At 71.4% G+C, this 57,369-nt stretch carries 50 protein-coding genes and 1 pseudogene (2 of these 51 cut by a window edge); 33 read left to right on the top strand and 18 right to left on the bottom strand.

The features are described from left to right. From ACFY9I_RS09625 to ACFY9I_RS09610, 4 genes are all read left to right on the top strand, one after another. Positions 1-1,409 carry the 3' portion of a ricin-type beta-trefoil lectin domain protein gene (locus ACFY9I_RS09625; RefSeq protein ID WP_390998893.1) on the top strand. Its footprint begins 598 nt before the window's first position, so 1,409 of the gene's 2,007 nt are visible here — the last part of the coding sequence; the start codon falls outside the window, past its left edge; its stop codon occupies positions 1,407-1,409. After that, positions 1,406-2,812: an AbfB domain-containing protein gene (locus ACFY9I_RS09620; protein WP_390998890.1), complete on the top strand. Its 1,407-nt coding sequence runs from the start codon at positions 1,406-1,408 to the stop codon at positions 2,810-2,812. Before ACFY9I_RS09625 ends, ACFY9I_RS09620 begins: the two co-directional genes overlap by 4 nt. Positions 2,813-2,936: 124 nt before the next feature. Next, positions 2,937-3,551 (top strand): hypothetical protein, encoded by a 615-nt coding sequence (locus ACFY9I_RS09615; protein ID WP_390998888.1) that lies wholly within the window; start codon positions 2,937-2,939, stop codon positions 3,549-3,551. 313 nt (positions 3,552-3,864) lie between these two features. Continuing rightward, positions 3,865-4,347, top strand: a complete 483-nt coding sequence (locus ACFY9I_RS09610; RefSeq protein WP_390998886.1) for a DUF6174 domain-containing protein — start codon at positions 3,865-3,867, stop codon at positions 4,345-4,347. Here the strand turns inward: ACFY9I_RS09610 and ACFY9I_RS09605 are convergent. Next, entirely contained in the window at positions 4,329-4,766 is a 438-nt protein-coding gene (locus ACFY9I_RS09605; protein ID WP_390998885.1) for a hypothetical protein, read from the bottom strand. The two genes, ACFY9I_RS09610 and ACFY9I_RS09605, sit on opposite strands and share 19 nt — an antisense overlap. A 122-nt stretch (positions 4,767-4,888) precedes the next feature. Between ACFY9I_RS09605 and ACFY9I_RS09600 the strand changes: the two genes are divergently transcribed. Further along, a complete protein-coding gene (locus ACFY9I_RS09600) occupies positions 4,889-5,281 on the top strand; it encodes a hypothetical protein (RefSeq protein WP_390998882.1) in 393 nt (130 codons plus the stop codon). An 89-nt stretch (positions 5,282-5,370) separates the two neighbouring features. Here ACFY9I_RS09600 and ACFY9I_RS09595 read toward each other — a convergent pair whose 3' ends face one another. Then, positions 5,371-6,315 (bottom strand): LAETG motif-containing sortase-dependent surface protein, encoded by a 945-nt coding sequence (locus ACFY9I_RS09595; protein ID WP_390998879.1) that lies wholly within the window; start codon positions 6,313-6,315, stop codon positions 5,371-5,373. Between the two features lie 484 nt (positions 6,316-6,799). On the opposite strand from ACFY9I_RS09595, the gene ACFY9I_RS09590 reads away from it, so the two are divergent. The 7 genes from ACFY9I_RS09590 (at position 6,800) to ACFY9I_RS09560 (ending at position 16,491) form a co-directional block, all read left to right on the top strand. Beyond that, positions 6,800-7,801, top strand: coding sequence for an adenylyl-sulfate kinase (locus ACFY9I_RS09590; protein ID WP_390998876.1), 1,002 nt, complete (start codon positions 6,800-6,802; stop codon positions 7,799-7,801). Between the two features lie 17 nt (positions 7,802-7,818). Beyond that, on the top strand, positions 7,819-8,211 hold the full coding sequence (locus tag ACFY9I_RS09585; RefSeq protein ID WP_390998873.1) for an SCO5389 family protein: 393 nt from the start codon (positions 7,819-7,821) through the stop codon (positions 8,209-8,211). A 433-nt stretch (positions 8,212-8,644) separates the two neighbouring features. Further along, positions 8,645-11,605: a SpoIIE family protein phosphatase gene (locus ACFY9I_RS09580; RefSeq protein ID WP_390998871.1), complete on the top strand. Its 2,961-nt coding sequence runs from the start codon at positions 8,645-8,647 to the stop codon at positions 11,603-11,605. 254 nt (positions 11,606-11,859) lie between these two features. Beyond that, positions 11,860-14,505: an SdrD B-like domain-containing protein gene (locus tag ACFY9I_RS09575; protein WP_390998869.1), complete on the top strand. Its 2,646-nt coding sequence runs from the start codon at positions 11,860-11,862 to the stop codon at positions 14,503-14,505. A gap of 281 nt (positions 14,506-14,786) precedes the next feature. Then, a complete protein-coding gene (locus ACFY9I_RS09570; protein ID WP_390998866.1) occupies positions 14,787-15,134 on the top strand; it encodes a LuxR C-terminal-related transcriptional regulator in 348 nt (115 codons plus the stop codon). A gap of 211 nt (positions 15,135-15,345) precedes the next feature. Next, on the top strand, positions 15,346-15,846 hold the full coding sequence (locus tag ACFY9I_RS09565) for a DUF3515 family protein (protein ID WP_390998863.1): 501 nt from the start codon (positions 15,346-15,348) through the stop codon (positions 15,844-15,846). A 42-nt stretch (positions 15,847-15,888) separates the two neighbouring features. Next, the gene (locus ACFY9I_RS09560) at positions 15,889-16,491 is read left to right on the top strand and encodes a redoxin domain-containing protein (RefSeq protein WP_390998860.1); all 603 of its coding nucleotides are present in this window, start codon (positions 15,889-15,891) and stop codon (positions 16,489-16,491) included. Here ACFY9I_RS09560 and ACFY9I_RS09555 read toward each other — a convergent pair. From ACFY9I_RS09555 to ACFY9I_RS09545, 3 genes are all read right to left on the bottom strand, one after another. Next, positions 16,451-17,308, bottom strand: a complete 858-nt coding sequence (locus ACFY9I_RS09555; protein WP_390998858.1) for a hypothetical protein — start codon at positions 17,306-17,308, stop codon at positions 16,451-16,453. The genes ACFY9I_RS09560 and ACFY9I_RS09555 overlap by 41 nt on opposite strands. A 134-nt stretch (positions 17,309-17,442) precedes the next feature. Continuing rightward, on the bottom strand, positions 17,443-18,270 hold the full coding sequence (locus ACFY9I_RS09550; protein ID WP_390998855.1) for a L,D-transpeptidase family protein: 828 nt from the start codon (positions 18,268-18,270) through the stop codon (positions 17,443-17,445). After that, the gene (locus ACFY9I_RS09545) at positions 18,260-18,763 is read right to left on the bottom strand and encodes a SigE family RNA polymerase sigma factor (RefSeq protein WP_390998853.1); all 504 of its coding nucleotides are present in this window, start codon (positions 18,761-18,763) and stop codon (positions 18,260-18,262) included. The genes ACFY9I_RS09550 and ACFY9I_RS09545 overlap by 11 nt, the downstream gene beginning before the upstream one ends. 125 nt (positions 18,764-18,888) lie before the next feature. Here ACFY9I_RS09545 and ACFY9I_RS09540 point away from each other — a divergent pair, with 125 nt between their 5' ends. The 4 genes from ACFY9I_RS09540 to ACFY9I_RS09525 all read left to right on the top strand — a co-directional run bounded on the left by ACFY9I_RS09540 (position 18,889) and on the right by ACFY9I_RS09525 (position 21,527). After that, the gene (locus ACFY9I_RS09540) at positions 18,889-19,305 is read left to right on the top strand and encodes a hypothetical protein (protein WP_390998850.1); all 417 of its coding nucleotides are present in this window, start codon (positions 18,889-18,891) and stop codon (positions 19,303-19,305) included. A 97-nt stretch (positions 19,306-19,402) separates the two neighbouring features. Beyond that, a complete protein-coding gene (locus ACFY9I_RS09535; RefSeq protein ID WP_390998848.1) occupies positions 19,403-20,014 on the top strand; it encodes a hypothetical protein in 612 nt (203 codons plus the stop codon). 113 nt (positions 20,015-20,127) lie between these two features. Next, the gene (locus ACFY9I_RS09530) at positions 20,128-20,733 is read left to right on the top strand and encodes a SigE family RNA polymerase sigma factor (RefSeq protein WP_390998845.1); all 606 of its coding nucleotides are present in this window, start codon (positions 20,128-20,130) and stop codon (positions 20,731-20,733) included. Next, on the top strand, positions 20,730-21,527 hold the full coding sequence (locus ACFY9I_RS09525; protein WP_390998843.1) for a hypothetical protein: 798 nt from the start codon (positions 20,730-20,732) through the stop codon (positions 21,525-21,527). Before ACFY9I_RS09530 ends, ACFY9I_RS09525 begins: the two co-directional genes overlap by 4 nt. Positions 21,528-21,578: 51 nt before the next feature. Here ACFY9I_RS09525 and ACFY9I_RS09520 read toward each other — a convergent pair whose 3' ends face one another. The 6 genes and pseudogenes from ACFY9I_RS09520 to ACFY9I_RS09495 form a co-directional block, all read right to left on the bottom strand. Further along, a complete protein-coding gene (locus ACFY9I_RS09520) occupies positions 21,579-22,922 on the bottom strand; it encodes a tetratricopeptide repeat protein (protein WP_390999166.1) in 1,344 nt (447 codons plus the stop codon). A 295-nt stretch (positions 22,923-23,217) separates the two neighbouring features. Further along, positions 23,218-23,767: pseudogene (locus ACFY9I_RS09515) on the bottom strand (Uma2 family endonuclease). Positions 23,768-23,993: 226 nt separating this feature from the next. Continuing rightward, on the bottom strand, positions 23,994-24,761 hold the full coding sequence (locus ACFY9I_RS09510) for an alpha/beta fold hydrolase (protein WP_390998841.1): 768 nt from the start codon (positions 24,759-24,761) through the stop codon (positions 23,994-23,996). Positions 24,762-24,931: 170 nt separating this feature from the next. Continuing rightward, positions 24,932-25,261 (bottom strand): Scr1 family TA system antitoxin-like transcriptional regulator, encoded by a 330-nt coding sequence (locus tag ACFY9I_RS09505; protein WP_390998838.1) that lies wholly within the window; start codon positions 25,259-25,261, stop codon positions 24,932-24,934. Between the two features lie 87 nt (positions 25,262-25,348). Beyond that, positions 25,349-26,713 (bottom strand): PQQ-binding-like beta-propeller repeat protein, encoded by a 1,365-nt coding sequence (locus ACFY9I_RS09500; protein WP_390998835.1) that lies wholly within the window; start codon positions 26,711-26,713, stop codon positions 25,349-25,351. Next, the gene (locus tag ACFY9I_RS09495; RefSeq protein WP_390998832.1) at positions 26,710-27,264 is read right to left on the bottom strand and encodes a SigE family RNA polymerase sigma factor; all 555 of its coding nucleotides are present in this window, start codon (positions 27,262-27,264) and stop codon (positions 26,710-26,712) included. The genes ACFY9I_RS09500 and ACFY9I_RS09495 overlap by 4 nt, the downstream gene beginning before the upstream one ends. 322 nt (positions 27,265-27,586) lie before the next feature. On the opposite strand from ACFY9I_RS09495, the gene ACFY9I_RS09490 reads away from it, so the two are divergent. From ACFY9I_RS09490 to ACFY9I_RS09475, 4 genes are all read left to right on the top strand, one after another. After that, the gene (locus ACFY9I_RS09490) at positions 27,587-27,844 is read left to right on the top strand and encodes a hypothetical protein (protein ID WP_390998830.1); all 258 of its coding nucleotides are present in this window, start codon (positions 27,587-27,589) and stop codon (positions 27,842-27,844) included. Positions 27,845-28,055: 211 nt separating this feature from the next. Beyond that, complete coding sequence (locus ACFY9I_RS09485; protein WP_390998827.1) at positions 28,056-30,050, top strand: YncE family protein; 1,995 nt, start codon at positions 28,056-28,058, stop codon at positions 30,048-30,050. A gap of 328 nt (positions 30,051-30,378) precedes the next feature. Next, positions 30,379-31,041: a response regulator gene (locus ACFY9I_RS09480; RefSeq protein WP_390999164.1), complete on the top strand. Its 663-nt coding sequence runs from the start codon at positions 30,379-30,381 to the stop codon at positions 31,039-31,041. Between the two features lie 16 nt (positions 31,042-31,057). Continuing rightward, positions 31,058-32,521 carry an ATP-binding protein gene (locus ACFY9I_RS09475; protein WP_390998824.1) on the top strand — a complete coding sequence of 488 codons (1,464 nt, stop codon included), beginning with the start codon at positions 31,058-31,060 and terminating at the stop codon, positions 32,519-32,521. Between the two features lie 261 nt (positions 32,522-32,782). On the opposite strand, the gene ACFY9I_RS09470 is transcribed toward ACFY9I_RS09475, so the two are convergent. Together ACFY9I_RS09470 and ACFY9I_RS09465 are read right to left on the bottom strand one after the other, a co-directional pair. Continuing rightward, the gene (locus ACFY9I_RS09470) at positions 32,783-34,090 is read right to left on the bottom strand and encodes a hypothetical protein (protein ID WP_390998822.1); all 1,308 of its coding nucleotides are present in this window, start codon (positions 34,088-34,090) and stop codon (positions 32,783-32,785) included. A gap of 87 nt (positions 34,091-34,177) precedes the next feature. Beyond that, positions 34,178-35,440, bottom strand: a complete 1,263-nt coding sequence (locus ACFY9I_RS09465) for a SpoIIE family protein phosphatase (RefSeq protein WP_390998820.1) — start codon at positions 35,438-35,440, stop codon at positions 34,178-34,180. A 263-nt stretch (positions 35,441-35,703) separates the two neighbouring features. Here ACFY9I_RS09465 and ACFY9I_RS09460 point away from each other — a divergent pair, with 263 nt between their 5' ends. Together ACFY9I_RS09460 and ACFY9I_RS09455 are read left to right on the top strand one after the other, a co-directional pair. Further along, the gene (locus ACFY9I_RS09460) at positions 35,704-36,198 is read left to right on the top strand and encodes a hypothetical protein (protein ID WP_390998818.1); all 495 of its coding nucleotides are present in this window, start codon (positions 35,704-35,706) and stop codon (positions 36,196-36,198) included. A 102-nt stretch (positions 36,199-36,300) separates the two neighbouring features. Then, positions 36,301-37,353, top strand: coding sequence for a hypothetical protein (locus ACFY9I_RS09455; RefSeq protein ID WP_390998815.1), 1,053 nt, complete (start codon positions 36,301-36,303; stop codon positions 37,351-37,353). On the opposite strand, the gene ACFY9I_RS09450 is transcribed toward ACFY9I_RS09455, so the two are convergent. Further along, positions 37,268-38,767 (bottom strand): aminotransferase class I/II-fold pyridoxal phosphate-dependent enzyme, encoded by a 1,500-nt coding sequence (locus ACFY9I_RS09450; RefSeq protein WP_390998813.1) that lies wholly within the window; start codon positions 38,765-38,767, stop codon positions 37,268-37,270. The genes ACFY9I_RS09455 and ACFY9I_RS09450 overlap by 86 nt on opposite strands. 165 nt (positions 38,768-38,932) lie before the next feature. On the opposite strand from ACFY9I_RS09450, the gene ACFY9I_RS09445 reads away from it, so the two are divergent. From ACFY9I_RS09445 to ACFY9I_RS09430, 4 genes are all read left to right on the top strand, one after another. Further along, a complete protein-coding gene (locus ACFY9I_RS09445) occupies positions 38,933-39,709 on the top strand; it encodes an alpha/beta fold hydrolase (protein ID WP_390998811.1) in 777 nt (258 codons plus the stop codon). 114 nt (positions 39,710-39,823) lie between these two features. Further along, positions 39,824-40,276 carry a hypothetical protein gene (locus ACFY9I_RS09440; RefSeq protein WP_390998809.1) on the top strand — a complete coding sequence of 151 codons (453 nt, stop codon included), beginning with the start codon at positions 39,824-39,826 and terminating at the stop codon, positions 40,274-40,276. A 209-nt stretch (positions 40,277-40,485) separates the two neighbouring features. Then, entirely contained in the window at positions 40,486-41,520 is a 1,035-nt protein-coding gene (locus ACFY9I_RS09435; RefSeq protein WP_390998806.1) for an endonuclease/exonuclease/phosphatase family protein, read from the top strand. A 222-nt stretch (positions 41,521-41,742) separates the two neighbouring features. Continuing rightward, a complete protein-coding gene (locus tag ACFY9I_RS09430) occupies positions 41,743-41,958 on the top strand; it encodes a hypothetical protein (RefSeq protein WP_390998803.1) in 216 nt (71 codons plus the stop codon). Positions 41,959-42,041: 83 nt separating this feature from the next. Here ACFY9I_RS09430 and ACFY9I_RS09425 read toward each other — a convergent pair whose 3' ends face one another. Continuing rightward, positions 42,042-44,120, bottom strand: a complete 2,079-nt coding sequence (locus ACFY9I_RS09425; RefSeq protein ID WP_390998800.1) for an alkaline phosphatase PhoX — start codon at positions 44,118-44,120, stop codon at positions 42,042-42,044. A gap of 244 nt (positions 44,121-44,364) precedes the next feature. Between ACFY9I_RS09425 and ACFY9I_RS09420 the strand changes: the two genes are divergently transcribed. The 3 genes from ACFY9I_RS09420 to ACFY9I_RS09410 all read left to right on the top strand — a co-directional run bounded on the left by ACFY9I_RS09420 (position 44,365) and on the right by ACFY9I_RS09410 (position 48,742). After that, a complete protein-coding gene (locus ACFY9I_RS09420; protein ID WP_390998797.1) occupies positions 44,365-46,281 on the top strand; it encodes a VWA domain-containing protein in 1,917 nt (638 codons plus the stop codon). A gap of 159 nt (positions 46,282-46,440) precedes the next feature. Beyond that, entirely contained in the window at positions 46,441-48,159 is a 1,719-nt protein-coding gene (gene metG, locus ACFY9I_RS09415; protein ID WP_390998794.1) for a methionine--tRNA ligase, read from the top strand. Between the two features lie 217 nt (positions 48,160-48,376). Continuing rightward, positions 48,377-48,742: a PH domain-containing protein gene (locus tag ACFY9I_RS09410; protein WP_319240172.1), complete on the top strand. Its 366-nt coding sequence runs from the start codon at positions 48,377-48,379 to the stop codon at positions 48,740-48,742. Positions 48,743-48,880: 138 nt separating this feature from the next. Here the strand turns inward: ACFY9I_RS09410 and ACFY9I_RS09405 are convergent, their stop codons facing one another. Together ACFY9I_RS09405 and ACFY9I_RS09400 are read right to left on the bottom strand one after the other, a co-directional pair. Beyond that, complete coding sequence (locus ACFY9I_RS09405; protein WP_390998789.1) at positions 48,881-50,245, bottom strand: polysaccharide lyase family 1 protein; 1,365 nt, start codon at positions 50,243-50,245, stop codon at positions 48,881-48,883. Positions 50,246-50,414: 169 nt separating this feature from the next. After that, a complete protein-coding gene (locus ACFY9I_RS09400; RefSeq protein WP_390998786.1) occupies positions 50,415-50,768 on the bottom strand; it encodes a hypothetical protein in 354 nt (117 codons plus the stop codon). Between the two features lie 530 nt (positions 50,769-51,298). On the opposite strand from ACFY9I_RS09400, the gene ACFY9I_RS09395 reads away from it, so the two are divergent. Continuing rightward, positions 51,299-52,039, top strand: a complete 741-nt coding sequence (locus tag ACFY9I_RS09395) for a CAP domain-containing protein (protein WP_390998783.1) — start codon at positions 51,299-51,301, stop codon at positions 52,037-52,039. Between the two features lie 123 nt (positions 52,040-52,162). Here ACFY9I_RS09395 and ACFY9I_RS09390 read toward each other — a convergent pair whose 3' ends face one another. Further along, positions 52,163-52,405 (bottom strand): hypothetical protein, encoded by a 243-nt coding sequence (locus ACFY9I_RS09390; RefSeq protein ID WP_390998780.1) that lies wholly within the window; start codon positions 52,403-52,405, stop codon positions 52,163-52,165. Positions 52,406-52,627: 222 nt separating this feature from the next. Here ACFY9I_RS09390 and ACFY9I_RS09385 point away from each other — a divergent pair, with 222 nt between their 5' ends. The 3 genes from ACFY9I_RS09385 to ACFY9I_RS09375 form a co-directional block, all read left to right on the top strand. Further along, entirely contained in the window at positions 52,628-55,816 is a 3,189-nt protein-coding gene (locus ACFY9I_RS09385; protein ID WP_390998777.1) for a S8 family serine peptidase, read from the top strand. A gap of 241 nt (positions 55,817-56,057) precedes the next feature. Further along, positions 56,058-56,657, top strand: coding sequence for a CAP domain-containing protein (locus ACFY9I_RS09380; RefSeq protein ID WP_390998774.1), 600 nt, complete (start codon positions 56,058-56,060; stop codon positions 56,655-56,657). A gap of 36 nt (positions 56,658-56,693) precedes the next feature. Next, a protein-coding gene (locus ACFY9I_RS09375; RefSeq protein ID WP_390998771.1) for a hypothetical protein crosses the window boundary here: on the top strand, positions 56,694-57,369 show its 5' portion. The gene runs 32 nt beyond the window's last position; the window shows 676 of its 708 coding nt (coding positions 1-676); its start codon is at positions 56,694-56,696; the stop codon falls past the right edge of the window.

Genomic DNA, 57,369 nt, shown 5'->3' with positions numbered 1-57,369 from the left:
GCGGCGACGCCGAGGGCCTCGACCCGAAGACGACCTACCAGGCGATCAGCGACGCCGTGACCAAGGCGTCGGCCACCACCGGCCGCCCGCTCGCCCTCTCCCTGTGCAACTGGGGCTTCTCCAACCCCTGGAACTGGGCGCCGGGCATGGGCCCGATGTGGCGCACCAACACGGACATCTTCTTCCACGGCGGCACCCCGTCGTACAACAACGTCCTGACCGCCTTCGACCGCAACATCCACCCCACGGCCCAGCACACCGGTTACGTCAACGACCCCGACATGATGGTCGTCGGGATGAACGGCCTGACCGCCGCCCAGAGCCGTAGCCACATGAACCTGTGGGCGATCTCCGGCGCCCCCCTCCTCGCCGGACTCGACCTCACCACGCTGACCCCCGAGACCACGAGCATCCTCACCAACCCCGAGGTCATCGCCGTCGACCAGGACCCGCGCGGCCTCCAGGGCGTCGAGGTCGCCGAGGACACGCGCGGCCTCCAGGTCTACGGCAAGGTCCTCTCCGGCACCGGCAACCGCGCGGTCGTCCTGCTCAACCGCACCTCGACCACGCAGAACATGACCGTCCGCTGGTCCGACCTGGGCCTGACGAACGCGACGGCGACGGTCCGGAACCTGTGGACGCGTACGAACGTGGCCACCACCGGCACCAGCTACACCACCAGCGTCCCGGCGAACAGCTCCGTCATGCTCACCGTCAAGGGCGGCACCGAGCAGTCGGCGAGCACCTACAACGGCACGGCGAGCTTCTCCGGCGTGGCCGCCGGCAGCGCCGGTCTGAAGACGGTCGACGTCTCGTACACCAACAACACGTCCGCCCCCGTGAAGGCCACCCTCACGGTCAACGGCCAGACGTCGACGAAGGTCTCCTTCCCGCCGACCGGCTCGTCCCCCGGCAACATCTCCGTCGCCGTGTCCCTGAAGCAGGGCAGCGCCAACACGATCGCCTTCTCCGGCGCCCCCGCCCTCGAAGGCATCGTCGTACGGCCCCTGCCCGGCAAGAACGGCACGCTCGTCACCGGCACCCAGTCCGGCCGCTGCGTCGACATCAACAACAACACGATCACCAACGGCACCGACGCCCAACTGTGGGACTGCAACGGCGGCCAGAACCAGGTCTGGCAGTACAACAGCGCCCGCAAGGAGCTGGTGGTCTACGGCAACAAGTGCCTGGACGCGTACAACCGCGGCACCACCAACGGCACCCGTGTCGTCATCTGGGACTGCACCGGCGGCACCAACCAGCAGTGGAACGTCAACAGTGACGGCACGCTCACCAACGTCAACGCCGGCCTCTGCCTGGACGCCTTCGGCGCGGCCACGGCCAACGGCACCAAGCTCGTGCTGTGGGCGTGCAACGGCCAGAGCAACCAGAAGTGGAGTCTGACATGACCCCCGTGAACGGACAGCCGCACGAGGGCGGCCTCTCCCGCCGCCTCTTCCTGGGCGCGGCGGCCGCCACCCCCCTCGCCGCGACCGGCGTCCTGACGCTCGGAGCCGGCACCGCCCACGCCGCCGACTCGGCGTACGCGATGGTCTACTTCACCGAGTCCAACACCATGCTGGAGGCCGACTACAACCTCCACCTGGCCGTCAGCCAGGACGGGCTCAACTGGACCCCGCTCAACCAGAACGCCCCCGTGGTCAACACGACCCTCGGCGCCGGCGGCATCCGCGACCCCTTCGTCATGCGCAAGCAGGACGGCACCTTCGTGGTCCTCGCGACCGACCTGAACGGCACCGACTGGACCCGCACCAGCGTCAACATCCACGTCTGGGACTCCACCGACCTGCGCACCTTCACCGGCTACCGCCTGCTGAAGCTGCACAACATGACCAACACCCACAGTTGGGCCCCCGAGGCCTACTGGGACGCCGGGCGCGGTCAGTACGGCATCCTCTACTCCTCGGTGAACAGCAGCGGCCACAACGTCATCATGGTCAGCTACACCACCGACTTCCGTACGACCACCAGCCCGCAGGTCTTCTTCGACCCCGGCTACGACGTCATCGACGGCAACCTCACCATCGGTGTGAACGGCGTCAACTACCTCTACTTCAAGAGGAACGGCACCCTCGTCGGCGCCCGCTCGACGACCCTCAACCCCGGCAGCTTCACCGCGTTCAGCACGGCGGTGAACCACGGCGGCACCGAGGCCCCCACGGTGGTGAAGTCCCTCACGTCGAACACCTGGTACCTCTGGGGCGACACCTACACCCCCAACGGCGTCTTCTACGTCTGGCAGACGAACGACCTGGCGTCCGGCACCTGGACGGCCCTGGACCAGAAGCTCTACACCCAGCCGCTGAACTCCAAGCACTGCGGCATCCACCCGATCACCTCGACCGAGTACAACAACCTCGTCACCAAGTGGGGCGCCCCCACCTGGAACCGCCTCAAGTCCTACAACTTCCCGGCCCGTTACGTCCGCCACGCCGGTTTCGCGGGCCGTATCGACGAGTACCCCTTCGACCCGTACCCGGACTCCCAGTGGAAGCTGGTCCCGGGTCTGGCCGACTCCTCCGCCGTCTCCTTCCAGTCGGTCAACTACCCGACCCGCTACCTCCGCCACTACAACTACAACCTCCGTCTGGACCCGAACGACGGCACGTCCACGTTCGCCGCGGACGCCACGTTCACCCGCGTCGCCGGACTCGCCGACTCGTCCTGGTCCTCCTTCCGCTCCTACAACAACCCCACCCGCTACATCCGCCACTCCAGCTACGCCCTGCGGATCGACCCGATCTCGACCGCGACGGAACGCGCGGACGCGACGTTCCGGGTGGGCTACTGACCCGGACACCGAACCGGCCCGGAGCATCGGCTCCGGGCCGGTTCCGCACGTTCCCGGGCCCGGCACCGAACCCATCGGCCCCCTCCGGCGTCCCAGTACCGTCGCTGACTCGAAGGGGGCACGCATGGACAGGCGGACGGACAGGCGGACACGGGCCAGGGCCGGTGCGGCCGCGGTCGCGATGGGGACGGTGCTGGCGCTCGGCGGGCTGCAGGGCGCCAGCGCCGGAACCCGGACGGCCGAGGACGTGTCGGCCTCCGCCGAGGTCTGCGTCGGCGAGCGGCCGGAGGGCAGCCTCGCCGGCCACGGCGCCCCGGAGGACACCCCGCTGGACCGGACACTGGGGTACGTGGACAAGGTGGCGTACGGCCGTCACGCCGAGGTCTTCACCGGGTTGGTGGTCGACGAGGACGCGGGGACCGCGGACATCTACCGCATTCCCTCGGTGGCCTTCGACTCCGACGTCTGCCGGGCCGCCGAGAAGGGCGTGACCCTGCGGCTCCACGACAGGGACATCAACGAGGCGGACCTCACCGCGCTCTCCGACCGCATCGCCGACGACATGGGCCGCTGGGACGGCACGTTCGACATGCGGCAAGTCGGCCTCGACGGCACCGGTCACGTCCACATCGGCGTCGACGACCCCGTCACGGCCGAGCCGATCCTCCGGAAGGCCTACGGCGAGGCGAACGCCACGTACCTCCGCGTCACGCACGCCCCCCAGGCGTACTTGCAGTGACGCGGGGTGCAAGCACCCATGAGATCCGCTATAGTTGATCACGAGCCGCTCACCGGAAAAGCGAAATACCGGTAGCACTCGATGCGTTGGTGGTCCAAGGAAAGACGCCCCGCTTCCTGCGGGGAAATGCAGGTGCAAGGCCTGCCCGGCGCTCCACTCCGTGAACCCCGCTTCGTGACACACGAGGCGGGGTTCACGCGTTGTACGGGCCGGCCTCGGCAGAGGCAGGTTCGAGGCCACGACGCGGCCTCGCCGTCGAACGTCGCCGCCCTGTCTCGCGTCTCAGTGGTGACCGTCTTCGAAGGGGACCACCATGCCGATGACCACCGCCGTACAAGTACGCCGCCGCGCGGTGTCCGCCGTCGTGTCGGCCGGGACGGCGCTGTGGGCGCTCTCCGGATGCGCGGAGGGGTCGGGGACGGCGGGCGCGAACGCGACGACAGGGCCGGCGTCCGCGTGGGAGGAGCCCGCCGCCTACCGGTACACGCTGGAGTCGAGTGAGGGTGAGCGCTCGCTGATCGGGGCCTTCGAGGTGACGGTCCGGGGCGGGAAGGTCGTGGCGGCCGTCGGGGTCGACGAGAGCGGGCGGCGGGTGGTGGAGCGCGATCTGGGAGAAGTGCCCACCATCGCGGCCCTGTTGCAGCAGGTGGAGGCGGCGCGGAAGGAGGGCGCCGACGCCGTGGACGTCGAGTACGCGCGGGACGGCCGTCCGACCGGCATCTCCATCGACTGGGAGGAGAACGCGATCGACGACGAGGAGGCGTACACCCTCAGCGGCTACGAGGCGCTCGGCTGACTCAGATCCCGGATCGTGCCGCCGACCTTGGCCTTCAACGGTTTCAGCACCTCGGGCTTGGCCGAGATGGCCCAGCGTGGACCGACCAGGTACTTGCCGCCGTACATGGCGGCGGACTCCAGCCAGACTTCCTTCAACTCGTCCTTGGGGAAGGTGGTGATGAGGTAATCCCCCACATCGGTCTGGCACACGCCCTCGCGCAGTTCCTCCGCCTCGGTCCGGATCCTCACCTCGCACCCGGTGAGTTCGGCGATCACCTCGACCTTGGCGGGCGCGACCACCGCGGCGACCGGGCTGGACCCGTCCGTCGCCCTGTCCGCGGCCCTGTCCCCACCGCCACCACCACTGCACGCCGCCACCAAGGGCAGAACAGCGAGGCCCGCGGCCAGCGCGACCCCACGCGACAGCTTCCTCACCACGTCCCGTCCTCCGTTCGCCTTCCAGGCACTCGGGTCCTCGTACTGCGCGCACTCGACATGGAGTACGGACGAAAGCCGCGGAGTACTCAGTCGGCCGTCGGCCCGGCGGGCAGACTGCGGGCATGCTGCTTCCCGCGCGGGCCGTCGCCGTCACCGCCCTGATCGAAGTCGTCAGGGTCTCCGCTCTTCCGGCCACGCCGGACGCCCCGTACCCCGGCGAGGTGGTCGGCCACTGGGCCGGGGACGAAGTGACCGACGCCCTGGCCCTGGTCGAGACCCTGCCCGGCAGCGCACAGCACCGCTGCGGGTTCTCGCCGGGCTGGAGCATCCGGGCGTACGAGGACAGCCTCGAACTGGACTTGTTCGAGGCTGCCTTCTGCTTCACGTGCCATGAGGTCCGGATGCGGGGAACGGCTGTGCCACCCGCACTGACCACACAGTTCTTCGACGCGGCCGCCCCGCAGGCCCAGGCCCTCCTGGCCCGCTTCCGCGAGGTGGCTCGTCCGGCGCGCTGACCGCGTACGGCACCCGGGCCGACTCCCGCTCGGCCCGCCGCCGCCGGGACAGGGGCGAGCGCGGGCCGCGCTCGCCCGCACCGGCTCGGCTACCCGCGTGCCCCCCGGCGTCGCGTCACCACGAAGATCGCGCCGCCCGCCGCGACGAGGCCGGCCGCTCCGATGGCGATCGGGATGGCGTTGCCGCCGCCCGTCTCGGCCAGGTCGCCGCCGCCGCCGTTCGGGGTCGGGGCTGCCGGTGTGGAGGGCGAGGGGGAGTCGGTCTCCGACGGGGGGTTCTCGTCGGAGGGCGGCTGCTCGGCCGGGGGCTTCTCGTCGGACGGCGGCTGCTCCTCGGCCGGCGGCTGCTCCTCCGCCGGGGGGTTCTCCTCGGCCGGAGGCTGCTCCTCTGCCGGGGGGTTCTCCTCCGCCGGCGGCTGCTCGGTCGTCGTGCAGTCCTTCGTGCCGCCGTTCCAAGCCGCGATCAGCTTGTCCTTGATGACGGGGCGGTCGGGGCCCTTGGGGACGTCGCCGTGTTCGAAGCCGTCGGCCGCGTCGAGCTTGCCGTCGAACTTCACCTTCCCCCGGTACAGGTCGATCTGGGCGTAGCAGCCCGCGTCGGGCACCGCGATGTCGAGCGAGTCGGTCGCGCCCGGCTTGACGGTGACCGTGTCGAAGTCGACGAAGACCTGCTCGCCGGAGGTGGCGAAGGTCGGGCCGTGGGCCAGGTACGACGCCAGGGAGACCGTGCAGGTCGTGGCGTCGGAGGCGGCGCGGACCTTGATGTGGACCTTGCCGTCGTCGGTGGGCTTGAGGTTCTGGTCGTCGAGCTTGACCCAGTCGGCGAACTGCACGCCGTCCAGGGAGAACTCGCAGCGGTCGGTCTCGGTGGCCGTGCCCGCGCCCTGGCCGGGGGCGTAGCTCTTCCGGCCCCAGCCGTCGCCGCCGGGCGTGCCGGTGGCGAAGGCCGGACCGGACACCGCCGCGCTCAGCGCGAGGGCGGCGATGCCCGTCCCCACCAGGCGGCTCACGATGACACGTCTCGCTATGGACATGCGGATCCATTCTCGAACTCGGAACGTACGAGACCCGGGGCGCGGCGGCAGGACGGCAGCACGAGGCCGCGCCGGGCCGCGCCGGGGGTGAGTTGTCTAGGAAAACACCGGGCTCATGGGTCACTTGAGCCACACGGTCCGCACATCGTTAACCAAGGGGTAGGGGCTGTCAACCTCGGGAAACGTCCTCTCCGGCGGCCGGACCGGCGGCCTCCGGACCGCCTGCGCCCTCCGCGCGGCACACAGGGGGAACACAAGGCGAACATAAGGGGACAGAGAGGGAATCAGACCCTCCGGCACCTTACGCGCATCCCATCGCCGGACCGCCGAACGGCAAAGGGTTCACCAACCCACCACTTTGCCGTGGCAGTTGAAATGGGACGGATTTGACAAGCCCCTCACCCGCTCCCGAACCTACGTTCATGACATCCATTTTCATTTTCGGCGTCAAGGGTGCCGCCGACGACGAGCGGGGTGAGTGCCCATGCGTGTGGCCTTCGTAGGCAAGGGCGGCAGCGGCAAGACGACCCTCTCCGCGCTCTTCGCCCGCCACCTCGCGCGGTCGGGCGCACCGCTCGTGGCGATCGACGGGGACATCAACCAGCATCTGGCGCACGCGCTCGGCCTCGACGAGGACGACACCTTCACAGCGCCCCCGCTGAGTTCGCGCACCGCTGAGATCAAGGACCATCTGCGCGGCACGAACCCGCGGATCGCCTCCCGCGAGGCCATGGTCAAGACGACGCCGCCCGGCCGGGGCTCGCGTCTGCTGCGGCTCCTGGGCGACGACGACATCCACACCCGGCACGTCGAGCGTGTCGCCGGGGTGCCGCTGATGGTCACCGGCGCCTTCGACGAGAGCGACCTCGGCGTCGCCTGCTACCACTCCAAGCTCGGCGCGGTGGAGCTGTACCTCAACCACCTCGTCGACGGGCCCGGCGAGTACGTCGTCGTCGACATGACCGCCGGGGCGGACGCCTTCGCGTCCGGGCTCTTCACCCGGTTCGACATGACCTTCCTGGTCGTGGAGCCGACCCGCAAGAGCGTGTCCGTGTACCGGCAGTACCGGGAGCACGCCGCCGAGTTCGGCATCCCGATCGCGGTCGTCGGCAACAAGGTCACCGGCGAGGACGACCTGCTCTTCCTCAAGGAGCACATCGGCGACGACCTGCTGACGCACTGCGAGCAGTCGTCGTACGTCCGCGCCCAGGAACAGGGCCGTGAGCAGGGCGAGCTGGAGTCCCACAACCGGCACGCGCTGGGACTGCTGAAGGCCGCCGTCGACGCCCGCACGAAGGACTGGGCCGCTTTCCAGCGCCACGCCGTCGAGTTCCACCTCCGCAACGCCGCCGCCTGGGCCAACGACGCCACCGGGCACGATCTCGCGACCCAGGTCGATCCCGGGTTCCGTCACGGCCCGGAGGCGCTGACCGCCACCGGGTCCTGCGCCACCGAGTCCCCTTCCCCCTCCGCAGTCTCCCTCTGAACAGAACAGGAACACCCATGTCGCTGGACGTCTCCCCGAAGCTGCTCGCCGACGCCGAGAAGGACGAGGTGCGGGAGGAGGAGTTCGTGGAAACGGTGCGTACGTCGCTGCCGTACGCGTACGACCTGATCGCCTCCCTCGTCGGTGAACTGCGCGCGGGCACCGGAGAGTTCGCGGACAACCAGACCCCGCCGCCGTCGGAGAAGGAGCGCGGGCAGCTACTGCGGGCGCTGTCCAGCGACGCGATCCGGGGAAGCCTGGAGCGGCACTTCGGGGTGGCGCTCGCCTTCCAGAACTGCCACCGGGTGGCGGTCTTCCCGGCCGAGGCGCGCGGCAGCCGGACGTACAACCGGTTCACCTCGCTGCGCTCGCAGATCCTCAACCAGTCCCCGGAGTTCCGCGACTGCTGACACCCGTGCGGCGGCCGACCCCTGCTCGGCTCCCACCGGCCCGATTCGGCCATCGACGACCCCCTCCGCACCCCCTCCGCACCCCCTCGCGGAGGGGGCGGCCTGTTCGACACGCCGGAGCTCAGGGGGCGTACGGGGGCGCATTACCGGCGTACGGCCGTGTGGCCGACCGGGGGTGGAGGCGGCCATGTGTGCGGCTTCGGGGTGTTCGTACGGGCGACTTCGTCCCGATCGCGCCCGATCCCGCCCCGCCCGAGGGGGCTCACGTGTGGGGGTTCCGTGTCTCTCCGTGGCTTTTACGTGGCGAATGCCTGCCGGGCCACGCGCCAGGGCGTGCGGCCGTGCGATGTGCGCCGTCACGAGTTGGCCTCTCTGCGATCACACAAGGTGAATAATGGGGCCAGAGGGCGTCTCAGCGACAGAGAGGGTCGCCGTGGGGACCGACAGGGACAGTGCCGTCACCCGTCAGCGCTTCGACGTGGCCGACGCCGCGCCGTTGTTGATCGACGCGGACGGGTTCGTGACGAGCTGGACCCGGGACGCGGAGCGGCTCTTCGGGTATCGGGCGGCCGAGATCCTGGGCCGCAGCGTCCGTACGCTCCTGGTCCACGAGGACGGCGAGCGCATCGGCAGGCTGGCCGAATCCCGTCGCGCGCTCGGCGGCTGGTCGGGCATCCTCACCGCCCGCCACCGCGACGGTCACACCATCAAGGTGATGGTCCGCGTCATCCCGACCCGTGAGGCGGCAGCACCGACGCCCCCGGCCGACCCGGCCCCGCCCCGGCCCGCCCCGCGCCCCGGCCACCCCGACGCGCTCCGGACGGACGTACCGCCACCCCCTTCCGCGACGCCGGCCCTCAGGGCCGATCGCGCCTCGGCGACTCCAGCCCCGCCCCAGGCCGAGCGCACCTCGGCCCGGCACCCGGGCACCTGGCCGGCCGCCGGGCCCCCCGCGGGCCCACGGCCCGGGCCGACCGCGCACGCCCCCGTGCCCACCCCTCCGCCGGCGTCACCGGGCACCCCGGGACGGTTCGCGCCCGAGGCCGGGCGCGGGGCCGGCCGGCAGCCGGGCTCCCCCTCGGACGTCCGGTACGGCGGCGGTCCGGCGGCGGCCCGGCGGACCCCGTCCCCGCCGCCACGACCCGAGCCCCGGCCCCATCCCTCGCCGCCACCCTCCGCCTCCGCCTCTCCCTCGGCCCCCTCCACCTCCACCGCCGCCTCCTCCGCCTCCTCCGCCTCCGCTTCCTCTCCCGCCCCGCCCTCCGCCTCTCGCCGGCCCGCCCACTGGGTGGCCCTCGTCTCCGACGCCACCGAAGCGGCCGGGTGGGACATGAGCCGCAGTGTGCTGGAGCGGATGACCTCGCGGTCGCCCGTCGGGATAGCGATCGTGGACACGGAGCTGCGGTTCGTGTGGTCCAACGCGGCGTTGGAGCGGTTCGGGGGCGGCCGGGCCCACGAGCGGGTGGGGCTCCGGCTCGCGGAGGTGCAGCCGGGCCTGGACGCCGAACGCATCGAGGCGCAGATGCGACAGGTCCTGGAGACCGGCGTGCCGGTGCTCGACTACGAACACGTGGGCCGGATCCGGTCGGCGCCGCACCGCGAGACCGCGCACGCCATGTCGTTCACCCGTCTGGAGGACGACCACGGCCGCCCCATCGGCGTGTACTACACGGTGGTGGACGTGTCGGAACGGCACCGCGCCCGCACCCGGCTGGCCCTGCTGGACCGGGCCGGTGAGCACATCGGCCGCACCCTCGACGTACGGCGGACCGCGCAGGAGCTGGCGGACCTGGTGGTGCCGGCGCTCGCCGACTTCGTCACCGTGGACCTGCTGGACTCGGTGCTGCGCGGCGCCGAGCCCGGCCCCCTCGGCGACGGTTCCGTACCGCTGCGGCGGACCGCCCAGCAGTCCGTACGCCCCGGCGTGCCGGAGGCCGTCCTGGAGGTCGGCGCGGTCGCCTCGTACGCGGCCGGATCGCCCCCGGTGCGGGCGCTGGTCAGCGGGCGTTCGTGGTCGGAACCGGAGTTGGACCCGCTGTCGGCGGAGTGGGCGAGGGCGATCCCGGGCGGCCGGCCGGTGCACGCGGACGCCCTCGGCCTGCACAGTGTGATGATCGTGCCGGTGCGGGCGCGCGGGATCACGCTCGGCATCACCACGTTCTTCCGGCGCGACCGACTGGACCCCTTCGACGCGGTCGACCTGGGCCTCGCCGAGGAGTTGGTCGGCCGGGCCGCCGTCTGCGTCGACAACGCCCGCCGGTACACGCGCGAGCGCGACGCCGCCCTCGTCCTCCAGCGCAGCCTCCTGCCGCGCCGCCTGCCCGAACAGGACGCGGCCGAGGTCGCCGTCCGCTACCGGCCCGCCGATGAGCTGACCGGGCTCGGCGGCGACTGGTACGACGTCATCCCGCTCTCCGGCGCCCGTCTCGCCCTGGTCATCGGCGAGGTCGCGGGCCACGGCATCGACGGCGCCGCCGCGATGGGCCGGCTCCGTACGGCGGTCCGCACCCTCGCCGACCTCGATCTGCCGCCGGACGAGGTGCTCGCCCACCTCGACGACATGGTCGCCAAGTCGGCGCGGCAGGAAGGGGCGGAACCGGGCGGGGGCAGCGTCCACACGGTCGGGGCCCGCTGTCTGTACGTCGTCCACGACCCGGTGTCCGGCACCTGCGCGATGGCCGCCGCCGGCCCGTTCGCCCCGGCCCTGGTCGCCCCCGACGGCACGATCTCCTTCCCCGAGCTGCCCGCGGGTCCGGCCCTCGGTGTCGACGGGCAGCCCTTCGAGGCGGCGGAGGTGGAGCTGCCCGAGGGCACCGTCATCGCCCTGCACACCGACGGACTGCTCGCCGAGGCCTCCCAGGAGTCCCTGTGCCGCGCCCTGGCCCGGTCCGAGGAATCCCTGGACCGGCACGCCCAGCGCGTCCTCGACTCGCTCTCCCCGGCCCGCCCCACCGACGACGTGGCGCTCCTCCTCGCCCGCACCCGGCGGCTGCCCGCCGACCGGGTCGCCTCCTGGGAGCTGCCGGCCGACCCGGCGCTGGTCGCCGAGGCCCGGAGGACCACCGCCCGGCAGCTCGGCCTGTGGGGGCTGGACGAGCTGGCGTTCACCACCGAACTGGTCGTCAGCGAACTGGTCACCAACGCGATCCGGCACGCCGCCGGGCCCATCCGGCTCCGGCTCATCCTCGAACGCACCCTGATCTGCGAGGTGTTCGACGGCGGCGCCACCGCGCCCCATCTGCGCCACCCGCGCACCACCGACGAGGGCGGCCGGGGTCTCTTCCTCATCTCCCAGTTCACCCAGCGCTGGGGCACCCGCTTCCTCCCCGAGGGCAAGGTGATCTGGGCGGAGCAGTCGCTGGCGGAGCAGTCCCCGGCGGACCCGTCGATCTGAGTCGCCGTCAGTCGGGCGTGTGCTCGTACTCCGCGCGAGCACACGCCCGCTGACCCGACCGGATGAACACGTTCGCGGTTCACCCCCCCCTCCCCCCTCCCTGGGATCTCCGGGTTTCCGGCGTCACGCGCCCCTGCGCGGCTCCCCGTGCCCCGTTCGGCCTGATTAGTCGCACCGGGCACTTCATATGAATGCAGGGTCGGCTTCGGGCACCGGGCTCCGTCGCCTCGGCAGGACACCAGGAGAAGAGGGATGTGGTGAAGCGAAGAACACCGGGGGGTGTGGGTCTGACCCTGGCCGTCTCGGCGGCGCTCGTGGTCGGACTGGCCGGTGAGGCGGTCCCGGCCGCCCCCGGCGCCCAGAGCGCCACGGACGGCAAAGCACCCGGCGACGGCACCGTGACCGTGCAGGTCGTCAACGAGGTGGACGCCGACGGAACGTACGACCATCCGCTGGAGACGGGCCGTGAAGGCGTCCGGGTCACGCTGACCGACGACAGCGGCACCTTGATGACCCGCACGACGGACTCGTACGGCATCGCCCGGTTCCACACGGCCACGTCAGGGCTGCGGGGCGGGAGGTACCGCGTCCAGGCCCACAACCCCGCACCCGGCACCCTCCAGCCTGCGGTCGCGGGCCAGGGCACCGGCGCGGACGTCATCCGCGGCACCGTCGGCTTCGTGAACGTCTCCCACGACCGGAACACGACGTACACCACCGGCTTCTGGGAGTCCGGGGAGTACTGCCAGGAGAACCCGCACCTGGTCACCTGCAACCTGACCAAGGGCGACGCGCCCGACACCCACAAGGGCCTGGTCCGGTTCCCGGGGACCTTCACCGACGGACACCCCGGCGGCACGGTCACCCGGCTGACCAACAACACCCAGCAGGGTGCCGTGTTCGGCATCGGCACCGACCGCACCGGCAACACGTACATGGGCACGCTGGTCAAGCGGCACGCGGCGTACGGCCCGGCGGGCGCGACCAACACGGTCTACCGCCGCCACAGCGCCTCCGGGGTGAGCACCTTCGTCACCCTGCCCGGCGAGCTGACCCCGCACGACCCGAGCGACCGCTGGCTGCGCGACGACGCCGTCTACGCCAAGGTCGGCCGCGAGGGCATCGGCGACGTCGACGTCTCCGGCGACGGAAAGACCCTGTACGCGGTCAACCTCAACGACTCCAAGCTGTACAGCGTGCCGATCCACGGCACCGGCGACGAGGTCTACCCGGGCATGTTCCGGTCGTTCGCCATCCCCGAGCCCGACACCTGCGTCGGCGCCTGGCACCCGTACGGCATCGGGGTGCGCGGCGGGCGGGTGCTCGTCGGCGGGGTGTGCGGCGCGGAGAACACGGTCACCACAAACGCCCCGTGGGGCGACCCGTCGCAGGTCACCTCGCACGTCTACGAGTTCTCGCGCGGCAAGTTCCACCCCGTGTTCCGCACGGCGATGAACTACCCGCGCGGCTGCGCGTACCGGTTCCGGGGGCTGCCGGCCTCCGACTACCGCTGCGCCAAGCCCTCGACCGTCGGCGAGCCGATGAGTGCCATGTGGGAGGCGTGGAACGAGCGCGTCCCCCAGCACGAGGAGCGTTCCTACGTCTCCGCGCCGCAGCCGATCCTGTCCAACATCGAGATCGCCGACAACGGTGACCTGATCCTCGACTTCCGCGACCGCTTCGGCGACATGCAGGGCACGGCGACCTACCCCCACCGCCGTTCCCGCCCCCTGGTCAGCGCCGTCGCCGCCGGTGACGTCCTGCGCGTGTGCGGGTCGCATGCGACGTACACGCTGGAGAACAACTCCCGCTGCGACGCGCTCTACGGCGCGCGGCCGAACAACGACCAGGGCCCGGGCCACGGCCAGTTCTACGCCCACTCGACCAGGCTGTCGGACGCCTACCACGACCAGGTCACGCAGGGCGGCACGGTCCTCCAGCCGTACCGGAACAAGCTGTGGAGCACGGTCTACGCCCCCTTCGACCTCCACCCCTGGGAGCAGGGCGTACGCCGTTGGAACGCCGACAACGGCACGACGGAGGGCAACCTCCTCATCCAGCAGACCTGGAGCGGCGGCGCCGCGGCCCGCGCCATGCTCTTCGGCAAGGCCAACGGGCTCGCCGACCTGGAGATGGTCTGCGACCAGGCGCCCGTCCAGCTCGGCAACCGCGTCTGGTACGACGCCGACGGCGACGGTGTCCAGGACCCGTCCGAGCCGCCCCTCCCGCGGGTGAAGGTGACGCTCGACCCGTTGTCGGCCGGCAACCGGATCACCACCTACACGAACGCCGACGGCGAGTACCGCGTCGGCAGCGCACAGGGCCTGAGGCCGAACACCACCTACGAGGTCTCCTTCGACCACAGCGGCGTCAGCACGAGCACGCTGCCCGCCCGCGCCCCGCACACCGCCCTCAAGTGGACGGTGCGGGGCGCCGGTGCGGACCGCGCGATCGACTCCGACGTCGACAGGCACGGCCGGACCACGGTCCACGTCGGCGACGCCGGTTCGGTGAACCACTCGGCCGGCGCCGGCCTCACCGAGCCGGTGCGGCTGACCCTCGAGATGCTCGACAGGAAGAGCGGCAGACCACTGGCCGGCGCGGTCGTCGAGGTGTGGCAGGACGACAACGGCGTCCGGGGCCTGCAGCGGTACGGCATGAAGAAGGACAGGTTCGTCAACGACTGCGCCACCTCCCGCACCGGGCGCTGCTCCTTCGGCTCGCTCCTGCCCGGCCCCTACCTCCTGGTGGAGACGGACGCCCCCAAGGGCTACCTCAAGCCGGAACAGCCGATCAGCGGACCGTACGCCCTCACCCCGAGGAACGCCTCCGACGGCGTCGGACTGCTGGTGAAGCTCTCCAACCAGAGAGGAGAGCGGTGCAAGGGCAAGAAGTGCTGACGCCCTGACCCGAGGCCGTGACGAGGCGGGCCGCCCACCGGTGACACCTGTGAGCGGCCCGCCTCTCGTGCGGCCGGCGGGATCGTGGACGTGGCGTTCGATGCGCCCGTTGCCGGAAGAGTCTCCGAGGGAGGGAAGGTGCAAGAAGTTCCCTCTGTGACGTGGCCGTGTCATTACTGGGTTCTTCTTGTCAGTAGCGGACGCTAAGTTGGGGGGTAGATCGCCGCCGCACCCGGGGCACGGGGCTCTGTCGGGAAAGCGGCATCGGGAAGGGCCGACCAATGACCAAGAGGTCTGACGCAGGAGAAACGGCTTGCGCCTACCGGCGCACGGGGGCCGATCCGATCAGGGACATCAGCAGGCTCAAGACACTCACCGACCGCGAGAAGGAAGTCCTGCTGCTGCTCGGCACGGGCCTGGGGAACAGGCAACTGGCCCGTGAACTCGGCATAGCCGAGCGGACGGTGAAGGCGCATGTAGCCCGCATAGTGGAGAAGCTGGAGCAGCAGACGCGGCTGCAGGTCGCGGTGCTCTCCGTCCTCGCCCATGAACTGCTGTGCGCCGATCCACACTGCGCCTGCGGTTCCGCCATGAGCACGTCCCGGCTCGTCGGAGCGTCCGCACACTGACCGCCGTGCCGCGGGGAGCCCTGCGAAGGGCTCTTCGCAACAGAGAATGCGACGTTCACTTGTGGAAATCTTGACCATTCGCCGAAGATCGGGCACACCCGCTCGTCGGCGACACATCGACCGCACATCGACCACGGCACGAGGGTGAGAGGAGGGGCCCGGCGACGGGCCCCTCCTCCGCCGTACAAGGAACCAGTCACGGGAGTTGAGGATGAGACGCCCTTCGAGGCGGGGGCAGGTCGCCCTCGCGGCGGGGGTGAGCGCCGCCGTGGTCGCCGGGGTGCTCATGGCCCGGGAGGTATCCTCCCCCGCCCTCGACGTACGGCCGGCCGTGCGGGCCGACGACCCCGCCTGCACCCGGATGGCCGACCGCTACCCCGCCCGGCTCGTCGGCGAGTCCCGCGATCCCGTCGCGGTGACCGGCACGGCGTCCTGGGGCAACGGCGGTGTGGTGCTGCGCTGCGGCCTCGAACCACCGGGCGAGACCGCCGACCCGTGCGTCGAGGTCGACGGCGTCGACTGGGTGTTCAGGGAGGACCGCTCCGCCGGCACCGGCTACCGCGTCCTCATCACCTACGGCCGCGACCCCGCCGTACAGGCCTTCATCGACGACCGGATCACGGCGGTCGACGGCGTCCTGGTGGGCCTCAGCGATGTGGTGCGACCGATCGAGCGGTCGCCCGACGACGAGTGCGTGGCCGCTCCGCGCTGACCGGCCGCCCGACGATCAGGCGGTTGCCTAAGCTGTACGGCGATGAAGACGAACCCACGCGCGATCCTGTGCGGGGTGGTCGCCGGGCTCGCGATGGCCGGTTGCGCCACCCCTAAGGACTTGCCGACCGACGTGGAACAGGCGGAACGGGCGCGGGCGGGCGAGGCGGCGCTGTTCCGGAGCATCCCGGCGGCCGAGCGACCCGCCGCGCCCGACTTCGCGGGCACCACCGTCGACGGCGAACCGGTCCGGCTCTCCGACTACCGGGGCCGGGTCGTCGTCGTGAACGCGTGGGCCTCCACCTGCGGCCCCTGCCGCACCGAGTCACCCGATCTCGACCGTGCCCAGCGGACGTTGAAGTCGCGGGGCGTACGGGTCCTGGGGGTCAGCACGGACGCCGCCCGGCAGAACGCCCTCGCCTTCCAGCAGGACCTCGGCCTCACCTACCCCAGCCTCCACGACCCGGGCGGCAAGCAGTTCCTGAAGCTGCCGAACGGGCTGGTGAACCCGCGCATCCTGCCCTTCACCCTGTTCGTCGACCGCGAGGGCCGGATCGCCGGGGCTGTGCAGAGCAAGGTGTCGGAGAGCGATGTGCGGGACGCGGTCACGCCGTTGCTGAAGGAGAAGGTGAAGGAGGAGGAGTAGCGTCCCCGCTCCGCTTCTTCTCCTGCTTCTCCTGCTTCTCCTGCTTCTTCTCCTGCTTCTTCAGCAGGTCCTGGAGGCGTGCGGCTCCCGCCTCGGTGGCCTCTTCGGTGGTCGTGTCGTCGATGCCGTACAGGCCGCCGTGGGTGAGGAGTGCGGCGATGTCGCCGATGCGTACGGAGACGAGGGCGAGGGTGAGGGCGCCGTCCTCGCCGTCGACGTCGCCGTTGATGACGAGCCGCAGCCCCTGCCGGGCGTCGCCGATGCTGTCGGGAATCCCGATGGGGGTGACCTCGGCGCCGTACTCCCTCCCCTGAAGGCCGCTGATGGTGAACTCCGCGCACTTGTCGACCAGTTGGCGGAAGTGGCCGAACCGGGCGTCGATGTGTGCCCTGTCGTAGGCGCCGACCTGGTAGCGCAATTGGGAGCCGTTGTCGGCGTCGTCGAAGCCGGTGACGGCCGAACCGCCCTTGGGCTCACCGAGGAGGTCCTCGGCGTACACCGCGTCGAGGAGTTCCTGGCACTCGGGGCGGTCGGTGCGGCCCTTGAGGAGGCCGTCCCGCCAGGTCGCCGCGCCCTCCGTGCCGGACCAGGCGCCGCCGAGGTCGTCCTGGCGGATCAGCGCGCCGCGGGCTCGTTCGGCCGTGAGGGCGGGAGCGGCGGCGGCGCCGGTGGGTGACGCGGAGGCCGTGGTCTCGTCGCCGTCGGCGGCCTCGGGGAAACCGCGTGGGTACCCCGGCTCGTCCACCCCGCAGGCCGCCGCGCCCGCGAGCATCCCGACACACAGGGCCCGGGTGAGTACACGGTACGGACGACGCATGGCGGAGCCTCCCGAGAGCACGACGTTTCCGCTCCTACGCCAGCACCACTCGGGAGCGCGCGCCAGCGCACGCGGGCGTATGGGTGAGGGTCCTCCCCCGGCCGGGCGCATGCCCTCCTCCAGGCGCCGGTCGGCTATCCCGGCGGGGTGGCGACCGGGGCCTGGCTGAAGGTGGGTTCCGGGGTCGCTGCCGCCGTACGGATCTCGACGGTCGCGCCCTCCGCCAGGCGGTCGTACAGCCACTGGGCGTCGGCGGGGCGGAGGCCGATCCAGCCGGGGATCACGTCGGAGGCGCCGGGATCCTCCTCGTCGGTAGGGAGGGCGGCGATGAAGAGCGCGCCGGGCAGCGCGGGCTGTGTTCCGGGGTCGCTCGGGGCGGTCCCGGGCTCGCTCGGGGCGGTCGTGGCGCCGGTATCGGCCGCGGCGTCGCGTCCGTCGCTCACCTCGCTCCCCTCGTTCCGGTCGCCCACGTCGGCGCCGCCACCCGCGGCGCTCGGCTCGACCGGGGACAGCTCCAACAGCCACCGCACCTTCGCCTCGTACGTGTCGCCCGGGCCGGCCGTCTCGCCGGTGACGCGTTCGGCACTCCTCTTGGCGGTGACGGTCATCAGGCCGGTCGGCGTCGGGGTTTCGGCGGTGACGAAGGAGACGGGCAGCACACGGCCGCCGACGGTGAGGACCCGGCGGGAGAGGTCCACGGTGGCATCGGGGGCGGCCAAGGTGGCCTCGGGGACGGCGGTCGCGGCCGGGGACCGGCTCTGTTCCGTGCCGTGGGAGGTGACGCTCAGCGTGACGAAGGAGGCCAGGGCGGCGGCCGCGCAGCCTCCGGCGACCACGGCGGCCGTACGGCGCCGGCGCCGGCGCCGGCCCGCGGTGGCCCGGACCTCGGCGCCGAACGCGGGCGCGGGCACCTCGGCGATCTCTGCCAACTCCCGCAGTCGGATGGCGAGTTCATCGGACACGGCCGTCCTCCTTCTCACCGTCGCCGGGAGCCAGCTCGCGCGCCAGCGCCGCCCGGCCACGGGACAACCGGGCCTTGACGGTGCCCACGGGGGCGCCGGTCTCGGAGGCTACCTCCTCGACACTCAAGTCGCACAGATGGTGCAGAACCACCGCCCTGCGCTGTGCCTCCGGAAGCGTGCGCAACGCCTGGACCAGCACCGCGCGCTCCGGATCGGGCCCCGGCGCGTGGCCCGGGGGCGGATCGCGGCGCACCAGCTCCAGCCAACGCCGCGCCCGCCGCCAGCGGCTCACCGCGAGCCGCATCGCCACGGTCCGCAGCCACGCCTCGGGGGCGCCGTCCGCGAGGAAGTCCCGCCGCCGGTCCCAGGCCCGTACGAAGGCCTCCTGCACGACGTCCTGTGCCTCGCCGTGGTCCCCGGTGAAGGCGTAGAGCTGGCCGGTGAGCCGGGGGAACGCGGTGGCGTAGAACGCGTCGAACTCTTCCTCGGTCATGCCCCCGCCGTTGTCCGAAGTCCCGTGCACCGCCGTGCAACCCGGTCACCCCCGTCGTGCGTACAGGTCCCGTACACACGTCGCACATCGAAACACATCGTTCGAACACGCCGCTGGGGGAAACCATGACCACGAGGAACAGGACCACGGGGACGAGGCGGGCCCGGCGCCCCGTTCGGGTGCTCGGCGCGGCGGCCGTGTGCGCGGTCGTCCTGGGGCTCTCGGGCTGTGCGGGGAGCGGGGAGGGGGTACGGATCGAGGGGTCGAGCGCGATCCCACGGGACGTGGCCGAGGTGGACGCGGCGGTCGACGTCGAGACCATGGACGTGGTCGTGGACGCGGCGCCGGGTGGCGTCGTGCCGACGGTGTCCGTCACCTTCCGCCGCGCGGTGCCCGCAGCCGAACGCCCGCAGGTGGAACGGGATTTGCAGGCCACCCTGGACATGGGGGCCGAAGGGACCTGGAGCTGGGTCGAGCCCGGCACGCGGGCCACCGCCCGGGTCGGCGCGGATCTCAGCCGCCGCTCCACGGTCGCTCACTGACCGCCGGAAAAAAGTCGCCCGCTCGTGTCATCCGCCCTGTGCGTCTGCGGGGTTTACAGGGGTGTCAGACCAACACACCTATGGGGGTTGTCCGTTCATGACCATGGCACGGATGCACAAATACGTCGCCGTCGCAGCGCTGACCACGCTGCTGGCAGGGGCGCCGACGCTGTCGTACGCCGTCTCGCGGGGGGAGACGGCGCACGGCACGGACCGGACGGTGGCGACGGGGACGGGGACGGCGGCTGCCGTGACAGCGGTCCCGGCGGCCAAGAAGGCTCCCACCCCGCAGATCGTCAGGCCCGGTGAGCACGTCGTCGCCGCACCCGGCTTCGAGCTGTGGCTGACGCCGGAGGGCAAGCACTGGGTGGACCCGGACATGCCCGACTTCCCGCAGTTCCGCAGCGTCGTCGACGGCAACATCGACCCGACCCGGCCCGGCGTGGGCATCTACGCCAGCGGGTTCGAGGGGCGCTACTACCTCTCCGGCCTGTACTACGGCGGCAAGGGCACCGCCTCCCGTGTCGAGGTCTCGACCAGCACGGGCAAGGTCCACGGCAAGCTGATGGAGCTGGCCGGGAAGCCGGGCTGGGGCGTCTGGTACGCCGTCGCCGACCTGCCCCCGCAGGACAACGGGGAGGACTTCCTGCGCGGGGTCACCGTCTACGACACCAAGGGCCGCGTCTACTCCCGGCTGACGCTGGGCTGACGCGCAGGGCAGAGCGCTCACCTGCTCGACGTGCCGGTGCGGGCGGGGGACCTGACCATTCCCCCGCCCGTACGGCACCCCTCCTCCACTCCCGACACCGAGGACCGTCGTCCGTGCCGCACGAGAAACCCGGACCACCCGACGGCGACGACTTCGCCGCGTACGCCACCGCGGCCTGGCCCGGCCTGCTGCGGACCGCACACATGCTGACCGGCGACTTCCACGAGGCCGAGGATCTCGTGCAGACCACGCTGGCGAAGGTGTACGCCCGCTGGCCGCGCATACCGCGCGACGACGTCGACTTCTACGTACGGCGCTCCCTGGTCAACAACAACATCAGCCGCGTACGGAAGAGACGCGTGGCCCACCTGCTGACGCCGTTCCTCCCGGAGCGGGTGCACGAGCGGCAGGCCGGGCACGCCGACTCGGTCGCCCAACGGGCTGCCGTCACCGAGGCGTTGGCCGCGCTGACGGCCCGGCAACGGTCCGTGCTGGTGCTCCGCTACTGGGAGGACCTCAGCGAGAACGAGATCGCCCAGTTGCTCGGCTGCTCGCTCGGCACCGTCAAGACCCACGCACGACGCGGGCTCCAGGCCCTGCGCGCCCACCCGGTGTTCACCGCCGCCCCGCCCGCGGACGGCGCCCACGGTTCCACCTCCCCCGCCTCCCGTCCGTTCACCCCGGCGCCCCCCTCGCCCGTCCCCGGAGCCCGCCCATGAACCACCCGATCTCCGGGACCGACCCGGTCCGCGCGGGAGCGGACGGCGAGGACGCCGCCGACGACACCGGGCAGCGGCTGCGCGAGGCGTTCGCCGAGGCCGCGCAGGACTTCACTCCGCCGCCCGTACCGCTGGAGGCGATCCGGCGTGACGGCCGCAGGCGGAAACTGCGCCGCCGGGCCGTCGTGCTGAGCGCCGGCTGCGGAATGCTGCTGGTTCCACTCGTGGTGCTGTCCCTGCGCCCGGACGGTCCCTCCTCGTCCGTGCGGCCCATGGCACCGCCGACGCGAAGCGGTGACGCGACGCCCTCGCCGTCGGTCTCCCCCACTCCCGCACCGCCCGCCGGGAAGGTGCGGATCCTCACGCCCGACGAGCGGGTGACCGCCGAGGACGGTACGGAGCTGTGGCTCACGGCGGAGGGCAAGCACTGGGTGGAGCCGGACATGCCCGACCTCGCTCAGTTCCGCAGCGTGACCGACGGGAACCTCGACACGAGCCGGCCGGGCGTCTCCCTCCAGGGCTCGGGCTCCGCCGGTGGCGGCTACCTCGTCCACGGGCTGTTCTACGGCGTCCACTCCGCCGCGACCCGGGTGGAGGTGACGGCCCACGACGGCAAGGTCCTCAACGGCACGGTCCTGCGCCTGAAGGGCAACACGAGCTGGGGTGTCTACTACACCCGTGTGAAGGTAGCGGAAGAGCTGGCGCGCTCCCTCGAATTCGAGAGCCCCGTGCTGAAGGTCACGGTCTACGACGCCACCGACAAGATGATCGCGGAGACGGACTTCAGCAGGTGACCCCCTCCGCCGACCCCGGGGGCGGTGGCTCCCGCGCCAGGACGGGAGTCGTCAGAGAGGGGGCTGGGCGGGGGCCGGGCCGAGGGTGGTCGTGCCGGGGGCGGTGCGGTGTCCGAGGCCGGTGCGGTAGGCGTCGAGCGCGGCTTCCACGCGGCCCCCGCGCCGGTACAGGTCCCCGAGCAGCCGGCACAGGTCGGCGAGGTCACCGGCGGCGCCCGCCCGCTCCAGCAGGCTCAGCGCCCGTACGTAGTGCTCCTCGGCGGCGTCCGCGTCCCGTGCGTCCTCGGCGATGATGCCGAGGAGGCGGTGGGCGGCGGCGGAGTGCAGTGCGCCGCGTTCGGAGCTGAGGTCGCTGAGGACCTCACGGAGCAGTTCGGCGGCCTCCTCGGACTTGCCGCGGCGGTGCAGCACATCGGCGAGTTCGACGGCGACCTGGCTGGTGTAGAGGGCGGCGCGCTTGGCGCAGAGCATGCGGCGGGCCTCGCGCAGTTCGTCCTCGGCGCGCGCGTAGTCGCCGTTCTGGGCGTGGAGGTAGCCGCGCATCCAGTGGCAGTTGGCCAGCTCGGTGCGGATCCGGAGCTGGCGGTAGAGCTCGGAGGCCTTGGCGAGCGACGCGTCGGCCTCGGCGATCCGCCCCTCGGCGATCATCGTCCGGGCGACGGACCGGTGCATACGGGCGACGAGCGCCGGGTCGCCGGACTGCGGGGCGAGCGCGAGGGCCAGCTCGGCGGCCTGCGCGGCGCGGGCGTGCGCGCCCATGTCCATGTAGGGGGCGATCACGCCGGTGTAGAGGAGGAGCAACGCGTCCGGGTCGTGCAGGCCGTTGCGGTTCAGCTCGTCGAGCGTGGATTCGTAGAGGTAGCAGGAGTAACGGAGTTCACCGGCGAGGTAGTGGGCGAGCGCGCGTCCGCGCAGGGCGGGTACCCGGGCCGACAGCGGGGCGTCCGCGAGGCGCTGCTCGGCCTGCTCGAACCGTAGCCGGGCGGTCTCCAGGTCCCCGGTCTCCAGAGCGCATTCGCCGAGCCCGAGCAGAGCGTCGGCCTGCTCGGCGACCAGCCCGTACTCCTCCGCCTCGGCGAGGACGACCGTGAACCCCTCGGCGGCGGCCTCCGTGGCGCCGCCGGCGAGGGTGCGCTGGGCGCCGGTCAGCCGCAGCCGCAGCTCGGTGGCGAAGCCGGCGGGGCGGCCGGTGGCCAGTTCCTCGTAGCCGACGCCGAGCCGTTCGGCGATATGCCGCAGGGCGGGTTCGGAGGCGCGTACGCGGCCCGCCTCCAGGGTCGAGATGTACGCCGGGGTGTACGCCGGTTCCGCCAACTGCCGCTGGGTGTAGCCCCGTTGTGTCCGCATTCGCTGCACCCTGCGCCCGATGACCTCGGGGTCGTCACGCTCGGCCATACCTGCCATGACGTAAGCATGCCAGTAAGCCCGCTTACGTCGGCCCCTTCTCCCCGACTCCTCAATGCGCTCTTGCCGTTGGTAGACCAAAGCCTTACGTTGAGCGACACGTTGAGCTCTCTGAACCCGTCGAACCCGTCGAGCCTGTCAGCACGTTCCACACGTGGGAGGTCCCCGTGATCCGAGACCTGCTCACCCGCCACGCCCGCCCCTGCGTCGCCGCGCTCGCCGCGGTGGCCGCCCTGATGACCGTGGCCAACGCCTTCCCCCGCTGACGCGGTCCGTTTCGCTCCGCTCAGAACTCGGCGGTGTCCAGCTCGAAGCCGAGGGGGGGCGGGCAGGGGCACGGTCAGCCCCATCTTGTGCTGGGCACTCTTGGCATACTCGTCGCCGGACGGCTCCGAGTACACGGTCACCTGCCCCTTCTCCCGGTCGATGAGGAGGTAGACAGGGATGGTGGCGCGGGCGTAGCCGAGGATCTTCTTCTCACGGTCACGATCGGCCGTGCTGCCGGAGGTGACCTCGGCGACGAGCAGGACGGGGGAAGGGTCGTGCCACTCTTCCTGGTCGCTGAAGCTTCCCTTGGGGGCGATGACCAGGTCGGGGACGACGTGGCCTGTCGCGGAGGAGCCGGGGACTGTCAGACCGATGCCGGTGAAATTCCGCAGGGAGTAATCGCGGACTTTCCGGCCGACCTGATGGTTGACCTCGGACACGATCTCCTCGTGTTCCCCATCGGCCGGAGGTGTCACGCAGATCTCCCCTTCGATCAGCTCCACGCGCCAGCCCTCGGGGGCCGCGGCACTGAACAACTCGAAGGCCTGCTCCACGCTTACGCCGCCCATAGCCAAGGGCTCCTCGTACTCGCCGTCAGGATCGTCGGAGGGACCGTGCATGTACTCGCCCTGGTACCCCGGCATGATGATCGGCTCCGCCGTCGCCATGACAGACTCCGTTCGCTCAGACGCGACCATCTCAGCCTAAACCGGCAGCCCGCCCAAGGAATCCGGAGCCGTTCACTCGAACGAGTGTGCTGTTACGTTTCTGTGCGGGTCGGGCCAGAGGTAGTGGTCAGTCCGCCAGGGCCGTCGCCGTGGCATGCACGAACGCCTCCGGGTTGTCGAGCATGACGTTGTGGCCGCAGTCCGGGATCGGGACGACGGACACGCCCGCCTCCCTGAGGGCGTCCGCGCCGGGGAGGGGGCCGTCGGCCTCGGGGTGGAGGTAGGTGCGGGGGATCTTCAGGTCCAGCAGGAGTTCGCGCATGGTGGGGCGGGTGCCACGCGCCAACTGGACGGCGCTGCGGTACAGGGCCTCGCGACCGGCCAGCCGCATGGTCGCCCACCACTGGGCCCCGGCCAGCGCGGCGAAGTCCTCCCGGCCTCCGCTCAGGAACTCCTCCTCGGAGTACGCCGCGATGCCGTTGCTCCCGACGACACCGTGTGTGGGCGTGAGCGGGTCGAGGTTGGAGTCGATCATCACCAACTTCCGCACCAGGTGCGGGTGCCGCGACGCCAGCACGATCCCCACCGCGCCGCCCATGCTGTGCGCGACCAGGTCCGCGCCGGTCACGCCCGCCGCCGTGAGGGCCCGCGCGAGCGCGTCGGCGTGGTCCTCCAGCGTGTAGTCGAAGTCGGTCGGACGATCGCTGATGCCGTGCCCGAGCATGTCGACCAGCAGCGAACGGCGTCCCGCGAGCAGGGGGTGGACCGCCACCTCCGTGAAGTACGCGGCCGACGTGGCACCGAGCCCGTGCACATAGACCCGGCTGGGTTCCTCCCCCGGCAGTTCGACCCAACGGATCCGGTCCCCGGCGTCCGTGACCACGGCTTCGCGCATGCGTGTGCTCCGACTCAATCGATACGTTTGCCGCTCAGAGCGAGCGGATGAACACCGCGAACGCCTCCGGGCGACCGTGAAGACGCCGGCTTCGGGGTCCTTGGAGTCGCGGAGGGCGATGTGGGGGCGAGGGGGGCGAGTGCGACACATTCGCCGCCGGTGTTGCCGCTTCAACTGCCCTTACACCACAGGGTGTTCGCCAGGCCCCGTGCGTACCCAGTGCGCTCCCCATAACGCCCCTCCGGTACCCGCTTGATCAGCTCCGCCGAATCCTCCACGGAGAGCGTGGCTGCCCGCAAGCCGGCGTAGCGAAGGGCGGCCTCGCGGATGGTGTCCGGGTTGGCCGTCATGTGGCCGGAGACCAGATCCTCGGTGTAGATGGTGTAGATGGTGTGGATGACGTCCTGGTCCCCGTCGAAGCGGAACAAGGTGAATGCCCCATCGAAGCCGGTGTGTTCACCCGCCCCGTGGGGCAGCACCTGGACGCGCGTCCACGGCACCCGCGCGCGTCGTCCGGCTCGCGGACTACGGGGCCGTATGACTCGGCCGGGGCGGTAGGTGCCGCCCCGGCCGGGGGTGGTTTCGAGTCAGTCGCCCACGCTCGGCAGGAGGGAGACCATCCTGCCGCCGTTCCGGGCGATCAGTACGCCCTCGTAGAGCAGGACCTGGGGCGAGCTGCCCCTGATGGGCCCGTACTTGCCGGTGTCGGCATGGCCGCTCCAGAGCCGTTCGCCCGTGCGCAGATCGAGGGCGGACAGATCCCCGGTCGGGCTGAAGAAGTACACGGCGTTCTGACCGGCCGACACCACGGGAGCAGCGATGCCTTCCGCCATCGTCTCCCTGTCGGGCATCTCGACGCCGACCGGGGCGGCCCACAGGGTCTTCCCGGTCGTGAGCGAGTAGGCCGAGGCCTCGCCCTCCCAGGACACGGAGATCAGATGGTCACCGATGAGCTCAAAGGCGGCCGGCGATCCCTCGATCCGATAGGAGTACGAGGTCTGCTTCCCCGAGCCGTCGACAACGGTCAACTCCAGGTTCTTCTTGCCCATGCCCTTCGACGCGAACAGGGCCATCCGATCCCCCGATGCCCCCACGAGTTGGTGCCGGCCGGGGAGGGTCGTGACCTCCTCGGCGCGTCCGGTGGCGGGGTCGAGCCGGAGGACGTCGGTGTCGGCCTCCTTCTTGTTCTCCGGCGTGCACAGCAGGTAGGGAACATCGCTCAGCACCGTCCGGTCGCACCAGATGCCCTTGTCCCAGGCGTGGCGCCATTTCTCCTCGCCGGTCAGCGGATCGAGGGCGGACACCGTGCGATCCGTCGGCGTGTTGGCCAGGACGGCACCGTCGATGAGCAGGGCGGAGTTGGCGTCGCGGTTGTCGTGCGCCATCTTCACCGACCACAGCACCCTGCCGGTGTCGGTGTTCACCGCCATCAGGTCGGTGCCGCCCGCGTAGTCCTCGTTCGGCTGCTTGTCGGCGGTGTGGTTGCGGTAGCCGTAGAGCACGCCGTCACGCACGGCGAACGGGTGGTCGGGTCCGTCGCCCTCGCCGTTGACCTCGACCGTCCACAGCCGCTCGCCGGTGTTGGCGTCGAACTTCGCGGCGTCGTACGTCGATCCGGCGCAGTACAGCGCGGAACCGTCCACCAGGCAGCCCCGCTCACCGGCGCCCCGGGTGTCGCTCTGCCAGGGCTTCCAGCCCTCCGGCGTCGCCGCCGGCCGCACCGGCCGGTCCTGGTCGCTCACCCCGCCGCCCCCGAAGCCGAACACCGCCCCCGCCGTGATCGCGGCCACGGCCGCCGCCGTCCCCGCCGCCTGCGAGAAACGGCGCCGGGCGCGCCGCCGCACCACCTTCTCGGCGAGGTCACCGGGCGCCCGTACCCGGTCCAGGTCGACCGCGCGCAGCGTCTCCCGGACCTTCGCCTCCACCCTCTGCTCCACCTGCTCCGTCGTCATCCCCGAACCCCCTTCGGCGTAAGGCTGAGCTGCCGCGCCTGTTCTCCCGCGAGCCCTTCCGGCCCCAACTCCGGTATCAGCGCCCGCAGTTTGGCGAGCGACCGGTAGGCCGTACTGCGCACGGTGCCGACCGGGCACCCCAGCAGGGCCGCGACCTCGGCCTCCGGCAGGTCCTCGAAGTAGCGCAGCACGACCACGGTCCGCTGGCGCTTGGTCAGCCGGCGCAGCGCCGCCCACAGCGCGATCCGCAGCTCGGACTCCGCCCCGGCGTCGGCGTCGGTGCCCGACTCGGGCAGTACGGGCACCGTGGTCTCGGCGCTGTGTCTGCGCAGCCGCCAGCGGTTGACCTGCTGGCGGTACATGACCTGGCGGACGTACGCCTCGGGCTGTTCGATGCTCGACCAGCGCCCGTACGCGTTCATCAACGCGATCTGCAGCAGATCCTCCGCGCCGTGCCGGTCCCCGCCGGTGAGCAGCACCGCGAGCCGCAGCAGCGCGGTGGAGCGCATCGCTACGAACTCCCGGAACTCGTCGTGACTCGACGCCTTCATCGACCCTCCCCCTTCAAGACAACTCTCACGACGCGATGAGCCGCCCCCGGCTATCCCTCGCCGAGCGAGATTCCGCGTCCACTTCGGGAGGAGGAGGGGGAGGAGTCGGCCACTGGTCCAGCCGTCAGGGCCCCAGCCGCACACCTTTTGACAGGGGGCGTCCGGTACGTACCTCCCGCAGTTCGTGGGCGAGGCGTTGCACGGGACCGGCCGACGGGTCCAGCGGTCGTTCGGGACGCCCCACGGCTCACCCACTTCAGACACTGCGAGCGCGGAAGGACGGCGTCCGCCTCAAGGTCGTCCACCACAAGGGCGGCAACGTGTGGACACCCACTCCTTCCGCTTCGCCAAGGCGGGTGAGCGGGCGGATGCCTGGGGCGACGGCGGCTGGGACTTCCCGGGCCTGATCAGCTGCGGGAACAGCTTCCAGGGCGGCGACAGCAAGTGGACGTCGAGCCTCCAGAGCCGTATGAACACCGCCACCTGGGGCGACGCCGACCTCCCGCTGAAGGACGACCGCTTCAACCTCGAACTCAGCAGGGCCAAGCCGTCCGCCATCCCGTTCAACCCGAACGCCTGACAGACGGGCCGAACAGGCGGCGGCCCGCCACTACCCCTTCCTCGGTGGGCCGCCGCGCGCATTCCCCTCGAGTTCTCGCCCACCCCCTGTGACCCTCTTGTCGGAGCCATGACCTAGTCTTCGCTCACGCGTCACACGTGCCGCACAGGTCGAACACACCGGCCCCGCGCGAGGACGCACCCATTTCTTTCGTTCCGGGGGGTTCGAAATCGTGCGTATACGCACACTTCCGGCTGCCACCGCGCTGGCAGTCCTCTTCAGCTCGGCCGCGCTCGCGGTCGCGCCGGCGGCCTCCGCCGACAGCGGCAGGATGCTGCCGGTCAAGTCGGCGGGCGACATCGTCGTGGACGGTGCCCACCAGCGCGTGTTCATCAGCAGCCCGTACGACGGCAAGGTCGTCGCCACGGACTACAGCGGTGCCGTCGTCGGAACGGTCGCGTCGCTGCCGGGCGTCGAGGGCCTGCAGTTGTCGGCGGACTCGGCCACGCTGTACGCCGCCGTGCCGGGCGCGGACACGATCGCGGCGATCGACACCGCGTCGGTGACGGAGTCCACCCGGTACGCGACCGGCGAGGGCACCGACCCGACGCACCTGGCCCTGGCGGGCGGCAAGGTCTGGTTCGGCTACGGCAACGCCGACCACGGCGACATCGGCTCGCTGGACCTCTCCGGCGCCGAACCCGTGGTGACGCTCGCCCAGGACACCGCGACCGACCACCAGGGCGCCCCGCGGCTCGCCGCCACTCCGGGTGCGCCGAACCTGCTGGCCGCCGCCTCACCGGAGTACTACGGCTCCTGGCTGACGGTGTACGACGTGTCGAGCGGCGCGGCCACCCGCACCGCGGCCCACGGCGGCTCCAGCTCCGGCCTCGGCTCGACCAGCGACCTGGCGTTCACCCCGGACGGCAGCCGGCTCGTCACCGCCAACCCGGGCGAGAAGCACACCGTCTGGCAGACCTCCGACCTCACCGAGGTCGGCGCGTACAAGACCGAGTACCACCCGGAGGCGGTCGCGATCGCCGGGGACGGCACGGTCGCGGCGGGCTCCAGCGGCACGTACGACCCGGGGCTGTTCGTGTTCCGGCCCGGCGCGTCGACGGCGGTGCGCTCCTACGAGTTCCCCAGCACCGGCAGCAGCAGCGGCAACGACACGTTGGGCGACGAGAACCTCGCCTGGGAGCCGGGGCCGGGCGCGGGCCGGCTGTTCGGGGTGACGCACAACTACGACGGCGAATACACCCTCCGCGTCTTCACCGACCCCACCAAGTCCAAGTCGTCCCTGACGGTCAACGCCCCCGCGACCGCCACGCGTGGCAAGTCGCTCACCGTCTCCGGCAGCCTGACCGCCACCCTGCCGCTGCCCGCCGGCACCCCGGTCACCGTGACCCGTACCGACCTGGAGTCGCCGAAGGGCAAGTCGCTCGGCACCAAGACCCTGGGCACGGGCGGCAAGTTCTCCTTCAAGGACACGCCGCCGGCCGGTGGCAAGGTCACGTACAAGGTGGCGTACGCGGGCGACGCGGACCACACCGCCGCGTCCGCCTCGGACAGTGTCGAGGTCTCGCGCGCCACGCCCACGCTGTCGCTGGACAAGAACCGCAAGACCTACGCGTACGGCGCGGACGTGGAGTTCACGGCGCACCTCGGCAAGACGTACAAGAACCGCAAGGTCGAGATCTGGGCCGACCCGTACGGCGCCGACAAGCCGAACAGGCTGGTGAAGTCGGGGACGGTGAACTCCAGCGGCAACCTGTCGGTCACCGTCGACCTCAGGCGTGACACCAAGCTGTCGGTGAAGTTCGCGGGCGACGCGCGCTACAAGGCGAGGACGGTCACGAACACCGTCTACACCAAGGTCGCCATCTCCTCCTCGATCTCGGGCCACTACAAGACCAGGACGGCCTGGGGCCAGAAGTACCACTACGTCCGCAAGTCCAAGGACCCCGTCCTGAAGACCACGATGACGTACCACCCGGACCGCAAGCAGCGCCTCCAGCTCCAGTTCCACTACAACGGCGCCTGGCACGACGGGGGCTCCGAGTACTTCCCCCTCGGCACCGCCGGCAAGTCCGACGTCACCCTCACGGGAACCCCGACCACGGACGTCCGCCTCCGCTTCCGCTCCGAGTACCGTGACACGGGCTCCGGCGACAACGTCAACACGACGACGTACGGCGCCTGGAAGTACTTCATCTTCACCAAGTGACCCGAGGGGCGACGCCCTGACCGCCCCGACCTCCGGTGGCCCGCGACGTTCCGCGTCGCGGGCCACCGTGCTGCGGGCCATCGTGCTGCGGGGAGCGAGGCAGGGAACGAGCCGTTCCGAATGATGTTGAAAGCGTTCTCCCTTACCTGCCGGTACGTGTGACGATCGAACCTGTTCAAACTTGAGATCTCAATTTGAGGTCCCGGTCGCAAAGGAACAGGACATGACCACCCCTGTACCCTCCGCCTCTGCTTCAGTTCCACCAGCCGTTTCCGCGACGCCGGGCACGCACACCCCCTCCGCCGGAGGTGCCGGGCGGTTGCTCGTCGTGGATGACGAGGAGGGTGTCCGGTCCATGTTGACCATGGCGCTGGAGTTCCTCGGCTATCAGGTGAGCGCCGCGGCGACCGGACGGCAGGCGCTGCAGGCCGTCACGCGGCACGACCCCGAGCTGATCCTCCTCGACGTCAACCTCCCCGACCTGAGCGGCTTCGAGGTCTGCCGGACCCTGCGCGACCGGGGCAACGACGTCCCCGTGCTGTTCCTCACCGGCCTCGGCGGTGTCGACGACCGGGTGCGGGGCCTGGACATGGGCGGCGACGACTTCGTCACGAAGCCCTTCGAGCTGAAGGAGGTCGCCGCCCGCGTCCGCGCCCTGCTCCGCCGGGCCGGCGGTGGCCGGCACGCGCCCGACCGCAACCGTCTCCGCGCCGGCGCCGTACAGCTCGACGCCGACGCCCACCAGGTCTGGGCCGCAGGCCGCCCCGTCGACCTCACCACCACCGAGTTCGCCCTCCTCCGCTACCTCATGGAGAACCCCGGCCGCGTCCTCTCCCGGGGCCAGATCCAGGAACGCGTCTGGAACCACCGCGACGAGGGTTCCGGCGTCGTCGACACGTACATCTACTATCTGCGCCGCAAACTGGGTGAACCGGGCCAATCCCTCATACGGACGGTCAGGGGAGTGGGCTACCAACTGTGCACGAGCTGACAGACGGGTCGGGCGAATGAGCGGGTTCACCGGGCTGGGCGGGAGCATCAGGGCGGCCGGGCTGCTCGCACCGAGTGGCATGTGCCCACGGCCGCGCCCCGGTCGTCCCCGCCCGCCCGTCGAGCAACCGGTCCGCCCCCACCGCAACGGTCAGCGCACCGTCGGCTTCTGGCTGATCGCCACCCTCACCACCCTGGGCGCGGTCGCCGCGCTCTCCGCCCACACCCTCGCCCATCACCTGGTCGCCCGCACCGACCAGGAGATAGCGACACTCAGCGACCTGGGTCCCGGCCTCGGCCTCACCCCGCTCCCCGCCTCCCCACCGGCCCCGGCACCGGCACGGACGTCGGCACCGGCCCCGGCACCGGCACCGGCACCGGGACGGACGTCGGCCCGCACCCCGACATCCTCCATCGCACCGGCACCCGCATGGCCCCCTCACCTCGACAAGAACTGCCTGATCCTCGTCCTCGACGCCCACGGCAAGGTCGTGGAGCGCCACGCGGGTTCCGATCGCCTCCCCGCCTTCCCGCAGCTCACGTCCGCCGACCTCGAGGCGTACGCGGCCCGCGCCAACCCCTCGGCGTTCGGGGAGAGTTACCGGGCGAAGGTGGTGCGCGCCCCTCGGTCGGGCCGGAACCACCGGGGGAGCTACCTCGTCACGGCCCGCTCCACGTCCGACGATCGCCGGGCCGTCGAACGCCTGCTGCGGGTCGAGACGGCCGCCGCGCTCCCCCTCCTCGGCGCCGTCCTGATCGGCGCCCGCGTTCTCGGTCGCCGTGAGGTCAGGGAGCGGCAGGACACCGAGCGCCGGTTACGCGAGTTCATGGCGGCCGCCGGGCACGAACTGCGTAACCCGCTGACGACGATCTCCGGTTACGCCGAACTCGCCCGGGTGGGCGAGGCCTCGTACGAGCCGATGCGGCAGGAGGCGCTCGGCCGGATCGGCACCGAGGTCGGCCGGATGAACACGCTCATCGACGAACTCGTCCTGCTGACCCGCCTCGACCTCGGCCAGCCCCTGCAACTCGCCTGCGTGGACCTGGCCCAGCTCTGCCGCGACGCGGCCTCCGCCGCCCGTGACTGCCACCCCGAGCACCCCGTACGGCTGCTGCTGGCCCCCGGCGACCACACGGTCACCGGAGACCGGGTACGGCTGCACCAACTGGTCGCCAACCTGCTCACCAACGCCCGCGTCCACACCCCGCCGGGCACCACGACCACGCTGGGCCTCGGCACGGAGGACGGCTACCGCGTCATCGAGGTCCTGGACGACGGCCCCGGAATCCCGGGCGAACTCCGCGCCCATCTCTTCGACCCCTTCGTGCGGGGCGAGGAGCCACGGGCCGCCGGCAGCGGGCTCGGCCTCAGCATCGTCTCGGCGATCGCGACGGCCCACGGCGGCACGGTCACCCTGGAACCGTCCCAGCCGCCCGACCGGGGCGCCTGGTTCCGGGTACGCATCCCGGCCGCGTCCTGACCCTCGTCATAGCCCACAGGTTGTGACGGAGGGTGGACTTTGCCAACCGTTGGGGGGTTTCTGATCAGTCTCTGATCAAACTCCGATCTGTTCCGGAGCTGCGACCGCTTAAGTGATCAACGTGCGGTGTTCACCGTCCGTATCTCCGTATGGACGGTGTGACCTCGTACGAACTCCCCCTCCGAGGTCGGCCCGGTATTCGCTCTGATCGACGGCTCATCGATCTACCGAAACGGAACGACGGCTCATCGACCGGCTCGGCTAACCGGGTACGTGCTGGGCCGACCTCAACTCCGCGGCCAGCCGCCGCAGTTCGGTCAGGCGCTGCCGTGCGTGCTCCACCGCGCCGGCCTTTCGTCCCGGCACACGCTCCCGCAACTCCACGAGTCCGACGCCGAGTTCACCGGCCCGCGTCACGTCCCCGACCAGCCCCCACTGATGGTGCGCCCGGTCGACGGCCGCCTCGACCGCCGGGTCCCCGGCAAGCTGCCCCGCCGCGAGCCGCGCGACCGCCACCCCCATCCAGGCCTCACAGCTGCGCGCCGCGTCCCCCGCGAACATCGCCAGATCGGCCCGCACCTCCCGCCAGTGCAACACCTCCTGCGACCCTTCCCCGAACTCCCGCAGCGCCCCTTCCTCCCGCCGGGCGGCGAGCTCGGCCGCCTCGGCATGCCGCCCGGCTTCCACAGCGGCGGTGATGGCGGTGTGGGGATCAGCCAAGGGTCCGGGCACTGACACAGGCGCAGGTACGGATGCGGGCGCCGGTACGGGGAGGGGGAGGGGTACGGATCCGGGTACGGGTGCGGGGAGGGGTACGGATCCGGGTACGGGTGCGGGGAGGGGTACGGATCCGGGTGCGGGGAGGGGTACGGATCCGGGTACGGGCCCGGGCCCGGGCCCGGCGGCTTCGGCTGCCAGGGGCCCACGCGCACCGGGCGCCGTCGCGTCGAGGGCCAGCACCAGATCGCCGTGCCCGCCCGTCCGCGCGAGCACCTGCTCGTGCAGCATCCCCGCCCCCGGCCGATGCCCGCTCCGCAGTATCGTCGCCAGCGCCCTCATGTACGACGGCACGGCCACCCCGCGCCGCACCCCGGCGGCCGGCGGCGCGATCCGCCCGTACACACTCACCCCCGGCCCCACCGTGAGCGGTCGCCCGGCCAACTGGTGCCACACCTCCGCGTCGGCGTGCAGATCGACGAACAGGGTCGTGGACCCGGGCGTGCGCAGCCGCAGCTCCTCCACGATCCAGTGCCAGGGAAAGGCCGTGTACCGCACGGTCGCCGGTGTCGTGCGCGCCAGCGCCAGATGCACCAGCCGCTGCTTGCGGTCGAGTTGGAGCTGCCCGGCGAGGTAGACGGTGAGCGGTCCCGGCGCGGTGGCCGCGGCGCGCAGCCGGGTGAGGACGGCCTGCGGCTCCAGCGGATCGGCCAGCTCGACAACGTTCGCCGTACCCGTGCCGGACAGCACCTCGGGCGTGACCGCCGCCAGGACGGGAAGCACGGATGCCGCGTCCACGAGGCACCCCTTGCCCATGGGCGAGGCCGCGAGCAGCAACACTGTTCCGGGCATCGTTCCCTCCCCATCGATCACGTACACCAGCCAGCACGGTAACCGCTGCGCGTGCGAAGGGGGAAAGGAGCGCTCACCGAGCGACCCTCACCACGGGTGGCCGGACCGCCGTACGGCACCCGGCCCCCGCCGCATCGGGGCACCCGGCCCCCGCCGCACCGGCTCGGGCGCCCGCCGTACGGCGAAGATCGTGGTGTCGTCGTCGAGGATGCCGCCGGTGTGGGCGAGGACGCCGTCACGGACGAGGCGTACCAGGGACTGGGGATCGGTCGCGGGCCTGCCGTCGGCGAGGGCGCGGACGAGATGGTCGCGGAGGGGGAAGAAGACACCACGGCCGTCACGGGCCTCGGTCACCCCGTCGGTGACCAGGAGCAGCGTCTCGTCGAGGGCCAGCCGCACGGTGGCCGTCCCCGGCGCACGCGGCACCAACTCTCCCATTCCCAGCGGCAGCCCGTCCCGCAGCGGCAGGTCGCGCACGCCGTCGGGAGAGACCAGGAGCGGGGGTTCGTGGCCGAAGTTGACGATGTCCATGGTGACCGCGCCGAAGCCGGTGAGGTCGGGGCCCCAGTCGGTGCGCTCGCTGCGCAACTGGGGGAAGTCGAGCAGCACCGCGGTCGCGAAGCGCTCGGCGTCGTCGCGGCCGATGTGGGCGCAGTAGCGGACGTGCCGCACCATCCGGGTCTCCAGCCGTTCGGCCACCGTGGTGGCCTCGGACTCGTAGTACGCGGCCTCCCGGAACGTGCCGAGCAGCACGGACGCCGCCTCCACCGCCGCGAGCCCCTTGCCCTGGACGTCACCGATGACGACGCGGGTGCCGTGGGGACTGGGCTGGATGTCGTAGAAGTCGCCGCCGACGCGGGCCTCGCTGTCGGCGGCGAGGTAGATCTCGGCGTGGTCGAGGCCGCCGACGTCCGGGGGGAGCTGGCGCAGCAGGATACGGCGGGTGGTGTCGACGACGGCCCGCATGTGCAGCATCCGCTCCTGCGCGCGCAGCCGTACCGCGCAGGCCAGCACGGAGAGCACACCGCCGAGGGCGACGAGGACGAAGTCGGGCAGGCCGGTGCGGTACTGGTGCGGCCAGGAGTTGTCCCCGAGGACGTACATCAGCATGGCGAGCGCCGCGAACAGCGCGGTCGTCCAGACCCGGCAGACGGCGGCGGCGATGCCCGGCACGAGCACCAGCCACGAGATGACCCGGAAGTTTCCGCTGGTGAACCAGTCGAGCGCCGGTACGGCGAGCAGCACGACCAGCGGCGGGAGCCAGGCGATGTCGTGCCCGCGGACCCGCAGCGGATGCTGCCGCTCCACAGGGTCCGCCTCCCGGCGCGCACGCGGCATCGGCACCCGCATCCCCTCAGCGAAGCACGCCGCCCCGCCCCACGCATCCCGACCGCCCCACGCATCCCGACCGGGCCGACCGGCCGACCGGGCCGGACCGCCCCACGCCACACCGCCGCGCTACACCCGGCACCACACCCACGCACCACACCCCGCACCACACCCCCGCACCCGACTTGCCAGCGGTGCGGCGCAGGTGTGGTCTGGTAAACGGGGCGGAGAGTCGCGGGGAGGAAGAACGGAGAGTCACGGGGGCGGAAGAGAGGAGTGCTCCCATGGCACAAGCGGCACCCACTCCAGGCCGGTCGGGGAATCCCGCGAGGCCCGCCGTTCCCGGCAGGCCGACGGCTCCGGGCGAGCGCCCCGCTCCGACCCCGCCCGACGTCTTCGGCGAGCGCGCCCACACGCTCACAAAGCGGGTCCTGCCCGTGGTCCTCGGCCTGGTCTACGGCTACTGGGCGGCGGCGATGAACCGCGACGCCGGCCCCATCACCGGCTGGAACGTCCTCTTCGGCTTCGTGACCGCGTTCGCGTTCGCGGCGCTGTACCTGGCCGTACAGGCCGTCGCGCCCCGGCTCCGCCGAGAAGCGCACGCCCTCCTGTGGGCGGCCTTCGCGGGTTGCGCCTTCGGCTTCCTCTACAGCCAGGCGACCCAGCACAGCGTGCTGCGCTCGGCGGTCATGTCCCTCGTTATCGCGGCGGCGGTGTTCGCGACGGCGTTCTACCGCTACTACACGCACGAGGACGCGCAGGGCCACCGACGGGGGTGAGGTCGCCCCGGTCTCCCCGTTCGGCTTGTCCTTGGGGGCCATTCGCAGGCATGCGGGGTGGGAGCGCTCGCGGGGGAGTGGGCCGAGGGCTTGCCTGAGGGGGTGTCCCCCCGTGCCCGCGGCGCCCTGTCGGCCGTACTGACCACGCTCGCCTGCCTGCTCGTGCCGGTGGGTGCGCTGGCCGCGTGGGCGACGTACGAACTCGCGGACCGGACGCGCTACGAGGCGGTCATGGCACCGCTGGCCACCGACCCGGACGTACGGGAGGCGCTCGCGGACGCGGTCGCCTCCGGGGTCCTGCGCGAGGTCCGGGTGGGGCCGTCGTTGCGGGAGCCCGTACGGGAGTTCACACGCGAGGCGGCGCGCTCCTTCACTCAGACGGAGGCGTTCCGCACGGCATGGCACACGGCGAACCTGGCGGCGCACGACGCGGTGCTGGAGGCGCTGCGCGAGGAGGACACGGGCGGAGAGGGAACGGCGGTGGCGGGCACGGGCGGTGCGGACACGGCAGGGGCGGGCGGCCACGGCGGTGCCGATGCCCGCGCCGAAGCCGATGCCGGTGCCGGTGCCGGTGCCGGTGCCCGTAACGGTGCCGGTGCCGGTGTCGACGAGGGGCGGTCGGTGACGCTCGACCTCGGGCCCGTCGGCGAACGCGTCAAGCGTCAACTCGTCCGTGACCACGTGCCGTTCGCCCATCGCATCCCGGTCGCGCACACCGAGGTCGAGGTGCTGTCGGCCACCGAACTGGTTCACCTACGGAAGGGGTATCGCGTGCTCGAAGTGGCCGCGTTCTGGCTCCCGGTCGGCGCGCTCGCGCTGGCCGCCGGTGGCATCCTCGTCGCGACACAACGCCGGAGGGCCGTCTGCGCGACGGGACTCGGTACGGCTCTCGGCGGCGCGCTCCTCGGCGTCGCCGTCGCCCTGGGCCGCCACCTCACCCTCGCGGACCTGCCGCCGGACGTCTCTCCGGCGGCCGCCGGCGCCGTCTACGACGCCCTCACCGCCACTCTGTGGACCGTCACCTGGGGGCTTTTGACCCTCGGCACGACCGTCGCCACCGTCGCCTGGCTCACGGAGCGCCTCGTGCGACATCGGCGAGCGTCCCCAACGCCTGCTCCAGCACCGGCGGAGAAACCGACCCGAGCCCAAGCCTGACGCAGTCGGCCACCGCGGCCCCACCCCGCGCCGGCACCCCCGGCTGCCCCTCCGTCCTGCCCCACCCCGGGCGATCGTGCCCGGCACCGGCCGCCGGGCCACCCATGACCGAGCCCCGCCCTGCCGCGGCGGCCCCCGGACCACGCCCACCCACCACCGCCGTCACCCCGAACGCGGCCCCCGGAGTCACCGCCACCCCCCTCCGCGCAGCCGCCGCGCAGAACGTGTCCGCACGCCACGGCTCCGGCAACTCCCACCACACGTAGTACGCCCGCGCGTCCCCGCGCAGCGCGAACCCCGCGAGACGCTCGGCGACCAACCGCTGCCGCGCCGCCGCGTCCGCCCGCTTCGCCGCGACCAGCCGCCCGACCGTCCCGTCCCCGATCCACCGCACCCCGGCCTCCAGAGCGAACCGCCCCGCCACCCACCCCCCGGAACGCAACGCGGCGACCACCCCGTCGACCCGCCCCTGCGGCACCACCAGGAACCCGACCGTCAGTCCGGGCGCCACCCGCTTGGACAACCCGTCGACGACGAACACCCGCTCCGGCGCGTACGCGGCCAACGGCGGCGGAACCCGCCCCCCGACACCCCCGTCCCCGTCCCCGTCCCCGTCCACCAGGAACGACCAGATCCGGTCCTCGACCACCGGGAGGTCCAACTCACGCACGACATCCGCCAGTTCGGCCCGCCGCTGCGCCCCCATCGTCACGGACGTCGGATTGTGCAACGTCGGCTGCACATACACGGCCGACAACGGCGCCGCCCGATGCGCCGCCGCCACGGCCTCCGGCCGCATTCCCTCCCCGTCCGTCGCGAGCGGCACCAGGGTCACCCCCAGCCGCTCGGCGATCTCCTTGACCAGCGGATACGTGAGGGCCTCGACACCGACACGCCCCCCGGGCCGTACGAGATGGGCGAGGGCCGCGGCGATGGCCTGGCGGGTGTTCCCGGCGAACAGGAACCGGTCCGGACCCGGGCGCCAGCCGTGTGTGGCGAGCAGCCCGGCCGCCGCCTCGCGCGCGGCGACCGTCCCGGTCGCGGGCGCCGTACGCAGGGCGTCCGTCAGCACGTCCGGCCGCAGCAGCGGCCCGAGCCCACTCGCCAGCAGCTCCGCCTGACCGGGCACGGACGGGTAGTTGAGCTCCAGGTTCACGGGAGCCGAGCCGGCCGGCTCGGTCAGCGCGTGCCCCGCCGACACCGGCGGCGCCGCCCGTACGAACGTCCCGCGCCCGACCTCCCCCACCACCAGCCCGCGCCGCACCAGTTCCGCGTACACCCGCCCGGCGGTCGACCCGGCGATCCCCCGCCGCCGGGCGAACACCCGCTGCGGCGGCAGTCGGTCACCGGGCTTCAGCCGCCCGGTCGCGATGTCGTCCGCGACACGGTCCGCGATACGTCGGTAGTCCGCCACGACCATTCCCCTCGCCCCCCGCCCCCTACCCACACCCACACGCGCACCCACACCCATACGCGCACCGCACCCGCACCCGCGGCCGGCACCCGCGCCTCCGGCACATTGCACCGAGGGCAAAGATTTTATTGCACCGAGCAGTTGAGGAACTCTAGGGTCACATACATGACCACCTTCCTCGCATATGAGGACAAAGGGGAAACGAGCGCCGCTCTCCCCCTCGTCCTCATCCACGGCCACCCCTTCGACCGCACGATGTGGCACCCCCAGATCACCGAGTTCGCCCCCGCCCGCCGGGTCGTCGCCCCCGACCTGCGCGGCTACGGCGAGTCCCCCGTGGTCCCGGGCAGCACCCCGCTCTCGACCTTCGCCGAGGACATCGCGGCGCTCCTGGACGACCTCGGCGTCACCGAGTTCGTCCTCGCGGGTCTCTCCATGGGCGGCCAGATCGCGATGGAGTGCTACCGGCGGTTCCCGCACCGCGTCCGGGGGCTGGTCCTCGCCGACACCTTCCCGGCCGCCGAGACGACGGAGGGCAGGCGCTCCCGGAACGCCATGGCCGACCGGCTGCTGCGCGAGGGCATGGCGGGGTATGCCGACGAGGTGCTGTACAAGATGGTCGCGCCGCACGCGGACGCCGGGGTCGCGGCCCATGTGCGCCGCATGATGACGGCCACCGACCCCGAGGGCGCCGCGGCGGCGCTGCGCGGCCGTGCCGAGCGCCCCGACTACCGCGACCTGCTCACCCGCGTCACCGTGCCCGCGCTGGTCGTCGTCGGCGCCGACGACGAGTACACCCCCGTCGCCGACGCCGAGGCCATGCACGCCGCCCTCCCCGACTCCGCCCTCCACGTCGTCGACGGCGCCGCCCACCTGCCGAACCTGGAGCGCCCCGAGGAGTTCAACAAGGCCCTGGGGGACTTCCTGGCGCGGCTGGACTGACCGGGGCAGGACAGGACGCCTCGCGCATCACCCGTTCGGCCTACACCGCATGCGGTGCTCCCCCCGCCGCGTGAACATGCGGATGAGCTGTCCATCCGCATGGAGGAGGCCCTCATGGCCCAGCACGGCACCACACCGCGACAGAACCACACCTCGGAGGAGACGCCGACGACCCGGAGGGGGACCGCCCGCTCGGAGTGGGCCCTCGGCGGGATGGTCTTCGCCGGTGTCCTGATGATGGTCATCGGCGTCATGGGCATCATCAACGGCATCGCGGGGATCGCCACGGACGACGTCTACACGAACATCGGCGACTACGTCTTCAAGTTCAGCCTCACCACCTGGGGCTGGATCCACCTGGTCATCGGACTGGCTGTCCTGGCCACCGGCTGGGGCGCCGTCCAGGGCCGGGGCTGGGCCCGCGCGCTGGGCATCGCCTTCGCGTCCCTCTTCGCCATCGAATACTTCATGTTCCTCCCCTACGCCCCCGTCTGGTCCCTCATCTGCATCGCCATCGCGATCTTCGTGATGTGGTCCCTGGCGACGGCCCCCGACGCCGTGCATTAGGGGGCGTGAGAGCTCGGGGGCGGGTGTCCGTCGGCGAGTGGGGGTGTCTGTCGGCGAGTGAGGGTGTCTGTCGGCGAGTGCGGACGCATCCCCGCCCCACACCCCCACACCCCCACCCACGCATCCCCGCCCCATACCCCCACGCAACCTTCCCCCGACCCAACCCGTCCTTGAAAGGGACCCCAGCGACAGAAGCGAAAGGCACGGCCGTGGAGAGCGCGACCATCGAACGGCCGGAGCCGACACCGGAACCCGCACCCGCACCCCCGCCCCGGCGCCGTCGGCACCGAGGCAAGACCGGGTTCGCCGCCCTGCTCCTCCTCGGCGTCACCGTCGTCGTCGCCTCCCGCGCGGCCGACACCGACGCCTTCACCCCGTTCACCCAACTCCTCGCGTTCCTGCCCTGGCTCCTCGCCCCCACCGCCCTCGCCCTCCTCCTCGCCCTGTTCGCCCGCTGGTGGACCGGCCTGACCTGGGGCGTCGTCCTGCTCGGCGCGCTCGCCTGGTACATCGAGCCGTACGGCAAGGTGAGCGAGCCCGACGGGCCGGTGCTCGCCGAGGTCCGGGTGATGACGTCCAACGTGCAGTTCGGCCGGGGCACGGACGCCCTCGTCAAGGCCGTGCGCCGGGACCGCCCCGACATCGTCTTCGTCGAGGAGTGCGAGCTCACCTGCTCGGCCAAGCTCCGCGACACCCTCGGCGACCTCAGCGGCGAGACCCCGGCCTACCCCCACCGCCAGGCCGTCGAGGGCTACGGCTCCACCGGCTCCGTCATCCTCAGCCGCCACCCCCTCAAGCCGGTCGACCCGATCCCCGGCACCATGGGCATGCCGGGCGCCGTGGCCGACGTCGACGGCCACCCCGTACGGCTGCGGCTGGCGCACCCCATGCCGCCGCTGCCCGGACAGCTGGACACCTGGCGGCGGGAGCTCGGCGCGCTGCGGGCGTACGCGGCCGAGGACACCCGGACGCCGACCATCCTGGCCGGGGACTTCAACGCCTCCCAGGACCACGCGGCCTTCCGCGCCCTCCTCGACACGGGCCTGAGCGACGCCGCCCGCCAGGTCGGCGAGGACCGCACCCCTACCTGGCCCTCCCGGACGACCCCGAGGCTCGGCACGCAGATCGACCACGTCCTCGTCTCGTCCAAGGACTTCTCCGCCCGCGAGGTCCGCTTCCAGGAACTCCCCGGCACCGACCACAACGCCGTCACCGTCGACCTCACCCTCCACCGGCGCCAGTGAGCCAAAGAGTCACCAGGACGTCTGGAGCACAACGCCTTGAGCACAACGTCTTGAGCACCGCACCGGACGCCGGACATCTCCGGGTCAACCCGGCACCGGGCGGCGAATCGTTACCTCATCCCCTGGCGGGTGACGGAGGGAGAGTTCGCGGGAGGGAAGCCGTAATGATCCTTCTTGTCCAACCGGACGATTCACTTCCTGTCTGACAAGGGGATGTTCGCCATGCGGCGCACCGCCACCGTCCTGCTCGGAACCTTCGCCCTCGCCGGCGTCATGGCCCCGGCCGCCCACGCGGTTCCGGACCCGGTAGCCACCGTCACCTGCCTCGCCGAGACCCCTGCCGCCGTGACTGAGCTCGCCGACCCCGCCGCGCTCCTCGACCCGGCCGCCCTGCTGGACCCGACCGCCGCACCGGGCGTCAGCTGCCTGGCCCCCTGAGCCCGACCCTCGCCGAAGGACATGCGGGCCGCCCTCCCCGACAGGAGGGCGGCCCGCACCCATGTGTGTGCCTCCGATACGGCTCAGACGCCGATGTCGCAGCCGTCCGCGCGCCACACCGCGACGACCGCCGGGCGGACGTGCTTGCCGGGGCCGTCGGGCCAGGTGCTCTTCGGGTTCTCGACGGTGGCGCCGTCGATCTCGCCCGGGTGCTGCACGGCGACCAGGACACGGCGGTCCTGGATGATCGGGCCGCAGGTCTCGGCGCCGCTCGGGACCGTGAGGAACTGCTTCAGCTCACCGCGCCGCTCCCCACGGGTCGCGACACCGAACAGACCGTCGTGCGAGCCGAGCTGGGCGCCGTCGGTGGAGATCCACAGGTTGCCGTACGGGTCGAAGGCGACGTTGTCCGGGCAGGAGATCGGGCTGACGTGCTCCTTGGGGAAGCCCGCGAAGTAGGTCGCCGGGTCCTCGGGGTCGCCCGCGACGAGGAAGAGCAGCCAGGCGAACCTGGTGCTCTCCGGCCGGTTCCAGCGCTCGGTGAGCTCCAGGACCTGGCCGTGCTTGTTGGCGTGGCGCGGGTTGGCCTCGTCCGCCTTCGGGTTGGCGCCGACGCCACGGTTGGAGTTGTTGGTGAGGGCGACGTAGACCTTGCCGGTGACCGGGTTGGGCTCGATGTCCTCGGGTCGGTCCATCTTGGTGGCGCCGACCTTGTCACCGGCGAGCCGGGTGAAGACGAAGACCTCGTCGGCCGTCATGCCCTCGACGTGCGACACGGCCCCCTCGGCGGTCGCGGTGGCCAGCGGGATCCACTCACCACTGCCGTCGAACTCGCCGTCGGCCGGCAGCTTGCCCGTGCCGTCGATCTCGATCGCCGGGGAGTCACCGGTGAGCTTGGCGACGTACAGCGTGCCCTCGTCCAGCAGCGAGAGGTTGTGCTCGCGCACGGCGCGGCTCGACCCCTTCCTCATCCGCTTGCTGCTCACGAACTTGTAGAAGTAGTCGAAGCGCTCGTCGTCGCCGGAGTAGACGACCGGACGCCCGTCCGAGGTCAGCCGGATGGTGGCCGCCTCGTGCTTGAACCGCCCGAGCGCGGTGTGCTTGCGGGGCGTGGACGACGGGTCGTACGGATCGAACTCGACCACGTACCCGAACCGGTGCACCTCGTTCGGCTCCCGGGCGACGTCGAACCGCTTGTCGAACCGCTCCCACTTGCGCTCGGAGGCGCCTGTGCCGATGCCGTAGCGCTTGTCGGTGGCGCGGGCGCTGTTGGCGAAGTACTGGTTGAAGTTCTCCTCGCCGTGGAGCGTGGTGCCCCAGGGGGTGGTGCCGCCGGAGCAGTTGTTGAGCGTGCCGAAGACCTTGCGGCCGGTCGGGTCGGCGGAGGTCTTGAGCAGCTCGGAGCCGGCGGCCGGGCCGGTGAGCCGGAACTCGGTGGTGGCGGTGACCCGCCGGTTGAGGTGGTGGCGGGGCACGGCCGTGAGCCTGCCGGAGCGCCGGTCCTCCTCGACCACGACGGCGGAGAGCCCGTGCGCCGCCCACGCGACCTCGACCTGGTCGCGGGTCGGGTTGGCGGCGTCGTAGCCGCGGAACATGAGCACCTCGTCGGTGTACTCGTGGTTCGCGACGAGGAGCTGCCGACCGCGCTCACCGGGCAGCGGGAGCAGCGCGAGGAAGTCGCAGTTGTACCCGAACTGGGCCGCCTGCGCCTTGCCGGTCTGGTTCTCCGGGTCGAAGGCGGGGGCGCCGCGCAGAATGGGCTCGCCCCACCGGATGACGACGTTCTGCCGGTACCCCTCGGGGACGGTCACGGCGTCGGCGGTGTTGGGCGCGACGGCGGTGAACCGGAGACCGCGGGCGGCCCTGCCCCGGCCCTTGCTCTTGGACGCGGCGGTCTCCGCGGGGGCGGCGGCGGGGGCGGCGGCGGCAGGCAGGGCGCTGCCGAGGGTGGCCGCCGTCCCCGCGGCGGTGGCCACGGTCACGACCGCGGCGGCCCTCATCACCGAGCGGCGGCTCAGCGCGCTCGCGATGACATCACCCACATATTCGTTCGTACTAGTGTTCGGGACCTCATGGAAGCAGGCGTCTCCACAGCGGAACCGACACGTCAGGGCGGAACGGCCGCCGGGGTGCGAGGCGATCATGGGCAGCAGCTTGCGCACGGTGCGCTCCTCTTATGTGCCTTTGGTGTGAGCGCGACGCTAGGGCGGCGTGTGTTCGAGAACGGAGCCGGAAGGTGAACACGGGGTGAACCTGCGGCAGTTGGGGCGGTATTGACAGCGCCGGGTGACGGAGATAGGGAAAGACGCCCGCCCCACCCCAAGATCACCAATCCTGGCCGCTAACCTTACGTGTCCGTCCTGGCCAGGGATTGACGGGCTACAACTCACGCGAAGGGTTGCGCACATGGGCATTCTCTCTCTCCTGCGGAACGCGTTCGGCCGCTCACGCAAGGGGCGCGACACGGTTCCTTCGCAGGAGGCGGAGCGGGTTTCCTCGACGGAGGTCACCGGTCAGGAGGCCGAGGAGGCTTCCTCGCGAGGTTCCCTGCGGGGTTCCCTGCGGGAGGCTGAGCCGACGGTTCCGGCGCCGTCGGCCGAGCCCGAGCCGACGACCACCGCCGCCGACGCCAAGCCGTCCGCCTCCGTCGCCGACGAACTGGTCTCGGCGGCCTTCGACAACGTGACCGTGCCGAAGCCGAGGGCCGAGGAAGCCGCCGAGGCCGAGCCCCAGGTGGAGGCCGAGCCGAAGGCCGAGGCTGACACGCCGACCGCCGAGGCCGAGCCCCGGGTGGAGGCCGAACCGGAGCCTGCCGCCGAGGCCGAGCCCCAGGTGGAGGCCGAGCCGAAGGCCGAGGCTGACACGCCGACCGCCGAGGCCGAGCCCCGAGTGGAGGCCGAACCGGAGCCTGCCGCCGAAGCCGAGCCCCAGGTGGAGGCCGAACCGAAGGCCGAGGCTGACACGCCGACCGCCGAGGCCGAGCCCCGGGTGGAGGCCGAACCGGAGCCTGCCGCCGAAGCCGAGCCCCAGGTGGAGGCCGAACCGAAGGCCGACGTCGCGCCCACGGCCGAGGTCGAGCCTGCCGCCGAGGCGGAGCCGGTGGTGCCGGAGAGTGACAGCGCTACGGAGCCGAAGTCTGCGGCTGAGGTCGTAGAGCCGGTGGTCGAGGCGGAGCCCGACGCGGAGGGAGACTCTGAGACAGAGGTCCCGGACGCCGAGGCGGAGCCGAAGGCTGAGGTCGTGGCCGAGACCGAGCCGGTGACCGAGCCTGAGCCGGCCACCGCGAAGGACTCCGAGCCGGAGCCGACCGAGCCCGCGACTGCGGCAACGCCGGAGCCCGCCGCCGAGCCCGAGCCCTCCCCGGAGCCGGAGCCGAAGGCTGTCGTTGCGCCGGAGCCCGAGCCGGAGGCCGTCAAGAAGCCGGAAGCCACGCCCGAGGCCGAGACCGCCCCGGAACCGGAACCGGAACCGGAGCCGGAGTCCGCACCCGAGCCGGCTGAGGTCCCCGCCCCCGTCGCCGTCGCCGTCGCCCAGGAAGCCACCCCCGAGCCCGCGGTCACCGACGGCGGGGCCGCCCCACAGGAGGCACCCGCAGCCGACGACGAAAGCCGCACGGGTGGTGCGGGTGGGAAGACGGAGTGGGCCGACGGCGAAGCCGAGGCCGTACCGCCCGGCGGAGCCCAGCCCGTGCCCGCAGGCCTCCGCAGCGCCTACGACGCCGCCCAGGCCGTACTCGAGAAGCGCGACCTCACCACCGCCCGAGCCAAGGTGTACCTCGTCCTCGACAGGTCCGCCTCGATGCGCGCCTACTACAAGGACGGCTCCGCCCAGGCCCTCGGCGAGCAGACCGTCGCCCTCGCCGCCCACCTCGACCCCGAGCAGCCCACCTCCGTCCCCGTCATCTTCTTCTCCACGGAGCTGGACGGCACCGGCGAGCTCACCCTCGACTCGTACGACAACAAGGTCGACGACCTGCACGCCGGCCTCGGCCGCATGGGCCGTACCAGCTACCACGTGGCCGTCGAGGAGGTCCTCACCCAGCACCGCAAGGCGACCCCCGGCACCCCCGCCCTCGTCGTCTTCCAGACCGACGGTGCCCCGGACGCCAAAACCCCCGCGAACCAGGCCCTCGCGGATGCCGCGAAGAACCACCCCGCCGTCCACTTCGCGTTCGTCGCGTTCGGCGACCCGGAGAACAAGGCCTTCGACTACCTCCGCAAGCTGAAGACGGACAACACATCCCACTTCCTCGCCGGAGAGACCCCGCGCGAGCTCACCGACGCCGAGGTCTACGAGGGCATCCTGGCCACCTGGCGCCCGTAGCCGACCGCACCCGGCGACAACAGGCACCCGTACCACCGCACCACCCGCACCACCGCGTGCCGCCCGCTTCCCACCCGTCAAAACGGGAGGCGGGCGGCACACCCATGTCGGCTAGGATTTCAAGACTCACGAAATCGACCGACCTGGGAGCATCCCCCGATGGCTCGACACCTCATCACCAGCGCCCTTCCGTACATCAACGGGATCAAGCACCTGGGCAACATGGTGGGGTCCATGCTCCCGGCGGACGTGTACTCCCGGTACCTCCGCCAGCGCGGCCACGACGTCCTGTACATCTGCGCGACCGACGAGCACGGCACCCCGGCCGAGCTGGCCGCGAAGGAGCAGGGTCTCCCGGTCGACGAGTTCTGCGCGCAGGCGCACAACGCCCAGAAGGCCGTCTACGACGGCTTCGCCCTCGCCTTCGACTACTTCGGCCGCAGCTCCAGCCCGCAGAACGTCGAGATCACCCAGCACTTCGCCCGCCGGCTGAAGGAGAACGGGTTCATCGAGGAGCGGGCGATCCGCCAGGTGTACTCACCGGCCGACGGCCGCTTCCTCCCGGACCGCTATGTCGAGGGCACCTGTCCCCACTGCGGCTACGACAAGGCCCGCGGCGACCAGTGCGAGAACTGCACCCGGGTTCTCGACCCCACCGACCTGATCGACCCGCGCTCGGCGATCTCCGGCTCCACCGACCTGGAGGTCCGCGAGACCAAGCACCTCTTCCTCCTGCAGTCCGAGCTGCAGCACGAGGTCGAGGCCTGGGTCTCCGCACACGAGCACCAGTGGCCCCAGCTCGCCTCCTCCATCGCCCGCAAGTGGCTGACCGAGGGCCTGCACGACCGCGCGATCACCCGCGACCTGGACTGGGGCGTCCCGGTACCGGCCGACACCTGGCCGGAGCTGGCCGCCGAGGGCAAGGTCTTCTACGTCTGGTTCGACGCCCCGATCGAGTACATCGGCGCGACGAAGGAGTGGTCGGACCAGGACCCGGAGAACCGGGACTGGAAGTCCTGGTGGTACGACGTCGACACCGACGTCCGCTACACGGAGTTCATGGCGAAGGACAACGTCCCCTTCCACACCGTCATGTTCCCGGCCACCGAGCTGGGCATCCGGGAGCCGTGGAAGAAGGTCGACGTCGTCAAGGCCTTCAACTGGCTGACGTACTACGGCGGCAAGTTCTCGACCTCGCAGAAGCGGGGAGTCTTCACCGACCAGGCCCTGGAGATCCTCCCGGCGGACTACTGGCGCTACTTCCTCATCGCCAACGCCCCCGAATCGGACGACTCGTCCTTCACCTGGGAGCACTTCACCGCCACGGTCAACAAGGACCTCGCCGACACCCTCGGCAACTTCGTCAACCGCGTCCTGTCCTTCTCCCGCAAGCGCTTCGGCGACGAGGTCCCCGCGGGCGCGGCGGCCGGCGAGGCGGAGGCGAAACTGGGCGAGGAGATCGCCCGCCTGCTCGCCGAGTACGAGGCCCAGATGGAAGCCCTCCAGTTCCGCAAGGCGGCAGCGGCCCTGCGCGCCCTGTGGTCGGCGGGCAACTCCTACCTGGAGGAGAAGGCCCCCTGGCTGGAGATCAAGACCGACCAGGACGGCGCGGCCCTCACCCTGCGCACCGCCATGAACCTCATCCACCTCTACTCGGTGGTCTCCGAGCCCTTCATCCCGGTCTCCTCCGCCACCATGCGCGCCGCCTTCACCCTCAAGGACGACACGGCCACCTGGGTCACGCCGGAGGAAGCCAGGTCCCTGGACTCCGTCCCGGCCGGCACCCCCTTCACCGTCCCCCCGGTCCTCTTCGCCAAGCTGACGGACGACGACCTGGAGACGTACAAGGAGCGCTTCGGCGGCGAACCGGCCGCGTAACGCCCAGGCAGGCATCACAAAGGGGCTCGGTGACGTCGTACGACGTCACCGAGCCCCCGCGTCGTCATGGAAGTGTCGCCTGAGAACAACGTCATGCGCCTCGCGGGATGACCGCCGAGCAGCCTGCCCCGAAGCGGATACCCGAGGGCGGCGACAGGAAGTGGCGCAGCGTATCCGGAAAGCAACCCTATGCGCCCGGGTGTGCGTCTCCCCTGGCATGGCACTGTTCGGAAACGCGCACACCGTCGATCCCGGCAAGGCTCAGCAGGACTACGGGCGTCTGCTGGGGCACGGGGAGCAGGTTCACGCCGCGTTCCTGCTGATCCGTGACACCATCCTGTTCACCGACCGCCGTCTCATCCTGATCGACAAGCAGGGGATCACCGGCAAGAAGGTGGAGTACCACTCCGTCCCGTACCGCAGCATCACGCACTTCGCGGTCGAGACGGCCGGCCACTTCGACCTCGACGCCGAGCTGAAGATCTGGCTGTCCGGCACCCACGAACCGATCGAGAAGACGTTCACCAAGGGCGTGGACATCTACGAGGTGCAGGCGATCCTCACCCAGTTCGTGGCCCGATGAGGCAGCCGCACGCGCACCCGGGGCCCGGGAAGCCGCACGCTTCCCGGGCCCCTCTGTGCCGTCCCGGACCCCTTCCTGATTCCGGTCCGGGACACTTCCCGGCCCCAGGGTGGCGCCCCCGGCAGGAGTGTTGCGGGGTTAGGACAGCAACCCGGCACCCGCGGCCGACGCCCCCGTGCCGGTCAGGTCGGTCAGCAGGCCCGTCACCGTGGTCTGCAGGCCGGCGGTGAGAGCCGGGGTCCAGTTGACCTTGGTCTTCAGCTTCTTGGAGTTCGCGGTGTTGTACGCGGCGACGATGTCCGTGGCCTTGCCGTTGACCAGGTTGCCCGTGCCGGCGACCGAGCCCGTGCCGTCGCCGCTCAGCAGCTTGGCGACCTTCGCGCCGGCGGGGATCTTCCAGACGTTGCGCTCGGCGACGACCTGGGCCTTGGCGCGGGAGTCGATGCTGTACTTGGGGGCGTAGCCGTTGACCGTGGTGGTGTCGTAGACGTTGTTGTAGAGGTGGATCTGGCCGATGCGGGCCAGGGGCGCCCGCTGCACGATCCCCTTCCACACGTTGTGGTGGATCGTCACGCGCAGCTTGCCCGTGCTGTCGGTGTCACTGCTGCCGATCAGCATCGTCTTGTCGTGGTTGAGGAACCGGTTGCGCTCGACGGTCACCAGGTCGGAGCCGTTGGTGATGTCGAGGGCGCCGTCGTGGACCTGGTACTTGCGGCCGAAGTGCGTCGCCTCGGTCTTGTCGAAGGTCGGGGCGTCGGTGAACGTGTTGTGGTCCGCCCAGACGTTGGTCGCGCCGCGCAGGGTCACGGAGTCGTAGTTGGAGTTCCACTCGCCGGACGAGCCGTCGGTCGGGTCCCACTGCGGGAAGCAGTCCTGGGTGTCCGCGAAGGTCAGGTTGCGGACGATGACGTTCTTGACGTTCTGGATCTGCAGGCTGCCGCCGAGGATGCCGGCCTTGGTGCCGGGGACGCCCACGATGGTGGTGTTCGACGGCACCCGGAACACGATGTTCTTCTTCTGCTTGGCCGCGGCGGCCCCGCGGGCGGTCTCCTGCTTGCCGGACGGGACCTTCTTGCCGTACGTCGCCGGGTCGAACGCCTTGAGGTAGGCGGAGAGCGAGTAGCCGGTGCCGGAGGCGTAGTCCGCGCAGGTCAGCTTCTTGCCGGAGTCGTTGGTGTTGGCGTCGATCGTGCCCTTGATCTTGATGATCCGGGGGGCCGTGTCGGTCTGGGAGCCCAGCGCCTTCACCAACTGAGCGCGGGTGGACACCGTGAAGGTGTGCGCCGCGTCGGCCTTCGTACCGCCGGTCGTACCGGAACCGGACGCCGCCCAGCCGTCCTTGGCGGGCAGCACCTGGTGGTACAGGTCCACGGGGGAGGCGTTGGCGTTCATCACGAGGACACCGCCACCGACCGCGGCGGCCACGGCGGCGGCGGAGACCACGAACGTCCGGCGCTTGCGGAGGGACCGGCGGTGGGACGGGCGCAGGGAGGCAGAGGCCACAGATGAGTCCTTACGTAACGTACGTGGTTCGGGAGAACACGTGGTTCGTGTGGAGCCCCTGGGAAGGGGGTTCCGACTCATGTGTGGTCGCGGGTCCGGGATAGGTTGCCGCCGAAGTCGATTTCTTCCGACGCCTTCTGGCTGACCGTCAGCCGGTATGTGAGTACGGCTACTTGATGTGGTCCATCACCTCCTGGAACTCCTTCGTCGGCGAGAACTCCATGACCTCGACGTCCTCCAGAGCCTCGGGGGAGTGGCCGGGACCCCAGTAGTAGGCCTGTCCGGCCTCGTAGGACTCCTCGCCCTCCTTCGTCCGCATCCTCACCCGTCCCTTGATCAGGAATCCCCAGTGGGGGCACTGGCACAGGTCGTCGGGCAGGCCCTTGAGGGCCGGCGCCATGTCCGTCCCCCGGGGCAGCTTGATGAAGGCGACCGTCATGTCACCGCCGATCTCCTGGAAGCGCACCTCCAGGCCGTCACCCTCGATCTCGACGGGGACCTCTGTCCGCGTGACTGCCGTCATGATTCCTCCACGACCGGATCACCGCGGGGCCTCGGGAAACTCCATGGGGGTTCACTTTCTCGGGAACCCCGCACCTCCAGTCTGCGCCCGTCCCCGGCACACCTCGAATCGGCGTGACATGCGTCACGACCGAATTGCGCAGCGATGGAACCGATCAACCTTTTTACCCGGTGCGACAAACCATGCCCTTCGAAATCCAATCGGGCACTTGCCGCAGAAATGGCGAATTCCATTGCTCGTCCGGATCGGCGGTTCCGTCAAAGCCCCTTCCGGACCAGGCAGAAGACCCGCACTCCCGGAACCGGGCACCCCGGAAAGGCCCCCGCTGCGGCGCTCGACGGCAGCACAGGCGTTCGTTGCCCGGCGCGCTGGAGCCTCCCCATAATGACCGGGCTCGCCAGTCGGACCACTTAGTGAGGCCACGTATGAGCAGCCATCGCCGGACAACAAAACGCCAGAAAGCGAGGCGCCCGAGAACAAGGCGCCAGAAGATAGCCATAGCCGCGGCCGCCGTGGTGACCGTGGGCGCCGTGGGCATTCCCACGATCGCGCAGGCGAGCGGCGGCGGACTGGGCGGCTGGCGCAGTGTGGCCTCCTCCTGGTGGGGAGGGGACCCGTCGGATCCGGTCGCCGACCCCGCCCCGCCGGAGACCCCCTCGACGCCCTCCGCGTCCCCGAGCACCTCCGACGCGGACCCCTCGGCGACCCCCTCGCGGTCCCGTAAGCCACGTGCCTCCCGCACGAGCCCCACCCCGAGCGCGTCGCCCGCGAAGACCAAGAGCCCGGCGGCCAAGCCGCCCGCACGCACGCCCGAGAAGCAGGCCGCGCCCGCGAGCACGCCGAAGGCCACGGAGGCCGACCGCGCTCCCCGCACCTCCACGAGCAACGCGGACTCCGGGCCCACAGCCCGGGTGCTGGCCCTGGTCAACGCCGAACGCCAGAAGGCGGGCTGTGCGCCGGTGACCGAGAACGCCAAGCTCACCAAGGCCGCCCAGAACCACAGCCAGGACATGGCCGACCACCAGAACATGTCCCACACCGGTTCCGACGGCTCGGACATGAGTGACCGGCTCGCCCGTGTCGGGTACCGGTTCAGGTCGGCGGGCGAGAACGTCGCCGCCGGGTACGGCACTCCCGAGAGCGTCATGGACGGCTGGATGAACAGCCCCGGCCACAGGGCCAACATCCTCAACTGCGGCTTCAAGGAGATCGGCATCGGCCTGGCCCAGCCGGGCAACTACTGGACCCAGAACTTCGGCACGTCCGCATAACCGCCAGCCACACGACGGCCCGCCCGCCCAGCCAGCACCCGGACGAGGCGGGCCTGAACGTTTCCTCGATGGAGCGGCGCGTGGACACTGTGCTGCGCACCGGCCCGCCCGACGGGGAGGACTTCATGCCCGCGCCGCAGGAGACGAGAAGCGTGCCACCGCTGACGGTGAAGCCGCCGTTGACGTCGAGCGCTCCGTTGCCACCGTCTCGGGACCGTTCACGACAATCGTGCCGCCCGTGATCCCGGCGGTGCCGTTGGAGTCGCAGCCGCCGCCCTGGGAGTTGAGGACCAGGGTGCCCTCGCTGATGACCAGGTCGCCCTCGGCGTGGATGCCGTCGTCTCCGGCGGCGAGGGTGACGGACATCAGGGGTCAACCTTGGAGCGCGCTTTGCCTTCCCTTGACGGAACTTGAGAAGTTCCAAGGTCAACGGCGGATGAACCCGCCCCGCTTCGGCCGCTGTTTGTGAAACGACTGTGGAGACCCATCAGTATATGACCTTTCAAGATTTATTACTGGTGGGTCCTCTGTGACATTGGGGCCCTCGGGGGATCGAGATCTTTCCGGATCGATCGACATGGACCACAGTTGACGAACCATCACATACGCCCGAGAGCGGCCGTCGCCTTGCTGACGCCCCTCCTGGCCGGAGCCCTGACCCTGACCGCGGTCGCCGCTCCCACTCATGCCAACTCCACCGACATCGACGGCAGTTATCGCGACGCCACCTACATCGTGAAGCTCGCCGACGCACCCGTCGCCGCGTACGAAGGCGGCCTGCCCCGACTGAAGCGGACGGCACCCGACCCCGGTGAGCGGCTCGACGCCGATGCCACCGCTGTCCGCACCTACGTACGCCATCTGGACTCCCGCCGGGACGAGGTACTGGACGCGGTCCCGGGCGTGAGGAAGCTGTACGACTACGAGTACACGTTCAACGGGTTCGCCGCCCGGCTCACCGGTCGGCAGGCCGCCAAGCTGGCCGTGACACCGGGGGTGGTGTCGGTGACCCCCTCCCGGGTCGTGCGGCCGATCGCGCCCGAGTCGCCGGACACGGCAGCGGGACAGGACGAGGGAACCGTGCGGGGTGCTGGTGGCGAGCGCACCGCGCCGCGCTCACCCGCACGTGAACCCTCACCTTCACCCGCACCGGCACCGGCACCCGCACCCGCACCCGCACCGGCGTCGGCCTCCGCAGGCAGGAGCCATACCCCCAAGGCGGCCCTCCCCGACGTCCCCCGCTTTCTCGGCCTCACCGGGAAAAAGGGCCTGTGGGCGAAGGTCGGCGGCCCCGAACGGGCCAGCGAGGGCATGATCGTCGGGGTGATCGACCCCTTCGATCCGAAGAACCCGATGCTCGCCCCGCTGCCGGAGCCCCGCCCCGACGCCGACGTCATCGCCAAGAAGTGGCGCGGCACCTGCGACGAGGGCGACGACAGCAACCCGGGCCACAAGGTCACCTGCAACAACAAGGTGATCGGGGCCGCGTACTTCCGGGCCGAACTGCAGGACCCCCAGCCGATCGACGTGCCCTCGCCGCTCGACATGCACAGCCATGGCACCCACATCGGCACCACGATCGCCGGCAAGCACGCCACCCCCGCCGCGATAGACGGTACGAACATCGCCGGCAAGCTCAGCGGACTGGCCCCGGCCGCACGGCTGGCCTTCTACAAGACCTGCTGGAGCACCGGTTGCGGCGGTGCGGACAACACTGCCGCGATCGACCGCGCGGTGGCCGACGGGGTGGACGTCATCAGCTACTCCATCGGCGGCGCACTGACCGACCCGGCTTCCACCGAGGCGATGTTCAACGCGGCGAAGGCGGGCGTGTTCGTCGCCGCCTCCGCGAGCAACAGCGGCCCGAACACCGTCGAGAACACCGCGCCCTGGATCACGACCGTCGCGGCGGAGACCCACGACACCGGCTACACGTCGACCCTGACGCTCGGTGACGGCCGCTCCTTCACCAACCCCGGGCTCACCGAGGGGGTCCCCTCCGCACCGCTGGTCAACGCCGTCGCGGTCGGCAGGCAGGGCGCCGAACAGATCGTGCACTGCGCGCCGGACACGCTCGACCCGGACAAGGCGAAGGGGAAGATCGTCGTCTGCGACCGGGGCGGCGAGGGCTTCGACTACCAGGGCCGGTTCGACGAGCTGAAGAAGTCCGGCGCGGTCGGCATGGTCCTGGCCAACACACCGGCCAGCTTCCAGGACGTTGTCGCGGACCCGCAGTTCCCCGTGATCTCGGTGAGCCCTGAGGACCGGGAGACGGTCAAGGATTACGCCGCCGGTCCGGGTGCCACCGCGGAACTCTCCCCCACCAGGAGCGGGCGCGTCCGGGCCCCCGTCATCACCGACTTCTCCTCCTCTGGCCCCGACCCGTTCTCCGGCGGTGACCTGCTGAAGCCCGACATCGCCGCACCGGGCCAGCTGATCGCGGCGGGCACCGTCCCCGGCGGCTTCGCCGGATACACCGGTGAGTACGGGTTCATGGACGGCACGTCGATGGCGGCCCCGCACATCGCCGGCCTCGCCACCCTGCTCAAGCAGCTGCACCCCGACTGGTCCCCCATGGAAATCAAGTCGGCGCTGATGACCACCGCCACCACGACCGACAACAAGGGCGAGCCCATCGGCCGGCAGACCGAGCAGAACACCGGGGTCACCCCCGCCACCGTGTTCGATCACGGCTCCGGTTCACCCCGGGTGACCCGCGCCGCCGACCCCGGCCTGGTCTACGACTCGACGTCCGCCGACTGGACGGCGTACCTCTGCGCCCTCGGCGAGCACCCCACGACCGCCGACGGCACCGACCCCTGCGCCACGGCCGCGAAGACCGACCCCAGCGACCTCAACTACCCGTCGATCGCGGTCGGCGACCTGGTGGGCAGGCAGACGGTGACCCGCACGGTCACCAACGTCTCGTCGACGACCGCCACCTACAAGGCCGAGCTCCAGACCCCGCCTGGCTTCCGCGCCGAGATCACCCCGAAGCGGCTGACGATCGCGCCGGGCGAGTCGGCGTCGTACAAGGTGGCGTTCGAGCGTACGAGCGCCGACCACGGCAGCTGGTCGTTCGGCTCCCTGACGCTGAGCGACGCGCACAGCCGCCACGAGGTCACCAGCCCGATCGCCCTGCGCGCGGAACTGTTCTCGACCCCGGACGAGGTCACGGTCACCGGTGGTGACACGGCGACGCTCACGCCGCGGGTCGGCTGGGACGGCGAGCTGACCGCGAAGGCCTCGCTCTACACCGGTGAGAAGACCACCGGCACCCTCACCGGCACCGATGAGTCCGCTTTCGAGCAGAGCCCGCACACCAACGACGCCGTGGTGAGGCACCGCGTCCACGTCCCCGAGGGAGCCCCCTTCACCCGGTTCGCCCTCACCTCCGCGGACCACGTCCCCGGCAGCGACCTCGACCTGTACGCCTTCGACAGCGAAGGCAACCACGTCGGCGCATGGCCCGACGCCGGCTCCGACGAACACGTCGACCTGCCACCCGGCGACTACGACGTCTACGTCCTCCAATACGAACTGCCGGCCGGCACCACCAGCCAGCGGTACATCCTGTGGAGCTGGAAGGTCGGCCAGGGCACCCCCGCGGTGACGCCCACGGTCACCCCGGCCGAGCAGACCGTCCGCAAGGGCGACCGGCCGAAGGTCACGGTGTCATGGCCGGACGCGATCCGCGGCGAACGGTATGTCGGTGCCGTCGAGTTCGGCGACGGCTCGACGGCTGTGGGACACACCCCGCTGACGGTCACTCCGTAACCGCCACCCCACACCACCCCCTCACCGACCGGGCCGCCCGCGCACTTCCCTTGTGTGCGGGCGGCTCGCGTCGACCCGAAACTCGGCCCGAAACCTGGACCCGCTCCGATTCCCCCGATGGGGTGGCAGGTGCCCCCGGTCGCCCGCGTGCGGTTCCCGTTCTTCCCTACAACTGGCAGCGCTGACAGGGAAGTTGGAGCAGAGGGAGGCGTGAGTGGTGCGACGGCACAGGGCGCGAACGATGGCCGCGGCAACGGCGGCGGCGACGTTGGCGCTCGCTCCGGGGACGGCACAGGCGGTCGGCCCCCGCCCCGCGGCCGTGGAAAGGGTCCCAGCGACGGCGACGGCGACGGCGACGGCGACGGCGACGGCGACGGCGACCGGAACGACCCGCATCGCCGGGTCGTCGGTGCCGACGGCGCGGAAACCGGAGGTCAACGGCTTCCTGGCGATCGTCAACAAGGTCCGCGCGGAGGTCGGCGTCCCCCCGCTGGTCTGGGACGAGTCCCTCGCCGCACACGCCCGGCAGTGGGCGAGGGTGCGCGTCACCGACTGCGAACTCATCCACTCGAACAGCCGGTACGGCGAGAACCTGGCCAAGGGGTCCAACCCCCGCTACTCCCTCGCGGAGGCGGCCCGCCTGTGGCGCGACGAGAAGTACGACTACGACCGCCCCTCCAACTCCTGCGTCGACGGCCACGAGTGCCTCCACTACACCCAGTTGGTCTGGCGCACCTCGACCCGGGTGGGCGCGGCGAAGGCCAGGTGCGCGAACGGCTGGACGTACGTGGTGGCCAACTTCGACCCGCCCGGGAACGGGACGGGCCGACGGCCGTACTGACCGGGGAACGAGCCCGGGGGCCGTGATAATCCCTCCATGGCCCCGCCCCCCGACCAGTTCCTCCACCTCCTCGACGACGTCCTGTCCCTCGGCAGCCCCTACGCCCTCGCCCTCACCGGCGACCACGCGGCGCAGGCCCATGGACTGGTCGAGGCGAGACCGCCCGCCCGGGACCTGGAGCTGGCGACGGAACACGCGGCGGCGATGGAACAGATCGCCGCCACGGTCCGGGTGGGTCTGGCGGAACGCGGCTGGCTGGTGCACGCGGTGGAGACGACCCCGCTCTCCGCCCGTCTCCTGGTCACCGATCCCACGACGGCGGAGGAACGCACCGTCGACCTCCTTAAGGAGACACTCTGGCACCCACCGGTACGGACCCCCCTGGGCCTCACCCTCTCCCTGGAAGACGTGGTCGGCACGAAGGTCCGGGCGATGGCCGACCGGGGCGCGGCCCGCGACCTGATCGCCGTCCACGCGGCCACCGCCCACTGGACCATCGCCGAACTGGAGGAACTGGCCCGCCGCCACACCACCGCCACGTCCGCCGACTTCGACCTCACCGACCTCCAGTCCCGCCTGGAGGGCACCGAGTGGCTCGACGACCGGGAATTCACTCGCCACGGCCTGGACGCCGAGGCCATCCTGGAACTCCGCCGATGGGCCCAGACCTGGGCCGACGACATCGCCGAACGCCTCCTGGAAGAGGAGGCCC

This window comes from Streptomyces sp. NPDC012510 (assembly GCF_042955065.1).
Lineage (GTDB): Bacteria > Actinomycetota > Actinomycetes > Streptomycetales > Streptomycetaceae > Streptomyces.
The sequence above is the reverse complement of the archived record's forward strand: the minus strand, read 5'-3'. Positions and strand labels throughout refer to the sequence as shown.

Excerpts from the sequence above, each read along its gene's own strand:
- ACFY9I_RS09620 (WP_390998890.1), top strand. The coding sequence starts at position 1,406 with ATGACCCCCGTGAACGGACAGCCGCACGAGGGCGGCCTCTCCCGCCGC.
- ACFY9I_RS09615 (WP_390998888.1), top strand. The coding sequence starts at position 2,937 with ATGGACAGGCGGACGGACAGGCGGACACGGGCCAGGGCCGGTGCGGCC.
- ACFY9I_RS09610 (WP_390998886.1), top strand. The coding sequence starts at position 3,865 with ATGCCGATGACCACCGCCGTACAAGTACGCCGCCGCGCGGTGTCCGCC.
- ACFY9I_RS09600 (WP_390998882.1), top strand. The coding sequence starts at position 4,889 with ATGCTGCTTCCCGCGCGGGCCGTCGCCGTCACCGCCCTGATCGAAGTC.
- ACFY9I_RS09595 (WP_390998879.1), bottom strand. The coding sequence starts at position 6,315 with ATGTCCATAGCGAGACGTGTCATCGTGAGCCGCCTGGTGGGGACGGGC.
- ACFY9I_RS09590 (WP_390998876.1), top strand. The coding sequence starts at position 6,800 with ATGCGTGTGGCCTTCGTAGGCAAGGGCGGCAGCGGCAAGACGACCCTC.
- ACFY9I_RS09585 (WP_390998873.1), top strand. The coding sequence starts at position 7,819 with ATGTCGCTGGACGTCTCCCCGAAGCTGCTCGCCGACGCCGAGAAGGAC.
- ACFY9I_RS09570 (WP_390998866.1), top strand. The coding sequence starts at position 14,787 with ATGACCAAGAGGTCTGACGCAGGAGAAACGGCTTGCGCCTACCGGCGC.
- ACFY9I_RS09565 (WP_390998863.1), top strand. The coding sequence starts at position 15,346 with ATGAGACGCCCTTCGAGGCGGGGGCAGGTCGCCCTCGCGGCGGGGGTG.
- ACFY9I_RS09560 (WP_390998860.1), top strand. The coding sequence starts at position 15,889 with ATGAAGACGAACCCACGCGCGATCCTGTGCGGGGTGGTCGCCGGGCTC.
- ACFY9I_RS09555 (WP_390998858.1), bottom strand. The coding sequence starts at position 17,308 with ATGCGTCGTCCGTACCGTGTACTCACCCGGGCCCTGTGTGTCGGGATG.
- ACFY9I_RS09545 (WP_390998853.1), bottom strand. The coding sequence starts at position 18,763 with ATGACCGAGGAAGAGTTCGACGCGTTCTACGCCACCGCGTTCCCCCGG.
- ACFY9I_RS09540 (WP_390998850.1), top strand. The coding sequence starts at position 18,889 with ATGACCACGAGGAACAGGACCACGGGGACGAGGCGGGCCCGGCGCCCC.
- ACFY9I_RS09535 (WP_390998848.1), top strand. The coding sequence starts at position 19,403 with ATGACCATGGCACGGATGCACAAATACGTCGCCGTCGCAGCGCTGACC.
- ACFY9I_RS09525 (WP_390998843.1), top strand. The coding sequence starts at position 20,730 with ATGAACCACCCGATCTCCGGGACCGACCCGGTCCGCGCGGGAGCGGAC.
- ACFY9I_RS09520 (WP_390999166.1), bottom strand. The coding sequence starts at position 22,922 with ATGGCCGAGCGTGACGACCCCGAGGTCATCGGGCGCAGGGTGCAGCGA.
- ACFY9I_RS09510 (WP_390998841.1), bottom strand. The coding sequence starts at position 24,761 with ATGCGCGAAGCCGTGGTCACGGACGCCGGGGACCGGATCCGTTGGGTC.
- ACFY9I_RS09500 (WP_390998835.1), bottom strand. The coding sequence starts at position 26,713 with ATGACGACGGAGCAGGTGGAGCAGAGGGTGGAGGCGAAGGTCCGGGAG.
- ACFY9I_RS09495 (WP_390998832.1), bottom strand. The coding sequence starts at position 27,264 with ATGAAGGCGTCGAGTCACGACGAGTTCCGGGAGTTCGTAGCGATGCGC.
- ACFY9I_RS09475 (WP_390998824.1), top strand. The coding sequence starts at position 31,058 with ATGAGCGGGTTCACCGGGCTGGGCGGGAGCATCAGGGCGGCCGGGCTG.
- ACFY9I_RS09470 (WP_390998822.1), bottom strand. The coding sequence starts at position 34,090 with ATGCCCGGAACAGTGTTGCTGCTCGCGGCCTCGCCCATGGGCAAGGGG.
- ACFY9I_RS09465 (WP_390998820.1), bottom strand. The coding sequence starts at position 35,440 with ATGCGGGTGCCGATGCCGCGTGCGCGCCGGGAGGCGGACCCTGTGGAG.
- ACFY9I_RS09460 (WP_390998818.1), top strand. The coding sequence starts at position 35,704 with ATGGCACAAGCGGCACCCACTCCAGGCCGGTCGGGGAATCCCGCGAGG.
- ACFY9I_RS09445 (WP_390998811.1), top strand. The coding sequence starts at position 38,933 with ATGACCACCTTCCTCGCATATGAGGACAAAGGGGAAACGAGCGCCGCT.
- ACFY9I_RS09440 (WP_390998809.1), top strand. The coding sequence starts at position 39,824 with ATGGCCCAGCACGGCACCACACCGCGACAGAACCACACCTCGGAGGAG.
- ACFY9I_RS09430 (WP_390998803.1), top strand. The coding sequence starts at position 41,743 with ATGCGGCGCACCGCCACCGTCCTGCTCGGAACCTTCGCCCTCGCCGGC.
- ACFY9I_RS09420 (WP_390998797.1), top strand. The coding sequence starts at position 44,365 with ATGGGCATTCTCTCTCTCCTGCGGAACGCGTTCGGCCGCTCACGCAAG.
- metG (WP_390998794.1), top strand. The coding sequence starts at position 46,441 with ATGGCTCGACACCTCATCACCAGCGCCCTTCCGTACATCAACGGGATC.
- ACFY9I_RS09410 (WP_319240172.1), top strand. The coding sequence starts at position 48,377 with ATGGCACTGTTCGGAAACGCGCACACCGTCGATCCCGGCAAGGCTCAG.
- ACFY9I_RS09400 (WP_390998786.1), bottom strand. The coding sequence starts at position 50,768 with ATGACGGCAGTCACGCGGACAGAGGTCCCCGTCGAGATCGAGGGTGAC.
- ACFY9I_RS09390 (WP_390998780.1), bottom strand. The coding sequence starts at position 52,405 with ATGTCCGTCACCCTCGCCGCCGGAGACGACGGCATCCACGCCGAGGGC.
- ACFY9I_RS09380 (WP_390998774.1), top strand. The coding sequence starts at position 56,058 with ATGGCCGCGGCAACGGCGGCGGCGACGTTGGCGCTCGCTCCGGGGACG.